The following is a 57,049-nucleotide window of genomic DNA, read 5'->3' on the forward strand; positions in this document are numbered from 1 at the left end:
AACTGACAACGCAGCTTTCGCTGCATCAGACGGAATCTGGCTTAGATTCCAAATTGAAATTGAACAGAGAATGTGTCATTCTCTTTCCTTCACTTTTGTCTTTTGTTTAGTTTTCAAAGGGCTTTTCGTTTCCGCCGCTCGTTTTGGCGACTTTTATAGAGTACCACAGCGCTATGTTGAAGTCAATAAGTTTTTTATTGAAATCACTGCGCTTTTGTTACCCGGCCGCTGTGTTGTCAGCGACAAGTAATAATATATCAGGATAATAAATAACATGCAATAACTTTTCGTGATTTTTTTAAAAAAGTTGCTGCTGCATAGCATCTATTTATCCAGGAACCTCATATTATCAGAATCGATTTCTTCAGGCAATGTGTAAATCAAAAAAATCTTTGTTTCACTTTCTGTTTGTGTTAACTTATTAGTTGTAAGGTTTACACATAAAGGAGGGAATGAATATGAACTCTATTCGAAAAACTATACTGGCTGCTCTTTTTATTGCCTTAATGGCGATCGGAGCAAATGCAGCGGCGGTGATTACGATCGGAACGGTTCCGCTGACGTTTCAAACAGTGGTAGCTGTTCTCGCCGGAATGCTGCTCGGCTGGAAAACAGGCGCTGCTTCAATGATCGGTTACATACTGCTCGGCTTCACCGGCGCCCCTGTGTTCTCACAGTTTCACAACGGCTTCAGCGCACTTGCTTCCCCCACGTTTGGTTTTATTTTATCTTTCGTAGGTATTGCGCTCGTCTCAGGCCTTCTCGTCGAGTACCTTCCACAAAAGAAAATACGCTTTTATCTTGCCGGGGCCGCAGGATTAATTGTTAACTACACAATAGGCATCGTCTATCTTTATTATTATAATGCTGCCGTGCTTTCATTTGACGTCGCTGTTTTCTACGGTATCGCCGCTTCGATGTCTGCTTTCTTTATCAAGGATGCTGTTCTCGTTTTTTTCGCAGCTTCTATGGCAGCGTATTTAATTCAATCAAAAGCAGTTACACCTGTTTATCAAAACAAGGCGGGTTAGTGTAACCACACTTACCTGAATAATGAAGAAGGGCCCGGAGCATTATGCCCCGGGCCCTTCTTATGCGGAAAAGAAAAATTACTCTGCGTCTTCCTCATTACCTGCATCTTCTTCCATATTCTCTTCGCCGCCGTTTTCTTCTGCATCGCCTTCCGGCTCTGTAGACTCTCCGGACATATCTTCAATGTCCTGTTCCAGCTGATCCAGAATCTCACCGGCCATGTCTCCACCATTTTCACGGTAGAAGTCACGGACTGGCATTGCGAGCTCACGGAACGCATCCCGCTCTTCTTCCGTCAGTTCATAAATTTCCGTTGGATTCTCTGAGTCATCCTCAATGTCGGACAGGAAGTCATTGTTCTGCTCTTCCTGAATGTCAAAGCCGCGGTCACGCATTTCTTCCACTGCTTCATCAATGATGGAGCGTTCCGCATCTCCAAGTCCCTCATAGAACTCTGGATTGACGGTAGTCATCGTCACATACATGTTGTGGTTGGAAATTGTCATGTAGTCCTGTACTTCGTTAAAGTTCGCATCGGCGATAAAGAAAATCGGATTCTCCTGGCCATCTACCTGACCCTGCTGAAGACCTGTATACAGCTCGCCCCAGCTCATAGCTGTAGGATTGGCGCCATATGCCTCATACGATTCAAGAATCAGCGGAGATTCCTGTGTACGCATCTGGAAGCCTTCAAAATCTTCCGGTGACGTCAGCTGTACATCATTGCTCGTCCACTGCATCGCACCCTCTGTCCAGAAAGAGAGCGGCATAATACCCTGCTCTTCGTAACGGGACGCAAGCATGTCATTGATCGCTTCAGATTCATTTAGAATATCCTGGTTTGTGCGCTGGTCATCCCCGAACAGGAACTGCAGTGCAAAAATATTACCTTCCGGAACGAGTGTACCCGTAAACCCTGGAGAGATGATCGCGAACTCAACCGTTCCGTCTGTCAGCTGCTCTACCTGGTCCACTTCACTTCCGAGTGCACCGAATTCGTACACATCAATTGTCAGCGCACCATCCGATTTTTCACTGACAAGATCAGCAAACTCCTGTGCGTAGACGTACTGCACCTGACCCTGTGTTTCTTCAACAACAAATCGCCATTCCTGAGGATCTACGTCAGCTGCTTCACCATCGCCGCCTTCGTTTCCTCCATTATTCTCTACAGCATCGTTGCCGCCGGCATTCCCGCCGTCTGTATTTTCATTTCCGCCTTCTTCATTTCCGCCGCCGCATGCAGCAAGGACAAAACTGAGTGAAATAGCACCTGTAAGTAGTCCAGTCTTTTTAAACATTCGATTACATACCCCCAAATAAAATTAAATTAAAATATATTTTAAAGACACCATCTCTCTCCCATTTTAGAGCAGGAAGAGAGAGATCTCCTCAAAAACAACAACTAAAACAGCTACGATAACCAGCATAATAATATACGGCGGCGTACCGCGTATAACATCCAGATACGATTTATTAAATACCGCACTGGCGGTGAATATATCCACCCCGAACGGCGGTGTTGCCGAACCGAGAGCTGCCTGGAAAACAATTACGACACCAAGATGTACTGGATCGATACCAGCAGCATCGGCAATTGGAGCAAAAATCGGCGTCAATATTAAAATGACGACAATTGGATCGACGAACATACATCCGACAAAAAAGAAAATCGATACAATGATAAGTATATACAGGGCCGTCGGCTCTGCTGGTATGACTGCATCCGTCAGCTGCCGCGGGATCCTCGCGAAAGAGATAACCCAGGAAAACGCCTGTCCGGATGCCACGAGGATAAACACTGCGGAAGTTACGATCCCTGAAGACAGTGCAATATTCGGAATTTCTTTCCACTTAATCGTCCGGAAAATAAGTACTTCAAGAATAAGTGCATAAAACACGGACATACCGGCCGCTTCTGTCGGTGTGAACTGTCCGGTATAAATACCTCCGATAATAATGACCGGAAAGCCTAAAGGCAGCAGCGCACGGTACGTTGCTTTCCCGCGCTCCCCCCAGTTCATTTTCGGAGCCATCGGAATGTCATAGATCTTTGCATGGATGAACGCGTATAGGGCGAAAAAGGCAAAAATCAGAACACCCGGCCCAATCCCGGCGATAAACAGATCCCCGACAGAGGCGCTCGGGTTGGCGAGGGAATAAATGATCATCCCGATACTCGGCGGAATCAACAGTGCAATGTCACTGGAGTTAATGATCAAAGCGATCGCACTGGAATCTTTATAGCCGACTTTCAGAAGACGTTCGCGCATCGGCGTACCGATAGCAACCACTGTTGCCTGCGTGGAGCCGGAAATCGAACCGAACATCGTACAGGCGGCCGCTGTCGTTATGGCATAGCCGCCACGAAGGTGTCCGACAAACGCACCGATGAAATCAAGCAGTTTTTTAGACGTGTGTCCGGATGTCATAATGTCCGCTGCAAAAATAAATAATGGTACAGCGATCAGCACATAGGAGGAGATCCCCTCCACCATCTGCTGAATCATAATGTTTACGTCAGGTCCTATGTCAAAAAACAAGAGTAGAATCAGCGGTCCTGCCATCAGCGGAATCATCATCGGAAACCCGAGCAGAAGCAGGAAGACCATAACCCCCATTAAAGTCCAAAGCATAATGTCGTCCTCTCTATTCGTATGGATTTGTTATTGCTCATCATAGTCTTTCTTTTCCTGAGCGAGATAAACTTCCCGGTTCGTAATATTCGTGTACATATTCCGGAGAAACTGAAGTCCGCCGAGAAAGAGTCCCACCGGTAGAGCAAGCACCATAAGCCAGAACGGAAATTGAATCGCGGCGGTTGTCCGTCCGCTCGCATAAATACCCGCTGTATACTGAATAGCATAATATCCAAGGACGAATAAAATGATGGCTGTCACAAGCGGAATAATGGTGGCAAGAACATTTTTCACCGGCTTGGGTGAAAGGTCAAATAGAGCACTCATGCTGATGTGTCTGCCTTTTCTCGCAGCATAGCTGATTCCCATAAACGTGGCCACGATAATACACAGGCGGCTGATTTCAGCTGCAAAAAACCAGCTGGAACCGAATATCATCCGGTTTAACACATTTCCGATCGTCATAAAAGCGATGATGATAACGGCCCATTTCAGGATAATTTTTTCGACCGTATGAAGCGCCGAATCGAGGATAGTAAGTATCTTTAAAAAGCCGCTTCCGATCGATTTCAGTGCATTCACTTCGCACTCAACCCCCTCTGGATTAATAAAATATGAAATTGTCGCAGGCGGCGGGAGAAATCCACCCGGCGGCCGGGCCGGCGTATAATATATGTAGAAAGCCGGCAGACTGCTATATTACAGCATAAAAGAATTACAGTAAATACTCAAAACCGCTCTGAGCAGATATTCCGTCATCATCCTGTAATATCTTCATTCTGCTTGCTGGAACAGCTTCCATCTCCCAATTTTCCAATCTTTATGCCCATGAAAGCCGTTGAAGATAATTTCCCTCTTCTTCATAGTTTTAAACATTCTGCGATTATTTTTCAATTTCATTTCTTTCTTCGAAACATTTCGGGCTTCAATTCATTCTATGATATACTTGGTGCACTTAACGGAACGATCAGAAAGGACGAATGCTGTGCATGGAACTATTTACGAATTTCCCTCTTCTCATCGCACTTTTCACCATTGCGTTCGCGCAGTTTATTAAAGTACCGCTCCAGTTTATCGCTACAAGGCGCATCGACTGGTCGCTTTTAACGAGCACCGGTGGTATGCCGAGCTCCCATTCCGGTGCTGTTACCGCTCTGGCAACGGCACTTGCCATCGAGCACGGACTGGATTCTCCGCTTTTTGCCGCTGCCGCTATTTTCGGTATTATTGTTATGTTTGATGCGACCGGCGTCAGGCGTCATGCCGGCGAGCAGGCAACCGTAGTCAACCAGCTGGTTACCGACTTCAACAAAGTCGTCAGTGAAATGAAGCACTGGCCGGAAAAGCAGGCAGAAGAGAAGCGGAACGAATTGAAAGAACTTCTTGGTCATCAGCCGATTGAAGTGTTTTTCGGCGGTCTTCTCGGCATCCTGCTCGCCATTGCAGGACATTTTATTCTATCCTGATGACTGTTTTAATAAAGAAAGAGGCTGGCCCAGAGCGGGTCCAGCCTCTTTCTTTATTAAAACATCTGATAGCCGCGGACGCGGAGCATCCGGATGGCGATACCTGACAATACAGCGCCTACCATACCGGCAAATAAAATGACTATATCCGCTGCGGCAAGGTTCACCAGGCTTTCCCACAAAGAACCAAAGGAAGCAGCCGGTGAGGAGATATAGCTGAAGAAACCGTTCGTACTTACCATAAACATAATGACAATTGGATAAAGAACCGCCATCGTCCACGTTGAGCGGAGAAGCATATTTAAAATAAATCCTATCCCGAAAAACAAGACGAAATAAAGCAGAATCGCAATGATGATCTGCGGAAGTGTCAGAGTTGTCAATCCGTCCGTCCCCTTTCATTCAGTCAGGAACAGTTTACTGAAATAAAAAGGACGCGTCAATCCCTCTGCACTTACTGCTCTCTGCCGCTTCCGCTGCAGGCAGGGCATGTTTCTGAGCCACCGAGCAGAAGCTGATGATACCCCTTTCCGCCGCAGTAGGAACAAGGTTTAGTCTGTGGTGAAGCTTTCATTTCGAGCTCTCCTTTTTAATCTGATTTTTCTGATAATAATACATAGTCAGGTTTTCTGCAACTGTTCCGCCCTGCCTGAATCGATTATGTAAGCGCAATCATCGTTTCTTTCATCGCTTTCCCTTCTTCTTTCTCCTCCGGACAGCCTTTTTTATTTATGCAGCAGAATGAACGCCCTGAAATTTTTTTCAAAATAAACCAGGCAACAACCGCCTGGTCTTAAAAGAAAGAGAGATAGATGAAATGGGTATCTGTTTCCTGCCTGGACCTTTGGCCGTACGCGTTCCGGAGGCAATTCGAAAAGCGGAAGCGCCCTGCTCACGAGCGACCAGTCCTGGAAGCCCTGCCGACGAAAGCCGCTCTTCGCTTTCTTCGGTAGGGGGGGGAGGAACCTCGAGCGAGTGGGCGCTGCAGCTGGACATACTTCATTTATAAGAAGCACGGCTCCGCACGGCCTCGCCTGAGGACAGAAGGTCCCTGCCCTCAGGCTCAAACCAAAGGCCGGCTCCGTCCGCGCTTTCAGCCGCTTGACGCGGCATGGATTTTCGCCTCGTTCGGATCCTCCCGGAGTCAACGGCCTCCGGTTTCGGCAGGTAGAAAAGAAACGTTTGATGAAAGCAGCCCCTTCTGCACAGGGCATACGGCCATCCAATCAGGCTCTAAGAGATTATTATTGCCCCATAGGCATCGGTCATGCTCCGGATTCTCTGTTTTTCATCCCTATTTACCTGCGCTTCGAAGCGTTCGGCAGGGACGCCGGTGGGGTCAAGCGCAGTCTGAAGATCCTTTCTCAGGGCGCAGGCCATGAGAAATAGCTGAAGACAAGCCCCACGGCAAGCTTCTGCCGAGAAGCGTAGAAGCTCCATCAACAGAAACAAACGGTTTATGTAACAGCGGTTTGAACTGGCGTATCTCTTGGCACACCTGCTTGGAAGAGGCTTCGAATTTTATGCTTTCCTATACTGTAAAAATACCTCCCGGTGATAATGATCCCGGGAGGTATTACAGAGCGCTTATTAAAACATTTTCAGCTTACCCTTCTTCAGTACGAGCGGCATGCCGCCGAGAAGGAAGAGATAGCGGTTGTCGATCATTTTCTTCACAGCAGAAGCAGAATTACCGTACAGCTTCCGGGATCCCACGACACCGATCGCTTCTTTGCCGCCCAGGGAAGCAACGGTCCCTTTAATGTCCGGCTTGAACTGCTCCAGCTCAGACTTTCCTTCCACCAGTGCCTTCAGATTGTTGGCACATGTATACGACTGCTGAATCGCAATCTGCGCTGTCGGCGGGTACGGACGGTCTGTTTCTTCGTTAATGATAAGTGCACAGTCACCAATAACAAAAATATCTTCGTGACCTGGCGCGCGGAGGTCTTTGTCTACTTTAATACGGCCGCGCATTGCATCGAATCCGGACTCTTCCACGACTGGATTTCCGCGCACTCCGGTCGTCCATACAATCGTGTTGGACTTAATGAAGGAATCATCATTAAGCAGCACGCCGTCTTCCCGCACTTCTTTAATCGGCGTATTGATCTTAAATTCAACGCCGCGGCTCTCCAGAATGTTCATCGCATATTCCACGAGCTCTTCATCAAAGCCGGGGAGTGCAGTCGGCGCAGCTTCCACCGAAAGCAGACGGACTTTGTCACGCGGAATGTCATACTCTTCACATAGTTCCGGTACACGCTCTGTCAGTTCTCCGACGAATTCGATGCCGGTAAAACCAGCGCCCGCAACAACAATATTGAGCATGCCTTCCGGTTTTTCCTCCTGCTTATTGTAGCTTGCAAACTGATATTCCATGTGTTCTTTGATCAGGCGGACAGAGTTTACACTGCGGATCGCAAACGCGTGCTCCTGCACACCCGGAATACCGAACGTTTCCGGAATGGAACCGAGGCCGAGGACGAGGTAATCATAGTCCAGAACCGCATTTTCCAGCTCTACTTTTTTCTGATCGCGGTCAATTTTTACGACCGTGTCTTTGATAAAGTTCACCTTTTTCGTATCGATGACGCTGTCGATTTTCATGCGTGTTTTGTCGTGATGCATCGTTCCTGCAGCCGGCTCGTGAAGCCAGGTCGTCTGGTAGTGATAGTTGTGCTTGTTGACGAGCGTCACTTCCGCATCTTTTACGACTGTGGATTTCTGCAGCCGGGAAGCAACCATCATACCGCCGTAACCGGCGCCGAGAATGACAATTTTCGGTTTATTCATTCCATTCACTCCAATTCATTTGTTATGAGTCTGCAAAGACCGGATCTTTGTGATTTATTTCACGTACACAAACAAAAAAACAGAAAATAAGGCCTGGATCTGTGTCGTTGCGCTCATTGTCACATCATCTACAATCATAGGAGAAAAAACCTTCTATTTCAAGGCGTTCTTGAACATTTCCTGAACTTTTTCTCTCCAATTATATATGGTTTATTATACTACCCTCTTTCACGCAGTACAAACCATATCCTTTCTTTCCCGGCGGAAAACGTCTATAATATGTGAATGGAACCAATTTTGATGGAGGTGCATCATCTGTGAGCCACGATCAGGAAGTGTATGATATTACGATTATCGGCGGCGGCCCGATCGGCCTGTTCACCGCCTTTTATGCAGGTCTTCGTCAGATGAAGACAAAAATTATCGAAGCGATGCCGCAGCTCGGCGGCCAGCTTTCCGCTTTATACCCGGAAAAATATATTTATGACGTAGCAGGCTACCCTAAAGTGCGCGCCCAGGAACTGGTGGACAATCTCACCGCCCAGGCGGAGCAGTTTAATCCGTCCGTAGTGCTCGATCAGTCCGTTCAGGATATTGAGAAAGACGCGGATGGTATTTTCACACTCCGCACGGACAAAGGGGAACACCGTACAAAAACGGTCGTTATCGCTGCCGGTGTCGGTGCATTTCAGCCGCGCCGTCTGCAGATTGAAGGAGCGGAGCAGTTCGAAGATACCAACCTTCATTACTTTGTGAACGACTTGAATCAGTTTGCCGGCGACCGTGTCGTCCTCGCAGGAGGCGGCGACTCCGCTGTGGACTGGACGCTTATGCTGGAGGATATTGCGGAGGAGGTCACCATCGTACACCGCCGCGATAAATTCCGTGCCCACGAACACAGCGTCAACCAGATGCACGAATCAGAAAAAATCAACATTATGACTCCTTATAACGTCGAGGAAATTCATTATGAAGATGACCGGATTACAGCAGTGACGCTTAAGCACAAGGATGGCGAGGAAACCGAGCGTGTGGATATTGATTCGCTCGTCGTCAACTACGGCTTTGTCTCCAACCTCGGACCGATCAAAACATGGGGTCTCGACATTCAAAAGAACTCGATCATCGTCAATTCGAATACAGAAACGAACATCGAAGGCATCTTTGCTGTCGGGGATATCGTCACGTATGAAGGAAAAGCGAAGCTGATCGCCACCGGTTTCGGCGAAGCGCCGACAGCGGTGAACAAAGCGAAAGTCATCGTGGACCCGAAAGCAAAAGCAACTGCCGGACACAGTACGAGTCTTTTTTAGGAACGACTCAAAAGCAAGCGGCGCCCCCACTCCGGGAGCGCCGCTTGTTTATTTATTATGAAGCATCTGCGGGTCTGTCACTCTTCCCGTATCTCTAATGCGACCGGACGGATAGCGCCCCACGGTGCCACATCGACCGTCACCTGCAGATCCTCTGCTGCTTCGAGTTCCGGACCGGTTCCCTGCTCTACATAAAACTGCTCCAGCTGAGGTGCAGTGACCCTCTGGTCAAACGTGTATCCTTCAATGGCGCCGAAGAACGGCTGGTCGTCCACGCTGTCGATGACTGCATACCCGTCCTCCGCCTCTTTCAGCGTAAAGTAGACGGTCGTGTTTTCCATGCCGGAAGGTGCCTCTAAATCCGGATACGAAAGCATGACATATTCACCTAAAAACGGATCGAACGGATCATACGGCTCAGCTCGCAGTGTCAGGGATTCTCCAAACCAGCTGACAGCAAAAAAGCCTGTAATGACCAGTGCTGTGAACAGTGTCTGGAGCGCAGGCATGACCCAGTTTTTCATGATTGTGCCGCCTCCTTCCGCTGATTAAACCACCAGGCAGATCCTGCCATGGCAAAGAGCAGAAAGGCACCGATGAGGAAGAACAACGCCATATCGAGCCTGCCCCAGGCAAAAACGACGTAAATGACGGCTTGAACAAGAATGAAATAAATGAACCCGGGGGCTGCTGGCAGCTCATGCTTTTGTGCATAAAACATATACCCGAGCGCGGCTGCCTCCGCTGTCACTGCAAGCAGCACCGCTGACTGGTCAAACATCATCAGTCCCGTGAGTCCGAGAACAGCTGTCCATACAGCCGGACGGAACTTCCACCAGCCCGCTGTCAGCACCGCAGTCCCGGCAGCGGCAAGCAGTCCTGCCTCAAGCCAGCCGAGCCCTTCAAGCACTCCCTCCGTTTCGCCGCGCACTGCCAGATAAACGAGCAGAGATACAGCGGAGACCGCCGGATACAGCGGAAGCAGCATGCGGCGCTGTTCCTTTGTCAGTACGAACAGCAGGAAAACGAGAAAGAAGAGTGTCCATACCGGCCAGAAAAGGCTTTCCACCGCAGGCGTGCTCCAAAGCTTCAATCCAGAGCCAAAGACGAGCAGCCAGCTGAAAACGAGGGACAGCCGCTTTCGGCTGAAGACAAGCCATGTAAGCGCAGCTGCTGTAAACACACCCCATTCCAGCCAGGAAACCGCAGGCACGGACGCAAGCAGTGTGACGACACCCATGATAAACGCTGCACCGGCATAGGCGGCATGGCGCCACAGGGCGTAATGCAGCAGAGCAGCGGTAAAAACGGCCCACGGGAGAATAGATCCGGACGAAGATAAATGAAACGCCTGTGCCGTGACGATCAGCGAAGCGCCGAACATAGCCAGACCAATCATTCGATAGAGGACAGGCCAGCCGGAAGACCGCTTTTCTGAAATCATACCCAGTCCATAAAACAGCCACATCAGGGATAATACGATACCGCTTTTTAAGAGCGGAGGCATCACCTGCCAGTTGGCAGCGATGAAACTAAACACAGCAAGTGTAAAAAAGACGAGACCAACCATCATTAAGAGCGGCATCCTGTCTTTTTTTCCATCAGGATGCTTTTGTTTCTCGTACTCCATGATCAAGGCAGCCGTTTCCTGACTGAGCAGCTCTTCCTGCTCCCATTCGCGCAGCTTGCGTCCCACGTCCACTGCTGGTCACCTCCCTGTCTGATACTTCCATTATAATCCTGAATCAGGCAATTAACCACTGTTTCCGCTGCGTCCTTCCATCATTTTTTCACCGCAGGAAGAAGCTTGAAAATCTGCCGCACCGCCGGAAAATAGAAAAAGCGGCCTTCCTATTTCGGAAGAGCCGCTTTCTCAGCATTTATCATTAACAATTCTCAGGTGCACCGGCGTTCGTTGCTGTACGGAATGAAGCGCCGCAGCCGCAGTTCGCGATCGCATTCGGATTATCGAGCGTGAACCCGCCGCCCATCATGTTCTGCTTAAAATCGATCGTTACACCGTCAAGCATCGGTTTGCTCTCGTTATCCACTACGAGATCGATGCCATTGACCGTTAAATGCGTGTCGTCCTCATGAACCGCTGAATCAAACCCCATACCATAGGAGAGACCGGTGCAGCCGCCGCCCTGCACGCCGACGCGCATGTAAACCGCCTCTTCATCTTCTTTCATCATCTGCTTTATCTGCTCTGCTGCTGTTTCGGTGATCGTAATCATGAAAACAGCCTCCTTTTTGTTCTATATAGTAAATTAAGTATAACAACCATCCCACCGCTCTTCAAATTTCCGGACCGTGAATATTTGGCAGCGGTACGACTTAGGTGGTAAGATAGGAATAGTTTCGTGCTGCGAAAAAGTAGAAAATAGCATAAAGGCAGGGATCATATACATGAGTACTATACAGGTGGACAGCCGACTGCAGGAAATTCAGGAAAAAGTACAGCGCGGGGAACGTCTGACGATCGAAGACGGACTTGCATTGTATGAAACGCCCGATCTTCTAACTGTCGCACAGATGGCCAACCAAGTAAATGAACAGAAAAATGGCTCCAACGTGTACTTTATTGAGAACTTATACATTAATCCGACAAACGTCTGCGAAGCGAGCTGTGCTTTCTGCGGATTTAAACGGAAGCCCGGCGAAGAGGGCGCGTACACAATGCATGAAGAAGAGCTGCTTGAGTATGTAGAAAAACGCTGGAATGACGGCATCCGCGAATTCCATATCGTCGGCGGCCACAACACCGATGTGCCGTTTGAATACTATTTGAATACAGTGCGCACGCTGAAAAAGCATTACCCGAATGTTACCATCAAGGCGTATACCGGTGCAGAAATTGAATTTTTCGCCCGCCACTCCAACCAGACGATGCGCGAAGTTTTAGAGCAGCTTAAAGAAGCCGGGCTCGACACACTGCCGGGCGGCGGAGCTGAGATTCTGACAGAAAACTACCGTGCGAAAATGAGTCCGGATAAGGCATCCACCGACCAGTGGCTTGAAGCACATGAAATCGCCCATGACCTCGGCATGAAAACGCACGCTACGATGCTCTACGGCTCCATCGAATCCAAAGAAGAGCGGCTGATCCACATGGACCGCCTCCGCCAGCTTCAGGATAAGACGAATGGATTCATGGTGTTTATCCCTCTAGCCATGCAGCCGCGGAAAGCAAGCGCAGGACTGAAGCGCCGTACTTCTGCATTTGATGATCTCCGTACGGTCGCCATCAGCCGGCTCATGCTCGATAATTTTGATCATATCAAAGCGTACTGGATCAATATCGGCGTCCAGCTGACGCAGATGTCTTTGACATATGGCAGCTCCGACATCCACGGAACATTGATTGAAGAGCGTATCTCCCACTCTGTCGGTGCCCTGACTTCCCAGAGCCTGACACGAAGTGAGCTCGTCCACATGATTAAAGGCGCCGGCAAAACACCGGTCGAACGGGATACGTTCTATAACGTCATTAAAACGTATTAACTTTCGGAGTTCGGAAGGCACCTTGCCTTCCCGAACCATTAAAAAGAGCACCTTTCCGGTACCAGACCGGAAAGGTGCTCTTTTTCGGTATTCACCGCAGTGGTTCATCCGCCCAGAAATAATCATCATCCGCATGAAGAACGACCATCACTTCATGACAGCAGGCGAAATGAATACGGGATTTGATTCCCTCTTTTGCTCGATCCAGTGTCGACTGCTTCATGTGGGTCAGCACACTGGTTTCTCCACAGTAGGGGCAGCTGTCGACATAAATTTCCCCCATCTGCTTCTCATATGGCCATGTATGCGTAAACGGGAGCGGCTTCACGGCGTTTCCTCCTTAAAACATGGGATTTTCTTCGAGGTGCTGGTACACATTGGCGACGAGTTCTTCATTTGTATCACCGGTCACCATATCGCCGTTCACCAGCGCATACCGGTTTCTCGCACACATCCCGCAGTAGCTTAGGCATCCGTACTCTATAACATCCAGATCTGGATCTTTTTCCAGTTCCTCCATTGCTTCCTGTGTCCCGCTTGCCAGGTTGCTGACACAGAATTCAATAATTGGTTTCATTCCTCTCACCTCAATCATCTATGCTAAGGCGCACCCCTCTTCTTTGTCAACAAGTTCACCTTCTTACATATTGCTATAGTGCAATATTTTAACCGCTTACAATTTTCATTGTAGTGATGGGCAAAAACTGGTATATTTAAACTGGTATTGGAGAAAAGCGTACGAGGAAAGGGGTTTTCCCATGCATCACGTAGTCATTCTCGGAGGCGGTTACGGCGGTCTCCGCGTGATCCAGCGGCTTCTCGCTGATAAAGATATTCGTTCTGATTTTAAAATAACATTGGTGGAACGCGAGGCCTACCATAGTTTAAAAACGGAGTTTTATGCTCTCGCAGCCGGCACCGTGGCAGACAGGCATCTGCGGATTTCCTTTCCAGAAGATGAAAAGCTTCAGCTTGTCTGTGATACGGTGACAGACATTGACCTGAATGAGAAGACGATCTCCCTTCAGGCTGGAAACAGCTTATCCTACGACCAGCTGGTCATAGGCCTCGGCTGTGAAGATAAGCACCACGGTGTGCCGGGCGCCCAGGAAAAAACACTGAGCATTCAATCCATGCGCCGGGCAAGAAAGACAAACCAGGTCATTCAGTCTATCGGAACCGGTGGCCGTGTCGCCATCGTCGGCGGCGGCCTGAGCGGTGTCGAGACGGCAAGCGAACTCCGCGAAAGCCGCCCGGATATGGACATCCGCCTCTATGACCGCGGGGAAACCATTCTTTCCATGTTCCCGGAAAAACTTCATAAATACGTGACCGAATGGTTTTTAGAAAACAACGTAACGATTATCAACCGCGCAAACATAACCGAGGTGGACTGGCATACGCTGTATAACCACGGGGAGCCGATTGAGCTGGATGCCATCATCTGGACGGCTGGTGTACAGCCAAATAAGCTCGTCCGGAAATTAACCGAAACGCATGGTTTCGAAACGGACCGGATGGGGCGCGTTGTAGTAAACCACTATCACCAGATCCCCGGCTTTGACGACGTGTTTATGGTCGGAGACTGCGCCGCTTCCGATCACGCACCGAGCGCACAGCTGGCCGAAGCGCAGGGAGATCAGATTGCTGTACTCCTCCGCCACCTATGGCACGAAGAACCATTCCCGGAAAAAATGCCGCGGATGAAACTGAAAGGGGTGCTCGGCTCCCTCGGTAAAAAACACGGCTTCGGCCTGATGGGCGAACGAAAGCTGACCGGCCGCGTGCCGCGTGTGTTAAAATCCGGCGTCCTCTGGATGTATAAGCATCACTCCGGATCCTGATCCTTCAGCTTTTGTAGTGGGATTCCAGCACAGAGCCGACCGCTTTTAAGCGGGGCTCTCCCTCGGCAATAACTTCCCCTCCAGCAACAAGAAGCGGATACATGTATTCATCTTCCAGAATTTTTTCCGAAAACATTTTTTCTTCTTCGGTTACGGGATGTTCAATGTCACAGTAGACGATATCCACCGGATAGTCCGGATACCGTCTGGAGAGCGCTGCTTCCAGCCATTCTTTCGTCTCCAGCGCGCTCGGCAGGTGAATACAGCTGGCGCATTTTTTCTCCGCGCCGTAAATCGTCATTTTCATAAGAGCGTCCCTCCTTCTGCTTCTATATTAGCATATTTGAATTCTTAAGCCTCAAGCATGGATTTTTTCTCCTTCATTCACTATAATGGGGGATAAGAACGAAAGGAGAGTGTGTCCAATGACAACAGAAACAATGGAATCACAAGTTCAGGAAGTTTTGGATAAACTGCGTCCGTTTCTGCTGCGTGACGGCGGCGACGTAGAGCTCGTGGATATTGAAGAGGGCGTTGTAAAAGTACGTCTGATGGGAGCATGCGGCTCCTGCCCAAGTTCCACAATCACACTGAAAGCAGGCATCGAGCGTGCGCTGCTGGAAGAAGTACCAGGCTTTACAGAACTCGAACAGGTATTTTAATAAATACGATAAAAAAGATGTCCTCTCCCATACTTGGGAAAGGACATCTTTTTTTGTATTAGATCTCCCATTCATCCAGCGAATCACATGTATGTGCCGGCTGCTTTTCTTTGTGCGGAAGCTCTCCGCTCGATGTTACGCCGCTGAACACGAGCAGGGTATCGATGTCTGCCCGTATCCCTGCCTGGATATCTGTGTCGTAATTGTCCCCCACCATCAGCACTTCCTTTTTCTGAAGCTGCAGCATGGCAAGCGCCTCCTCCATAATGACGGATTCCGGCTTCCCAATATACGTCGGTGTTTTCCCCGAAGCTGTTTCCACGACGGATACGAGTGCCCCATTTCCAGGCACCATTCCTTCTTCCACCGGGATTGCTTTGTCGGCATTGGTTGCCAGAAACGGGACCCCTCTTCTTACGTGCAGCGAAGCCTGTGCCAGTTTTTCATAGGAAATAGAGCGGTCGATTCCCATAAGAACGACATCTGAATGGCCGCGCGTTGTCGTATGCCCTTCTTCTTTTAAAGCTGAGTGAAGGCCGTGCTCGCCGATGGTATAAACTCGGCTTTCGCCAAAATGACGGGTGATATAGCGGGCCGCGGCCAGACTGGACGTCATTACCTGCTCTTTTCGGGCGGGTATATCCAACAGCCGGAGCTTCTCCGCTGCTTCCTCAGGAGTTTTGGAAGAATTGTTTGTAACAAAAACATGAGGAATGCCTGCTTCATTCAAACGGTGGACCAGTCTACGCCCTGCTTCAATGACTTCATTTCCCCGGTACATCGTGCCGTCCAGGTCCAGCAGGTATCCTTTGTATGTTCTCATTCGTCATCCTCCGGCAGAAATGCGGAAACCGGCCCCAGTTCATTCTGCAGGTACCGCCTTATTTCACGTGGAAATTCGTGCAGTGTATGAATTTCTTTGTCGTATGCAGAAAGCATCTCTTTATGGATGATATCAGTATATTCCTGAAGCAGTTTTTTTCTCCACGGGAGAAGCCGCTCGAGTGAATTTCCCTGCGAAGCGGAGAGCACTTTTTCATCTACAAGGATCGCGCATATGTCTTCAAAGCTGCCGGGGTCTCTCATGATGAAGCCGTCAATCATCTGATTGCCGACATCCATGCAAGCTTCCACGACCATATGGCAGGCGCGCTCTACTGCAAGAGGCTCCCCCGGCTCTTCCCGGCCGATTTCTGCAGCCAGTTCTTCGATGTACACAAGTCGTTTTTCAATCAGCTGCCTATCTACAAAATACATCTGCTCACCTCATTCATTTAGTGTGTCACATTGGAAGCGTATACGCGAAATAATCAAACATAAATTGTCGAATTTCGTTCCAATTGTGTGTATAGTTTGGTACGATAAGAAAGGATTTTTTACATACACCCTTATTATACATGGGTCGACAGCGAATTTGGAGGGAATCGAATGGATCGGGAATTAGCGATGGAAGTAGTACGCGTGACAGAAGCAGCGGCACTTGCCTCCGCACAATGGATGGGCCGCGGATTGAAAAATGAAGCAGATGATGCAGCTACCACTGCTATGCGGACGATGTTCGACTCCGTCAGTATGGACGGGACCGTGGTTATCGGTGAAGGGGAACTCGATGAAGCTCCGATGCTTTACATAGGAGAAAAATTAGGAGCAGGCGGCCCGGAAGTCGACATCGCCGTCGATCCGCTGGAAGGCACTAATATTGTGGCAAAAGGGCACCCGAATGCCATGACCGTGCTTGCCATCGCCGAACGCGGCGCGCTGCTTCACGCACCGGATATGTACATGCAGAAACTGGTAGTCGGACCCGAATCAGCGGGGCTTGTCCGGCTGGATGACCCGATTGAAAAAACGATCGATATTATTGCAAAGATGAAAGATAAGCGCGTACGGGATGTAACGGTCATCATGCAGGAACGGGACAGACATAAAGACCTTATCCGCCGCGTCCAGGAAAAAGGAGCCCGTGTGAAATTGTTCGGAGACGGAGACGTCGGGGCATCGATTGCTACAGCCATGCCGAAAACAGGGATGGATCTGTTTGTCGGCACCGGCGGCGCACCGGAGGGCGTTATCTCTGCTGCAGCGATTAAAGCGCTCGGTGGAGACATGCAGGCCCGCCTGCTCCCTGCCGATGAAGCGGAAGCCGAACGGTGCCGCAGTATGGGACTGGAAAATCCGGAGATGCTGCTGCAGTTATCCGATCTCGTTAAAAGCGATGATGCTATTTTTGCTGCGACCGGCGTGTCCTCCGGAGAGCTCCTGGAGGGCGTCCGCTTTCTCGGGAGCGGTCTCGTCGAAACCGATACGATCGTGATGCGTGCGAGCACCGGTACAGTGCGGTTCGTCAAAGCCCATCATCAGCTGAGCCGGAAGCCGCACCTCATGGCAGCTGAATAATTTTCCGCTCATAGAAAAGGCGGCCGGAGAGCATCCGGCCGCTTCTTTTTGATTCATCTATCAGGAGCCTGCAGGCGTTTCCTGTTTTTCTTCTGCCTCTTCGGGAGGTTTTTCTACCGGCTGCTTTACTTTACGGACAACAAAATACGCACAGCCGAAGTTGCAGTATTCGTACAAATACTCCGGAAGAAAGCTGATTCTTGAATCAAGCGCTGCTTTTTTGTGATCATCTTCAAACAGCCCTTTTAACCGGAGTTGTTCATAGCCCCAGTCTCCTACAATATAATCGTACCGGTTCAGCACTTCGCTGAATCGTTCTTTAAACGCCTCTTCCGACCATCCGCCGCGGACGTCTTCGACGACTTCATACGTATTCCCCTGTACACGGATCATCCGCTCACGACCTTTCTTTCCGCTTTGATTCACACTTGTGCATCAGACAGCGGCTCTTCCCTGATTATAACAGAAAGGGCGCTTTCCCGGAAAGAAGTATATCCAGATGTATTCCGCTCTAAAGATAGAGAAAGACGGCAGCTTTGAGAGGCTGCCGTCTTTTTATTATGCTTTGGATGCTGCGTTTACCTGTTCGTCTGCATGGTAGGAGGAACGTACGAGCGGACCTGCCTCACAGTGTTTAAATCCTTTGGAAAGTGCGATCTCTTTCAGTTCCTGGAATTCTTCCGGTGTCCAGTATTTTTTAATCTTCAGATGCTTTTTCGTCGGCTGCAGGTACTGACCAATTGTCATGATGTCGACATCTACAGAGCGGAGGTCGTCCATCACCTGAAGAATTTCTTCTTTCGTTTCTCCAAGACCGATCATCAGGCTGGATTTCGTTGGAATCGTCGGATCGATTTCCTTCGACTTCGCCAGTACGCCGAGTGTACGGTCATATGTAGCTCTGGCCCGTACTCTTGGCGTCAGGCTCCGCACGGTTTCAATGTTGTGATTGAAAATATCTGGTCTTGCATCAAGCAGTGTCTGCACATTTTCTTCTTTTCCGCCCATATCCGATGGGAGCACTTCAATGCTCGTGCCCGGATTAAACTCACGTACTTTACGGACCGTCTCCGCGAAAACGTTGGCTCCGCCGTCCCGGAGGTCATCCCGTGCGACTGCTGTAATAACAACATGCTTCAGTCCCATAACCTGTACAGATTCCGCTACGCGTTCCGGCTCCTGCCAGTCCAGCTCATTCGGCAGTCCCGTTTTAACCGCACAGAAGCGGCACGCGCGGGTACAGACGTCACCTAAAATCATAAATGTGGCTGTCTTGCGCTCCGCCCAGCACTCATGAATATTCGGACAGCGGGCTTCTTCACATACTGTGTGAAGCCTTTTCTCCCGCATCAGTTTCTTCAACCCTTTATACGAATCATTCGTGTTCAGCTTAATCTTCAGCCATTCCGGCTTCCGGAGATATTCCTCCTGCTTCGCCACGAAAGACCACACCCTTTCGTTATATATCTATGCAACTCCTACTTTACCACAGGACGCGGAAAGCCTCAAAGAACGCGGACTAAACTAAGTTTTCTGAATACATGCTTTTATGGTTCTCCCGGACATGCAAAAGACAGCCGGAACGAATCCGGCTGCCATTACAGGAAATGGCTGCTTAGGTGAAAAACAGCCCTATGATGTTTTGAATAAGAATCCAGAGAATACCTATCGGGGCCACAATCCGCAGCATCCAGATCCACAGTGTACCTACAACAGAATCGGTAAGACCAGTTTCCCGGAGTGCGTCAATTTTGTTCCAGCCCCAGCCGACAAAGAGCGCAATGATAAATCCGCCGAGAGGCAGTGTAATCCGGTCTGTGATGACGTCCATGAAATCAAGGAAGCTGAACCCGCCGATCGTGAAGGTAAACGGTCCTCCCTGACTGAGCGCGGACGGAATACCGAGAAGTGTCACGGCAATACCTGCTGCGAGCGTCGCTTTATGACGTGTCCAGTTCATCTGGCGCATCACGTAGGAAACGCTGACCTCGAGAAGCGATACGGCAGAAGACAGTGCTGCTACAGCAACCAGGAAAAAGAAGAAAATCGCAAACAGTGTGCCGGCGCCGCCCATCTGGTTAAACACTTCCGGAAGCACGATGAAAATAAGTGCCGGTCCGGCATCCGGTTCAATGCTGCTGAAAGTGAAGACCGCCGGGAAAATGACGATACCGGCAATAATCGCAAAGAGCGTATCCATGGTCACAACGCTTCCCGCGGCACTCGGAAGACGCGCTTCTTTCGATAGATAGCTGGCATACGTAATCATGGCACCCATACCGAGTGACAGGGTGAAAAAGGCCTGACCGACGGCAGAGGCATAAACCTCCGGATTCGTGAAGGCATTCCAGTCAGGAGAAAAAAGGAATGCGAGGCCTTCGCCCGCTCCGTCGAGTGTCAGACTGAAACCTGCCAGCATAATCAGAATGACTGCCAGAAGCGGCATGAAAATCTTGTTCGAAAACTCGATGCCTTTCTTCACACCGAAGAACACAATTAAAATGACGATCGCCATAAACAGAACCTGCCAGAAGACCGGTCCTATGGATCCGCCGATAAAACCCGTGAAGAAATCAGCAAATCCACCTTCTTCGACTCCAGAGGCCTGTCCAGTGAGGAAGGCGGTCATGAAGTACATCACCCAGCCGGCGATGACACCATAGAAGGAAAGAATGATGAAGGATGTCAGGACACCGAGCACACCGGCGATCACCCATGGTGTGCCGGGAGCCGTTTTGTTAAATGCCCCGACCACGTCCGACTGCCCGCGCCGGCCGATCGAGAATTCTGCCAGGAGTACCGGCAGACCAATGAGAAAAATACATAAGATATAGATCAGTAAAAAGGCTGCGCCGCCGCTTTCTCCGGCCACGTAGGAAAAACGCCAGATGTTTCCCAGACCGACAGCGGAACCGACCGCAGCTAAAATGAACCCGAGCTTTGAACCGAATTGTTCCCGAGCTAGTGCCATAGTTATGTAACCCCCTTTAATAGTATCGTACAGAGTAAAATTGCTTCTTCCATAAGTAGGATGGCGGGCTGCGACGTCTCTCCTTCATTCTTCCCTAATTCTGGCTGAAATCAGACGTTGCTATTTTATTATAATGATTAAAAAAACGAATGTCAAAGACTTTTCTGAATATTATTTTTACACTGAATATTAAATCGCTTCGTCGGATAATTACTTGATAGTGCACGCGTGTATGGAAGCTGAAAAACTCTTTTGAACGGAGCCGCGGCCGGCTCGATTGAAAAAAGGCGAAAGCACGTAGTTGTGCTTCCGCCTCCAAATTATTCGTTTAAGAAGAAACCGTTTCTTTCTGAATCGGTGGTGCTGCAAGACGAATCCCGAAGAGAAGCAGTGCCAGAACGATAAATCCTGCTGCGAGTCCGAGAAGCGTGCTTCCGGAAGCGCCGAGGACCAGAAAGGCTGCGGAGGACGATACCGCTACAACGATGGCATACGGAAGCTGCGTGACCACGTGATCGATATGGTGGCTCCCTGCCCCGGTGGACGAGAGAATCGTCGTATCCGAGATCGGTGAGCAGTGATCGCCAAAAATCGATCCTGCAAGGACAGCGGCCATCATCGGAAGCATCATCGTAATGTCCACGACCGCGGCAATATCACCGGCGATTGGGAGCATAATGGCGAACGTGCCCCAGGATGTGCCGGTACTGAAGGCCATAAATCCAGCCAGCAGAAAGACGAGAACCGGCAGCATCATCAGCGGAATGGATCCGTCCACCAGCTGCGCAAGATATTCCCCTGTGCCAAGCTGATCAATGACACTCACAATCGTCCAGGCGAAAATGAGAATATAAATGGCCGGCAGCATGGATTTGATCCCGCTCCAGAGCGCCGCTCCGATCAGCGGCACGCGTACTTTACGAACAGCCGCGAGAATGACAGCCGAAGCGAAACTGATCAGTCCCCCATAGAGGAGTGAGGAAGCGACATCTGTATTCTCAAACGTGGATAAGACAGTCGCGCCTCCCTCGGACGCCTGAATGCCGGTAATGATCATAAACAGAACTGTCGCACCGATCAATACAGCGATCGGAATGAGAAGATCTGCCACACGGCCGGTATGTTCCGGCTCCTCGGTTTCATGTTCGCCGGGCACAGGACCGCGGGAACGGTTTACAAGTTCTCCAGTATTCAGCGCGTTCATTTCATGACGGCGCATCGGCCCGAAATCGAGACGCCACCACGCAGCGGCAAAGACTGCAGTAATCGCGAGAACCGCATAAAAGTTCATCGGTGCAATGAGCAGAAACGCCTGCAGCGCCTCACCTTCCATATAGCTGTGCGTGGCGAGGATCCCGCCGATAATCGTAATGATATAAGCACCCCAGCTTGAAATCGGCGAAATGACACACATCGGTGCTGCTGTAGAATCGACGATGTACGCAAGTTTTGCACGGGAAATGCGGTGCCGGTCTGTCAGCGGACGGCTGACGTTACCGACCGTCAGACTGTTAAAGTAGTCATCGATAAAGATAATGATACCGAGGACCGCAGAGGTAAACTGGGCCCCTGTGCGGGTCTTCACTTTCGTCACCGCCCATTCTCCGAATGCGCGGGCTCCGCCGGTGACGGTAATCAGTGCAGCGATCATGCCGAGAAGAAATAAGAAAAGGATAATATAAAATTCCCACGTATTGACGCCGTCTCCCGGCACATAAAAAATGCCGGTAACCGTGCTTAGAATGTCTCCGGCAGCTGCGTTAATGAACTGCTCTTCCCCTTGATGCACCATCAGTGCCCCGACGAGAATACCTACTCCGAGAGACAGCAGGACCCGCCTCGTGATAAGGACAAGGATCAGTGCCAGCACGGGAGGCAGCAGTGAAAAAATACCATGTTCCATTGTGTTGCTCCTTTCCGCTCAGAGACACAAACGTTCAACCGCCGCGGCTCTGAAAAAGTTTACTTATTTTTCTTTTACACACAAAAAAAGACAGGGAGGACCCCTGTCTCGTTATGACAGATCCCCGCCGGACCGGCAGTACTCCACGGAATAACCGTGACAGTCCACTGCCTGTTCGACAGTGACCCAGCTCTATCTTCTGCAGAAAATAGAGCTTCGGCAGCATTGCCTTTCCCGTGCGGTCTCTGCGCTGCCGCGCTCCTGCACGATACTCATCGCTGCTGCTCCTCTGCCCCGTCCCTGCGGGGCTGCCTTCATGTAAAATTATCAGCCTGGTGAATATATCACATTTTGTCGAACGGTGCAACCTTCCGTGACCACCACTGAAACGTATGCGGCCACGCGTTTTTTTCATCGACGGTGCCGGTTTCCTCCCGTGTCAGTTCCCACTCCTGAAGTGAAAATTCCGGGAACCATGTATCTCCTTCAAACTGCGCATGAATACGCGTCAAATATATCGTATCCGCTTCAGGCAGTGCTGCTTCATACAGAGAAGCTCCCCCCATAATAATGAGCTCCTCCTCCGGTGCTGCTTCATGAAGTGCCCGGATCTCTTCCATCGAATGGACAAGCTCAATATCTGCTTCTGTGTCCAGATGGCTTTTTCCGGTCAGTACGATATTCCGCCTTTTCGGCAGCGCCCGCCCGATCGACTCGAACGTCGCTCTTCCCATGACGACTGTTTTCCCCTCCGTCTGCTGCTTGAAAAAACGGAGATCGCCGGGAAGATGCCACGGCATACCGCCATCCTTTCCAATAACGCGGTTTTCATCCATCGCTGCAATGATCGAAATCATACGGAGACCTTTCCTTTAATCGCCGGATGCGGATCGTACCCCGTCAGTTCAAAATCCTCAAATGTGAAATCTTCAATGCGGGTGACATCGGGGTTGAGGCGCATCTGTGGAAGCGGGCGCGGTTCCCGCTGCAGCTGCTGACGGATCTGCTCCACATGGTTTTGATAAATGTGGACATCGCCGAATGTATGAATAAACTCACCCGGCTCCAGACCGCACTCCTGCGCCACCATCAGCGTCAGAAGCGCATAGGAGCCGATGTTAAACGGCACACCTAAAAAGACGTCAGCTGACCGCTGATACAGCTGACAGGACAATTTCCCATCCGCCACGTAGAACTGAAACAGACAGTGGCACGGTGCCAGCGCCATCTGATCCAGTTCACCGACATTCCAGGCATTGACTACGAGTCTTCTGGAATCGGGATTGTTCTTTATTTCTTCAATGACATGACGCAGCTGGTCAATCGTTGTGCCGTCCGGGGCCGGCCAGCTCCGCCACTGCCTTCCATAGACAGGACCGAGGTCCCCGTCTTCATCCGCCCATTCGTTCCAGATGCGAACGCCGTTTTCCTGCAGGTATTGAACGTTTGTATCACCCTTAATAAACCAGAGCAGTTCATGAATCATCGCCTTGACGGCCATCTTTTTTGTCGTCACAAGCGGAAATCCTTCCTGAAGATCCATCCGCATCTGGTAGCCGAACGTACTGATCGTTCCCGTTCCGGTTCGGTCTTCTTTCGCTGTGCCATTCTCCAGGACGTGTCTGCAGAGATTCAAATAGCTTTCCATTGCATTCGCCTCCTTACATTGTACGCTGTGCCATGACCGTGTCACAGCTTTCAATCATGCTCGACAGTTCCTCGGCCAAATCTACTTCATAGGGGGAGACAGATTCTCCATGTTCCTGAAACACACGGACCACCGGCCGTGCTGGCAGACTTCGATTGAGAGCACTGACAATGCCGGTGCGGCCGCCGTTCAGCCTTACTTCCAGTCCTACAGGATAGATGGCAATGGTGCGCGCGAACGCATCCACCATTTCCTGATCAAACAGTGTACCGGCACCGCTGTAAAGAAGTTCAAGCCCTTCATGGGGAAGCATCGCCGGGCGGTAAACACGGTGGGAAGTAACAGCATCAAACACATCGGCAATGGCAATAATGCGCGCAAACAGGTGAATGTCCTCTTTCCCGATGCCTCTTGGATAGCCCGATCCGTCCAGACGTTCATGGTGCTGGTATGCGCAGTGGGCGGTAAGCAGCGACAGTGTATGGCTTTTGCGGAGCATTTCAAAACCAATGGTCGTGTGGTCTTGAATGAGGGCAAACTCCTCATCCGTTAATCTTCCGGGCTTGTGAAGAACCTCCTCAGGCACCGACATTTTCCCTATATCGTGAAGGACTGCACCGAGACCGAGCTTATGCATCTCTTCTTCATTCAGTCCGAGCGTCTTTCCGAGGGAGAGCGCATAGATCGTCACGTTCAGAGAGTGGTGGAAAATGTACGAATCATAGGCAACGACATCCGTAAGAAGAGAGACGGCTTCTTTCTGCTTCATCACTTCTTCCAGAACCGACGTAACGATCGCGGAAAAGGACGAGGACATGGCATCCATATCCACGGTTTTCTGCAGTGCCATCTGCTCCGCAGCCTTCTTAAACTGTGATTCAATTACCTGCATCGATGCAGCACGTACTTTAGGATCCAGCGTCCCCTCATCATCGAGATCCTCTGTTCCTTCCTGCTGGACATACACGTAGGTAATGCCTTTTTCCCGGAGACGCTCCACAATACGTCCCGTAAGCCGGGCGCCGATCTGCAGCAGAATACGTCCGTCTCCGGCATAGATCGGTTTCGCCAGTCTGCTCTCCGGCGTTATATGATCAATGGCTGTAATTCTCATAAGTGGGACTCCTCTCGTTCAGCAAGCTTCCAGGCAAGGATATCCCGGAAAAATTCTGGCATATAGTAATGGACCGGCCGCTTCTCTGTCAGCAGCGGATATAGATGGCTGAACGTAAAAAGGTCCGGCACAGCCAGCCGGTAAACAGCCGACTCTTCTACCTTATTTTTATCGACCGCTCCATCCTCTCCCTGAAACAATGTCCAGCCGAGAACTTTCCCACGGAAACCAAAGCCTTTCAGACGGTAATGAACCATGGCGTCCGATTCCGCCTCCCGCATAATATGGAGAAGCTCTGAACCAGTGACTGTCAGCGCCGCCGGGTTAATCGGGTGCGGACAGATTTCGTGAAGGTGTTTTCTCGTCACATTCCCGGAAGGAAGCCCCTGCAGCAGCAGACCGGCATTGACCATGGCGACATCCGATTCCGTCCAGCCGCGCAGACCATCTGCCGTAATGCGGAGAAGGCGGGACGTTTCGTACCATGAAACATCCATCGGCTCTTCCAGCACGGCCACTCTCTCTTCTAATGCCGCTTCCGATGCTGCCTCCAGCTGCATCAGTTTCTGTTCCGTGCCGGCATCCCGGTGATGCGGGTCAATTTCGTGGGTATAAATGTGGTCGATCTTCCAGTCGTTGTTCCGCCTGGTAAGGCAGACCTCGCCGATGTGGCTTCCGGACCTGCCACACTGGTGGATCCACGTCTGGTTCACCTGCTTTCCCCCGTGAATGACATGATGCGTATGAGCGCCGAGGCAGAGATGAATCTGAGGAAAACGCTCCGCAAGCTCCTCATCGAGACGGAGGCCGAGGTGGGACAGGCAGATAATCATGTCTGCATCGATATCTTTTATCACTTCTTCCGCCGTTTCCATCGGATCGATAATATTCCAGCCGAGCTCTTGATAAAATGTGTAGAAAGGAAACGTCAGCCCGAACACGCCGAGTCTCGTTCCATCTTCAAGTGTGTATATACGGTACCTCTCCGCCCAGGACGGAAACGTGCCGTCTGCTGCACGGAGGTTTGCGAGAAGAACTGGAAATGCTGCTTCATCATATAAGTGGTCCAGATCCTCTTTGGCAAACGTTATTCCTTCATTGTTACCGATCGTCACGCCATCCACCTGAAGGTCGTTTAACAGCTCCACATTGCCGCGCCCCATCAGCCCTTCCGTAATCGGATGAACCCGGTCACTGTGATCTCCAAGGTCAAACAAAAGGACCTCTCCCGGTGCACGGTCACGCCGTTCTTTTACCCGTTTCACAACGGCCGGCCATTGATCCAGTTCACTGTGCAGGTCGTTCGTATGTAATATCGTCAACTGTCTCATGCCCGGACCCCTTTCATCCACCTGTCATTCCTTGATATATGAGCCGCAGCCCGATCACAATTAATACGAGCCGCAGTGCAAGTACGATCGTGTCATTTTTCATCTGCCGGTTTATCCAGGCACCAATTTGTCCGCCGAACCAGGCGCCGGGGATCAATCCAGCTGCATAAAGCCACTCCACGTTACCGAGAAGTACGTGGGACGCCGAACTTACCAGCGCGGAGAGAAACACGAGAAACATCGATGTTGCTACAGCAAGACGCGGAGGAAACGCAAATAATATAATCATTGCCGGCACCATCAGCGATCCTCCGCCGATACCGAACAATCCGGAAAACATCCCGACAAAAAACGCAATAAAAATGCCGGCAGCCGGCCGGTATCCATATTCTCTTTCCGATCCATCCGGCTCCAGACTCGTCCGGCGGATGCCTCCTGGACGAAGCGGAATCGGGCGGATGCGGTGACGAACCATCAAAATGAATGACACGATAATAATAAATACACCGAAAGCGGATAGAAACGCTCCTGTCTGCATGCCATTATTCAGCCAGACGCCAAAAAGCGCACCCGGTCCACTGCCGATAAAAAAGATCATTCCGCTCTGCAGATCCACCACCTTCTGCTTCGTGTAGGCAAGGGTGGAGGACAGCCCGGTAAAGATCATCACGAGAAGGGACGTCCCGACCGCCGTCTGCGGGGTGATTCCCTGAAATAATTCTGTATAACTTCCTAACACCATCAGCGCCGGTACGATAATAATACCGCCGCCGAGTCCCATAATACTGCCGACAATGGCAGCAGTCAGCCCGAGAAGGGCAAGCAGCAGCCATTCCATTCCCACAAAAACTCCTTTTCCCCCTGTATCCGGTTAGTCATCCTGGAATAAATTCATCTGCTTCGGCGACAGTCCTTCATAGGAAAGTCCCATCATGGAAATCAGCCGGAGCGCGTTGTCCGCAGCGTGACCGCCGCTGTTGTTATTAAACATAACGTACACCTGTTCCGATGATTCTGCAAGCTTTTCTGCCGCCCGGGCTGTCTCTTTCAGCTCGTCTTCGGAGTAGTCGTATAAGTAGCGTATTTTCCGCCATGATTCGCCGCGGGCCGGTGTCTGCCACGCCTGCTCATTCCGGCCGTGAAGCCGTATCAGCGTCTGCTTTTCGTTCGTCGCTTCCGCAACGAACGGCACAGAGCGCTCTCCGATCTGCGGTTCGTCACAGACCGTGTGTATCCAGTTATCTTCTTTCATATACTGCAGTGTTTTGGCTTTGAATTCCGGTGCATACCAGGACTGATGCCGGAATTCCAGCGCGCAGTCAAACATCCGCAGCTCTTCTCTGAGCCATTTTAAGTAATCTACATTTTTCCGCTGGCAGTCAAACCACGGCGGAAACTGGCAGAGAACGTGCGCCACCTTCCCTGCTTCTTTCATCGGTGTGAAGGCCTGCCGGAACGCATCCAGCATCTCCCCGTGGGAGGAAAACGGACTTTCTCCGCGCTGGTGGCCGGTCATTCCCTGATAGGCTTTCACGACAAACTGAAAAGACTCCGGCGTTTCCGAAATCCATTTTTGAATATTTTTCGCCGGCGGCACCGCATAGAATGAGGAATCCAGCTCCACGACGGGAAAGTGGGCGCTGTAGGCGGCAAGTCTGGAATCCGATGACGCTAAATCTTCATACAGCGTGACATGATCACGCCACCCTGTCAATCCGACAATAATGCGGCTGTCTCCCATACAATCCCTCCTGAACGGAAATCCTTTTATTATTCTACTCTTTTCCCTCAAATTCGGATATGTAATCGAAAACAGGGATGTCAGCCGGCCGCTTTCCACGGTCCGGTGACATCCCGGTTACGAACAGCGAAAAGACGCTGCAGTTGTCATACTGTTTTCTTAGCCGATCGAACCTTCCATTTCGAACTTGATGAGGCGGTTCATTTCCACCGCATACTCCATCGGAAGTTCTTTCGTGAATGGCTCGATGAAGCCCATAACGATCATCTCTGTTGCTTCCTGTTCGGAGACACCGCGGCTCATCAGATAGAAGAGCTGCTCTTCCGACACTTTGGAAACTGTTGCTTCGTGCTCCAGAGAAATGTTGTTGTTTAGAATCTCGTTGTACGGAATTGTATCCGACGTTGACTCGTTGTCCATGATGAGCGTATCACACTCAATGTTGGACTTGGAGCGCTCGGCTTTCCGGCCGAAGTGGACAATACCACGGTACGTTACTTTACCACCGTGCTTGGAAATCGACTTCGATACGATCGAGGAAGAGCAGTCCGGCGCCAGGTGATGCATTTTTGCACCGGCATCCTGATGCTGGCCTTTTCCTGCAATCGCAATGGAAAGAACGTTTCCGCGGGCGCCGCGGCCCTTCATTACAACTGCTGGATATTTCATCGTCACTTTGGAACCGATGTTACCGTCCACCCATTCCATCGTTGCGTTTTCTTCTGCAACGGCACGCTTTGTAACGAGGTTAAACACGTTCGGCGCCCAGTTCTGGATCGTTGTATAACGGCAGTACGCGTCTTTCTTGACGATGATTTCAACAACCGCACTGTGAAGGGAGTTCGTCGTATACACTGGTGCAGTACAACCCTCTACATAGTGTACGGAGCTGTCTTCATCCGCAATGATGAGCGTACGCTCAAACTGACCCATGTTTTCCGAGTTGATCCGGAAGTAAGCCTGCAGCGGTGTATCGGTCTTTACACCTTTCGGCACGTAGATGAAGGAACCGCCGGACCATACAGCAGAGTTCAGTGCCGCAAATTTGTTGTCGGATGGAGGAATAACTTTACCGAAATGCTCGCGGAAAATTTCCTCATCTTCCTTCATGGCTGTATCTGTATCTTTGAAAATGATTCCCTGTTCTTCCAGATCTTCCTGCATGTTGTGGTAAACAACCTCGGATTCGTACTGTGCGGAAACACCGGCAAGGTATTTCTGCTCCGCTTCTGGAATACCGAGTTTATCAAACGTGTTTTTAATCTCTTCAGGAACTTCATCCCACGAGCGCTCCGATTTTTCGGAAGGCTTAACGTAGTACGTAATCTCATCGAAGTCCAGCTCTGAGAGGTCGCCGCCCCACTGTGGCATCGGCATTTTGTAAAACTGCTCCAGTGATTTCAGGCGGAAGTCGAGCATCCATTCAGGCTCGTCTTTGATTCGGGAAATTTCACGGACAATGTCCTCTGTGAGTCCCTTTTTCGACCGAAAAATAGAAACGTCTTTATCATGAAAGCCGTACTGGTATTCTTCGATCTCCGGCATTTTCTTTGCCATGTGAAACCCTCCTTCAGGTTATCTATCTTACAGACCGCGTCGGTTCCGTCAATTGGCAGTGTACCTACATTTTACATCATCACAGCCCGAATGACAAAATCAGGCGTTTTCTTCTTCGTTCAGCCCCTGTTCCATCGCCTTCCAGGCGAGTGTGGCACATTTGATGCGGGCCGGAAATTTTGTCACGCCCTGGAGCGCTTCAATATCTCCGAGATCCAGACCGGACGTGTCGATATCTTTTCCGAGCATCATGTCGGAAAACAGATCGGACATACGGAGTGCCTCTTCCACAGGAAGACCTTTGACGGCCTGCGTCATCATGGAAGCAGAAGAGAGGCTGATGGAGCAGCCTTCGCCGTTAAATTTGGCGTCGGCAATTTTTCCATCCTCCACTTTCATCTGCAGCTGAATCCGGTCGCCGCACGTCGGGTTGTTCATATCGATTTTAAGCTTATCGCCTTCGACCTCCCCGCGGTTTCGTGGATTTTTGTAATGATCCATGATCACCTGACGGTAGAGTGTGTCTAAATGATTAGCTGAAGACATCACCGAAATACTCCTTTGCTGTGTGGAGCGACGACACGAATGCATCGACGTCTGCCTCCGTATTGTAAAGATAAAAGGAAGCTCTCGCTGTCGCAGTCACATCCAGCCACTTCATCAATGGCTGGGCACAGTGATGTCCTGCACGGACAGCCACACCTTCCGAATCGAGAACGGTGGCCAGGTCATGTGGATGAACATCATCGGCATTGAATGTGACGATGCCGGCGCGGTGCTCTGGTCCATAGACCGTCACGCCGTCAATTTTGGAAAGCTGCTCCATTGCATAATCAGCCAGTTTTTTCTCATGCTGCTCAATCTCATCGAGACCGACCTCCTCAAGGAAGTCAATCGCCGCTCCGAGACCGACAGCGCCGGCAATCAGCGGTGTGCCGCCTTCAAATTTCCACGGAAGTTCTTTCCATGTCGCATCATACAGATCAACGAAATCGATCATTTCCCCGCCGAACTCCACCGGTTCCATACCGTTTAACAGAGCTTTCCGGCCGTAGAGAACGCCGATCCCGGTCGGACCGCACATTTTGTGTCCGGAGAAGGCGAAAAAGTCAGCGCCGAGCTCTTTGACATCCACTTTCATGTGGGGAACAGACTGGGCACCGTCAACGACCATCACTGCCCCGTGCTTATGGGCACAGTCGGCAATTTCACGGATCGGGTTGATCGTGCCGAGTACATTGGAGACGTGCATGACGGAAACGATTTTTGTCCGGTCTGTAATCGTCTTCTCCACATCCTCCATCGAAAGCGTTCCGTCCGGCTGGAGCGGAATGTACTTCAGTTCCGCGCCGGTTGCTTTGGCCAGCTGCTGCCACGGGATGATATTGCTGTGGTGCTCCATCGGAGTGATGACGATCTCGTCGCCTTCGCCCACATTGCTGCGGCCGTAGCTCTGTGCTACAAGGTTGATCGCCGTGGTCGTTCCACGCAGAAAGACGATCTCCTCTACACTGTCCGCTCCAATGAAGCGGCGTGCTTTTTCCCGGGCGCCTTCGTAGGCATCCGTTGCGAGCGAGCCGAGTGTGTGCACACCACGGTGTACATTGGAGTTGTAACGCCGGTAATAGTCATCCAGCGCATCAATGACGCTCTGCGGTTTCTGTGACGTGGCTGCACTGTCCAGATATACGAGCGGATGGCCGTTCACTTCCTGATCCAGAATCGGAAACCGGCGCCGCACCTCCTGTACATTCATTTAATACACTTTCCTTTCGATCAGCTCGTGAAGCTGTTCTTTGACGGATTCAATAACAAGCTCACTGACAACCGGCTCAAGGAACCCGTGGATAATGAGGCGTTCCGCTTCGATCCGGTCCAGTCCGCGGCTCATCAGGTAGTACATCTGAAGCGGGTCTACTTTACCGACCGATGCCGCGTGTCCTGCTGTGACATCATCTTCATCGATCAGAAGGATCGGGTTGGCGTCGCCGCGTGCTTTTTCACTGAGCATGAGGACACGTTCGGTCTGCTCTCCGTTCGCTTTCGTTGCTCCGTGCTCGATCTTTGAAATTCCGTTGAAAATCGACGTTGCCTGATCGCGCATAACGCCGTGCTTCAGAATCTGTCCATCGGTATCTTTACCGAAATGAACAACATTTGTTGTAAAGTTCTGGATCTGCTTTCCACGGCCGATGGATACGCTTTTCGTATCGGCGTGGGAACCGCGTCCATGAAGGTACGTTGTGTTTTCAGAAACCGTGTTGCCATCGTTCATCAGCCCGAGGGACCAGTAAAGCTCTGCGTCCACACCGTCCACCTGACCGCGGCGGTTTACATACGTTGTCACGGAATCAGCGAGGTTGTCCACCGCGCCGTAGTTCACTTTTGCTCCGTCTGCGGCATACACTTCCGCCACAATATTGGCGACAGCTTCCGAGCCGGATCCTTCGCTGATATAGTTTTCAATATACGTCAGCGAGCTGTTTTCTTCCGCAATGATCAGAACATGGTTGAACAGACCGAAGTTTCCTTCGTGCGCAAAAACGGCCTGAAGCGGCTGTTTTACTTCCACATTTTTCGGTACGTAGACAAAGGCACCACCGTTCATGAGAGCAGCGTGTGCTGCTGTCAGGCTGTGCTCATCTGCGGACACCGCATCCTGCATGAAATACTTCTGTACAAGATCGCCGTGTTCTTTCAGAGCCGTGCCGATATCCGTGAAGATAACGCCCTGATCCGACAGCTCCTGCTGTACTTGGGAAAACGACGTCACGCCGTTTTTCTGTGTGATCAGGTTGTCGACATCCGCTTCTGTACCGACGAGCGTACGTACAGCATCCGACAGCTCCGCATAACCGGAAGTAGCTTCTGTCTGCGGATCAAAAGAATAAGAAGAAAAATTCCACTTCGTAATTTTTGTTTTATCCGGCTTTGGCAGCTCCAGCTTACCGGCTTTATCAAGCGCCGAAAGACGCTGTTCTGTAAACCATGCAGGTTCGCCGCGGTCTGCGGAGAAGCTTTTCAGCTGCTCGCTGTCCACCGGGAGTTTCAGTTCCGTTGTCATCATCTCATCCTCCTCTGCTGCTTATTGCTGACCGACAGTCTCGTCGTCGATTCCCAGCTCTTCTTTAATCCAGTCATATCCGTTCTCTTCCAGCTTCTGAGCAAGCTCAGGTCCGCCGGATTTCACGATACGTCCCTGCATCATTACGTGGACATAGTCCGGCTGGATGTAGTTCAGCAGGCGCTGGTAGTGTGTGATAATCATGCAGCCGAAATCGTCGCTGCGGAGCTGGTTAATGCCCTTAGCTACTACTTTGAGTGCGTCGATATCGAGTCCGGAGTCAATCTCATCAAGAATCGCGATGCGCGGCTCGAGCATGAGCAGCTGCAGAATTTCGTTACGCTTCTTCTCACCGCCGGAGAAACCTTCGTTCAGGTAGCGGTGCTGGAACGACTGATCGATTTCAAGCGTGCCCATCTTTTCGTCCATTTTGCGGATGAACTGCATCAGGGAAACCTGCTCCTCTTCAGACTTCTCTGCATTCATGGCAGAACGGATGAAATCAGCATTTGTTACGCCGGACACTTCACTCGGGTACTGCATCGCCAGGAAAAGACCGGCACGTGCGCGCTCGTCTACTTCCATCTCAAACAGGTCTTCTCCGTTCAGAGCAGCCTCCCCGCTTGTTACTTCATAGTTTGGATGACCCATCAGCGCGGATGCGAGCGTGGACTTACCTGTTCCGTTCGGTCCCATGATCGCATGGATTTCGCCGCCCTTTACGTCAATTCCGAACCCTTTCAGAATTTCTGTATTATCAATTGATACGTGCAGATCTTTCACACTTAGACTTGGCTTCGTCATGATTCATACCTCCATTAATTTTGAAAGTTAACTTATCTTCATGTTATGATAGAAGGCGTGTGAACACTCTATCCACAACAAGCAGAACCTTTAGAGAGATTCTCAAATTATTCTCATTCTAATCTTAGCTTATCTTTTAAGTGAGTTCAAGGATTATACATAATTCTTTTGCTATACGGCGCGGTTGTTCCTCTAAGACGGGCCCTTCTTTCCAAATTGCCCATCCTCTTCCTTCATTCTCAATAGAATGAAGGTTTTTCTATGTAATTGAGAACGATTTTCTTTCTCCGGCAGTGAAGGACGGAACTTCCGTACGTTTCCCTCTCAAACGAAAAAAACCTTTTTCCACGGGGGAAAAAGGCTTTTCTCGTATTAATTATCCATGCTGCAGCTGTGCTACCAGTTTCTGACTCTGCTCATAGTCCTTTTCGCGTGCTGCTTCGACTTGCATACGATTTTCCAATGTACGGTTATACTCTGCGTAACACATGTTATGCGAAGTATGCATCGCTTTTTCCATGTCCGTGGTGTGGTTCGTATCAATCTGCTGGATAATGAATCAAATCCTTCCAAAATTTTTATGGCTCTGTGCCAACGGTTATAATCGTACCACGCACATCTATGTGAACCAATGCGCAAACGCCGGTATATTTTCTGACAATTCCGTAAATGTATCTGTCAGCTTTCCTCACATAGTATTTCTCCATTATTTGCGCCTTTTTCTCCCGAATGCTCTATTTCTTATAAATGGAAACCCTTACATTTGTACACCTTTTTTTACATGGTCATCTGTATTCTTTCAATCGATAGAAATGGCCGCCTTCAGACTGGCAGGTACAGCTGGAATTCCAGAAGCCTCTGCCTTTCTGCGGAGAAGGACCTTAAACAGAAACTTCAACCTTTATCCTTTCTTCCTCCATAAAAAAAACGGACGCTCCATTATGGAACGTCCGCTCACGGAAACCGGTATTCACCGGCTGCGCTGCATTTTACTCTTCAGATGGAATAACTGCTCCATCATATTCGTCTTCGATGAATCCACGCACATCTTCGGACTGAAGCACGTCTACGAGAATGTCGATACGCTCGTCATCTTCGTTTTCGCTTGTTGTCACGATCAGGTTGACGTACGGGTTGTCTTCTGCCGATTCAATGGCAATGGCATCTTCCTGCGGGTTCAGGTCTGCGTCCAGCGCGTAGTTGGAGTTAATAAGCACAGCGTCGCCTTCGTTGTTCTGATACGCCGTCGGCAGCAGCGCTGCTTCTACGTTGGCCGTGAACTCGAGGTTGTTCGGATTTTCAGCGATATCGTCCGTCGTCGCTTCAATGCCAGCATCATCTTCAAGCGTAATGAGGTCCTCATCCTGAAGCATCATAAGAATACGACCGTGGTCGGCAACCGAATCACTCATGATGATTTCTGCTCCTTCCGGCAGATCTTCAAGGGAGTCGTAATCCTGGGAATAGATGCCGATCGGCTCAATGTGAACGCCGCCTTTATTGACAAAGTCGTAATCGTTCTCTTCGATCTGGGATTCCAGGTATGGCTCGTGCTGGAAGTAGTTTGCATCGAGCTCTCCGGAATCAAGCGCCTGGTTTGGAAGAATGTAATCGTTGAATGTTTCTACTTCCAGTTCCAGTCCTTCTTCTTCAAGAAGCGGTGCAGCAAATTCGAGAATTTCTGCGTGCGGGATGTTGGACGCACCGACAACAAGTGGTTCAAAGTCTTCAGAAGCTTCTTCATTTCCTTCCGTGTCTTCTGCGTTTTCTTCGTCCGCGGCATTTTCCTCTTCTGCGTTCTCATCCGCTGCTTCGTTTTCTGCAGGCTCTTCGTTTACTTCATTCGTGTTTTCCGAAGCCCCTGTATTTTCTGTGTTCCCTTCGTTGTCTCCTCCGCCGCAGGCTGCGAGAAATGCAGCAGATAATAGAGATACACCAGTAAGTTGAATTGTCTTTTTCATGATTAACCCCTCCAAAATAAAATTAACGTTTATCTAAACGGCTGGTAAGCTGATCGCCGATAAACTGTAGTATAAAGACGATAATTAAAATGACGACTGTTGCTGTAAGTGTAATATCCGGGTTATTCCGCTGAAAACCGTCGCGGAAAGCGAGATCCCCGAGTCCACCGGCTCCGATAACACCTGCCATCGCCGTATAGCTGACGAGCGCGATAGCGGTAACTGTAATACCGGATACGAGCGCCGGCATCGACTCCGGAAGCAGCACCTTCCAGATAATCTGGCCGTTCGATGCTCCCATTGCTTTCGATGCTTCGATGACACCCCGGTCGATTTCCCGGAGTGCAATCTCCACCATGCGGGCATAAAACGGCGCTGCTCCGATGACAAGCGCAGGCACAGCAGCACCTGGCCCCAGGAATGTACCGAGCAGAGCCAGTGTAAATGGAATCAGCAGCACAATTAGAATAATAAACGGAATGGACCGGAAAATATTCACGTACGCCCCGATAATAAAGTGAGCGGTTTTGTTCTCCCAGAGCTGTCCTCTTGCTGTCAGAAACAGAAGCAGTCCGAGAATAATGCCGAACAGAAACGTCAACACGAGGGAAAACACCGTCATATAGATGGTTTCCAGCGTAGCATCCCACATGTTTTCCCAGTTCACTTCCGAGAAGAAAACGGAAGCTGTCATGAGTTTATCCACCGTGGATCACCTCCACTTCCACCTGCTGCTCCCGCATAAAGGCGATTGCCTCTTCCGCCTGGGGGCCGGTGACACTGATAAACAGCGAACCGTAGGAACCGTGCTGCGTCTGAGAAATTTTACCCTGCAGAATGCTGACATCGACCTCGAATTTCCGGACGATATTTGTAATCAGCGGCCGCTGGGCATCGCCTCCGACAAATGTCAGCTGAAGCACCGATCCGGTCCGCTCATCGTCAAATAAGTGACGGAGTGCTTCTTCCGTCTCTTCCGGCTCCGTTACCTGCTTGACGAACTCTTTCGTCATCGCCTGCTGCGGACGGCGGAAGATATCCAGGACATCCCCCTGTTCGACGACACGTCCTCCTTCCATCACAGCGACACGGTGGCAGATTTTCCGGATTACGTGCATTTCATGTGTGATGAGAACAATCGTCAGACCGAGTTTCTGGTTGATGTCCACCAGAAGATCCAGAATGGAGTCTGTCGTCTTCGGATCGAGCGCTGATGTCGCTTCATCGCAGAGAAGCACCTTTGGATTGTTGGCAAGCGCCCGGGCGATGCCGACACGCTGCTTCTGTCCGCCGCTCAGCTGCGAAGGATAGGAGCCGCCGCGTCCGGAGAGTCCGACAAGTTCAATCAGCTCATCCACGCGCTCTTTCTGCTCTGCTTTGGATACTCCTTTAATTTCAAGCGGAAATGCGATGTTTTCAGCCACGGTCCGGGACCATAAGAGGTTAAAATGCTGAAAAATCATGCCGATTTCCTGACGTGCTTCGCGGAGTTTTCTGCCGGACAGTGAGTTCATGTTCCTGCCGGCAACTTCCACGGCGCCTGACGTAGGCGCTTCGAGCATGTTCAGCATGCGGATTAATGTACTTTTTCCGGCTCCGCTGTAACCGATAACGCCAAATATCTCTCCCTGATCGATGGTAAGATCGATATGATCGACCGCCGTGACATCTCCATCTTTCGTGGGGAAAATTTTAGCGAGCTGAGATAAGGAAATCACCACAGCTCCCCCTTTCCTATTATTTATCTAATTAAACCAACCAATTTAGTCAGTTTAAACCAGACACATATTCTGCCCTCCCTCTGTTCAGGCAGGAAGTTTTCCGAAGATGTGAAAAAACCTCCCTGCGCAGAAAAGGCAGAAAGGCTTAAGTAACGTTCCTTTCTCCTCATCTGCCGAAGCCATGCTCCGCAGGAATTGGCACCTTCCAGGAATATCCTGATGGTTGCCGGGTTTCATCGGGCCAGTCCCTCCACCTCTCTTGATAAGAAGATACAGCAATATGTAAGTCTGTTATGGATATTATCACCCGCCGAATCGGTTGTCAACAAAAAGCGACATACACACTTTTTGTAACCGCATACAATAAGAAAACCTGGAACAACGGCTTCCGTTCGGCAAAACAAAAACGCTCCGGCTGCTGTATCCGGAACGTTCTTTGACTCGTCCTATTCCTGGTCCGTCATCTGCTTGTAGGCATCTGCGTCCATGAGGCTGTCCATATCGCTTTTGTCTTTCGGCTCTACAATGATCATCCATGCTTTTTCAAACGGAGATTCATTCACAAGCTCAGGCGCATCCTCCAGCTCTTCGTTAATTTCCACGACTTTTCCGCTGAGTGGTGCATACAGCTCGGATACCGTTTTTACCGATTCCACACTTCCGAATGGTTCATCCGCAGTGATTTCATCTCCGACTTCCGGCAGTTCCACAAAAACGATATCTCCGAGTTCCGACTGGGCAAACTCTGTAATACCGATGCGTACGTTACCGCCTTCATCTTTGACCCATTCGTGCTCTTTGGAATACTTGTAATCTGCTGGCAGGCTCATCGCATGGACCCCTCCAATTCAAGAATGTAGGACTGCCGTTATGTAGCATTGGCAGCGACTTTCGTCTCTTCCACTATAATACAACACGCCGTACCCCCGCAAGCTGTGGCGGCACAGAAACCGTACTATTTACTCTCGTTTTTCCAGACGGATTCGTATTCTGCTTCTCTGAAACCAGCTGTGACGTCCTTTTCACCTACGGCAAGCGGCCGTTTCATAAGCATTCCATTGGTTGAGAGAAGCTCGTATGCCTCTTCCGGATCCATCGTGTCTACTTTATCTTTCAGGCCCTGCTCCCGGTATGCTTTCCCGCTAGTGTTAAACAGCTTTTTCAGCGGCAGTCCGCTTTTTTCATGGATGCGCCGAATTTCAGCTGCATCGGGTGTCTCTTCTACGATATGGCGCTTTTCATAGGAAACGTCGTTTTCGTCGAGCCATTGGAGCGCTTTACGGCAAGTGCTGCATTTCGGGTATTCGTATACAATCATGATTTATTCACCTCCTCCTTAATTATACAGGATTTTCTGCCAGATGGAATTGACAGAAGAAGTAGATTGCCTTAGGATTAATCGTAATTATTACGATTTAAAAAGGATGAGTGACATGACCCACTGCATTATTATCGGCGGCGGCATTCAAGGAATGACAGCGGCGGTACATTTACGGGAGGCCGGGCTGCCTGCGGAAGATCTGACGATTATCGATCCGCATGAGGCGCCGCTTGCTGTCTGGAAAAACCGTACGGAAAAAATCGGCATGCCGTACCTGCGCTCCGCTTTTGTACACCATTTATCCTCGGATCCATTTTCGCTGGAGCGTGAAGGGTGTGATTTTTACGGCAGGTACAAGCGGCCTTCAACGATGTCTTTCCGGGAGCACGCAGAAAAACTCGTCGAGCGCTGGCAGCTTGATGAGTGCTGGTATCAGGATGCCGTGACCGGAATCCATCGTGCAGCAGACGGCTGGCAGGTGTGTGTGAAAAATGGATCTCCGCTTGCAGCGCCGCACGTTATTCTTGCTGTCGGCGGACAGCATACGCCCTTCGTGCCGGAGAAATGGGAGGATGCGGTTCATATTTATGATTCGTCTCTTTCACTCACTGCGGAGGAATCCCCTTACATCGTCATCGGCGGTGGCATTTCTGCAGCACATACGGCTGTTTTTCTTTCGACGCGCCATCCGGGCGGCGTAACACTGATCAAACGTCATGCCTTCCGCGTCCACGATTTCGACAGCAGTCCCGGCTGGCTCGGTCCGAAAAACATGCGCTCGTTTTCACGGATCGATCCCGAAGAGGACCGCCGTAAGAAAATCCGGGAAGCCCGGATGCCCGGTTCGATTCCACGGGAACTGTTTTTCCGCCTCCGCAGGCTGGAGCAGCAGGGGGCCCTCCGGATCGTCACGGGAAACATTGATGCACAGGAAAACAGCGCTGTTCATCTGGAGGATGGCAGCACGTACTCTAGAAAATCGATCATTGCCTGCACCGGATTCACTTCTGCACTTCCGGAAAAAGAGTGGCTGGAACCGCTGATTTCGTCCCAGTCTCTTCCCTGTGCCTCCTGCGGCTATCCGGTTTTATCCGGTAATTTAACATGGAAGGAAGGCCTCTACTGCACGGGGGCACTCGCGGAGCTGGAGATCGGTCCGGTGGCAAGAAACATTGCCGGAGCTCAGCGTGCAGCGCGGAAGATTGCGGCATCTGTCCTGGCATAATCAACGAAACCGCCCCGGCTTTGCGTGGGGAGACGCAGAGCCGGGGCGGTTCGAAGAGAGAGTGACTTGTTTCTGCTGCCAGAAAGAAGTCTATATTATTTTTTAGAGCAGCTGCTCTAAAGTGGATAACAATTACACAACGTAGCGTTCTTCCTTGATAATTCCTGCTGCAAGCTCGCGCTTTTTCGCAACGAGGTTGATCGGCGTATGGCGCGTCAGCTTTTTCAGAATGGACAGCATCGTACGGAGGCTGTCGCCTTCTTCCATCGCCACAAGCGATTCTCTTGCGAGCGAATCGATCCGCTGGAAGGCCTCCTGCGTATAAATCTCGGTCATCAGCACTTTCCAGGCTGCTTTTTCGGCACCGTCTTTCGCCATCGCTTTTTCGGTACGGAGAATCATGGATTCGATGTTGAAAATTTCGTTGACCAGATCCGCTGTGTTTGCAAGAAGCTCCTGCTCCTGCTGCAGTTTTTCACCGTATTTCTGGGCGGCGCTTCCTGCAGACATGAGGAAGATTTTCTTGGCATTTGCGAGAAGGTACTTCTCCTGATCCAGCGGCTCATCGCCCGGCTCCTCCGGCATCATCATCATCAACTCTTCCTGCAGCCCCTGGGCCTGCTCCAGAAGCGGCAGTTCACCTTTCATTGCCTTACGGAGAAGCGTGCCCGGAACGAGCATCCGGTTGATTTCGTTTGTGCCTTCAAAAATCCGGTTGATTCTGGAGTTACGGTACATCGTTTCTACTTCGTACTCTGCCATAAAGCCGTATCCGCCGTGGATCTGCACCGCTTCATCGACGACGAAATCGAGCACTTCCGAGCCGAAAAATTTATTCAGCGAGCATTCGATCGCATATTCTGCAATCGCTCTGCCGACAGCTGCGCCGTCCTTCTGCTCTTCCTCCGACAAGTTCTGGAAAGCATCATCAATCAGTCCGCCGGTGCGGTAGATCGAGCTTTCCATCGCGTACGTTTTCGCGGCCATTTCCGCCAGCTTCTTTTGAATCAGCGGGAACGAGGAGATCGGTGTCTTAAACTGCTTCCGCTCATTCGCGTATTTGGCCGACAGTTCAATCGCACGCTTGGCACCGCCGATACAGCCCACGCCGAGCTTATAGCGGCCGACGTTTAAAATGTTAAACGCGATTACATGGCCTTTGCCGGCTTCACCGAGCAGGTTCTCTTTCGGCACCTTCGCTTCATCGAGGATGAGCGTCCGTGTCGATGATCCTTTAATTCCCATTTTCTTTTCTTCTGGTCCGACGGAGACGCCGTCGTACTCCCGCTCGACGATAAATGCGGAGAACTGCTCGCCGTCAATCTTCGCGTAAACCACAAACACATCGGCGAAACCCGCGTTCGTGATCCACTGCTTTTCTCCCGTCAGAAGATAGTGGGATCCGTCTTCACTCAGCTTTGCTGTCGTTTTGGCACCGAGCGCGTCGGAACCTGATGTCGGTTCTGTCAGCGCATAGGCAGCAATTTTTTCGCCGGTCGCAAGCGCCGGAAGGTATTTTTCCTTCTGCTCATGCGTTCCGAAAAAGACGATCGGCAGCGAGCCGATCCCGACATGCGCGCCCTGCGTCAGAGAAAACGAGCCGGCGAGTGCAAACTTTTCTGTAATCAGCGAAGAGCTGATTTTATCCAGGCCGATCCCGCCGTACTCTTCCGGTACATCTGCACCGAGAAGGCCGAGTTCGCCTGCTTCTTTCATGAGCCGCACAGAGCGGTCGAATTCATGATTTTCAATATAATCGATTTCCGGAACAACTTTGTTTTTCACAAAATCTTCTGTCGTTTTCGCGATCATTTTATGCTCTTCAGTCAGATCCTCCGGTGTGAAAATATCCTCCGGACGCTGGGATCCGAGCAGAAATCCGCCGCCTTTTACTTTATCCTCTGTCATTGCCATGATAAGTCCCCCTCTGGACGTAATTAATGACTTGTTTCGTTCTACAGCAGTTCAAATACGCCTGCGGCACCCATACCGCCGCCGATACACATCGTCACTACGCCGAACTGTTCGCCGCGGCGCTTCATTTCATGAATCAGGCTGAGCGTCAGTTTCGTCCCCGTACAGCCGAGTGGATGACCGAGTGCGATCGCGCCGCCGTTGACGTTTACTTTATCGTGGTCCAGGTTCAGCTGACGGATCACCTGAATTGCCTGGGAGGCAAACGCTTCGTTTAATTCAAACAGTCCGATATCCTCCATCTGCAGACCTGCCTGGGCGACCGCTTTCGGGATCGCTTCCACGGGACCCACACCCATAATTTCCGGAGCTACTCCTGCGACGGCAAACGAACGGAAAGCGGCGAGCGGTTCGAGACCGTCCCGGAGCGCTGCTTCTTTTTCCATTACAAGAACAGAGGCAGCTCCGTCACTCATCTGGGAGGCGTTTCCGGCTGTGACCGTTCCGCCGAACTGATTGAAGGCCGGACGGAGCTTAGCGAGAGTCTCCATCGACGTTCCTGCGCGGATCCCCTCATCTCGTGCTACCATTACTTCTTTTTCCTCCAGCTGATTGGAGGCATTGACACTCCGGAGCGTCACCGGCACCGGGACAATTTCGTCGTCAAAGCGGCCTTCTTCCACAGCACGTGCTGCCCGCTTATGGCTTTCCACGGCAAACGCGTCCTGATCCTCACGGGTGATGCCGAACCTTGAAGCTACTTCTTCAGCAGTATAACCCATGCCCATGTAGTATTCCGGTGCGTGTTCGACGAGATACGGATTCGGGGCGATGACGTGTCCGCCCATTGGAATCAGACTCATCGATTCCGCTCCGCCGGCAATGACTGCTTCCGCCCGGCCGAGCATGATCCGCTCGGCGCCGTAGGCGATGCTCTGCAGGCCGGAAGAACAGTACCGGTTAATCGTGATTGCCGGTACCTGGTCCGGCAGTCCGGCAAGCGCTGAAATGTTTCTTGCCATGTTCATGCCCTGCTCCGCTTCCGGCATCGCACAGCCGATAATGACATCTTCAATGCGCGCTGGGTCAAAGCCGCCTGCCCGCTGCAGCGTTTCTTTAATCGTGATGGCTGCCATATCATCCGGACGGACGTTGGCCATCGTGCCTTTCTTTGCTTTTCCGACAGGTGTTCTCGCACCTGCTGCGATAACTGCTTCTTTCAACACAATCCCTCCTTGTCCGATTAGTTACGAAGCGGCTTTCCTTTTGAAAGCATATGCTGCATCCGCTGCTGTGTTTTTGGTTCGCCGATCAGGCTGAGAAATGCTTCCCGCTCCAGGTCGAGAAGGTACTGTTCGTCGACTTCCGTCTTGTACGGGACGCGTCCTCCTGCCAGAACAAATGCCAGCTTTTCCGCAATTTTTAAATCGTGGTCACTGACCATTCCTCCGAATTTCATCGTTTTTGCTCCGAGAAGCATCGCGGCATAGCCGCGCTCACCGACGACCGGAATACGGGACCGTTTCGGTGCCCGGTAGCCCTGGGCATCCAGGTGAAGCACCTGCTGCTTGGCATCATGAAGCAGGTGGTCGTCGTTGATGCTGATGTGATCCTGTGGACGGATAAATCCGAGTTTCTGTGCCTCGTGTGCACTCGTGCTCACCTGTGCCATCGCAATCGTTTCAAACGTCAGGTTGGCTGCTTTCATCAGGTCGACGTCCATTCCTTCCGGGATCCGCTCCACGTGGCGGAGGTACAGCTCTTTGTTTCCGCCGCCTCCGGGAATCAGTCCGACACCTGTCTCCACGAGGCCCATGTACGTTTCCATGGAAGCCTGAAGCCCCGCGGAAGGAAGAGATACTTCCGTCCCGCCTCCGAGCGTCATCTGGAACGGTGCCGTGACGACTGGTTTCTCTGAATAGCGGATCGCTGCCATCGACTGCTGGAACTGGCGGACGACAAGGTCAATTTCCGGGAAGTTCATATCCTGTGCTTCCATAAGGAGCATCATCAGATTGGCTCCGACACAGAAATTTTTCCCCTGGTTGTTGATCACGAGTCCGCGGTAGTTCGTTTCTACCTCCGTAATGGACTTGTTGATCATCTGCATGACGTCCAGACCGATCGAGTTGTTCGGAGAGGTAAACTCCAGAACAGCCACATCATCGCCGATATCGATCAGCGAGGCACCGGCATTTTTCATAATGACGCCTTCCGACTTTTTCACACTTTTCAAGTTGATGACTTTCTCATTAACCGGCGCTTTAACGTAGGCGCCGTCATGATAGTATTCGCCGAAGCCCTGATAGAAGTGGGTGAAGCCTTTTTCAAGCATCGTTTCCACCCAGTCCGGAAGGATGTCTCCTTCTTTCTTCATGCGTGCTGCTGCTTTTTCCACGCCGAGGGCATCCCACGTTTCAAACGGGCCCATTTCCCAGCCGAATCCCCATTTCATGGCCAGGTCGACATCCCGGATGGACTCTGCTGTTTCGTACGTTTTTTCTGCGCTGTAGAGAAGTGTCTTTTTCAATACATTCCAGACGAGCGTGCCGGCCCGGTCGTCGGCATACGCCAGAATCTGCAGCGCTTCTTTCTTGCTTTTTGCCTGTTTGCTCTGCTGCACCGATGCCGCTTTGAGCTTTGTCTTCGGTTCATATTCAAACGTTTCGTAATTCAGCTGGTAGATCTCGCTTCCTTTTTCGCCTCTGCGCTTTTCGTAGAATCCGCGGCCGCTTTTGCTGCCGAGCCGGTTTTCCTCCACCATTTTTTTCATGAAAGACGGCGGATCAAATACCTGCTGTTCGGCGCCGTCCACCTGATCGTAGACGTTTTTGGCCACATGCATGAACGTATCCAGCCCGACGACATCGAGCGTGCGGAATGTAGCGCTTTTCGGACGCCCCAGTGCAGGGCCGGTGACCGAATCCACTTCACCGACGCTGTAGCCGCCTTTGAGCATCTCCTGAACGGTGACGAGAAGGCCGAATGTGCCGATACGGTTGGCAATGAAGTTTGGTGTATCCTTCGCGAGAACGACGCCTTTACCGAGAACATCCTCCCCGAACCGCTTCATAAACTGGACCACGTCCGCATCGGTATGTTTCGTTGGAATCACTTCAAGCAGCTTCAAATAGCGCGGCGGATTGAAGAAGTGCGTGCCGAGAAAATGACGCTGGAAATCTTCGCTCCGTCCTTCTGCCATTGCTTCGATGGAGATGCCGGACGTATTGGACGTGACGAGCGAGCCGGGCTTCCGGTACTCCTCCACCTGGGCAAATACTTTCTTTTTCACTTCCAGGTTTTCCACAACGACTTCGATAATCCAGTCTGCCTCTTCCAGGCGGTGCAGGTCATCTTCCAGGTTGCCGGGCTCGATGAGATCCGCGTTCTCTTTTCTCGCAAGCGGCGCCGGCTTCTGTTTATGAAGCTGCTTTACGGCGCCTTCTGCGAGCGCATTGCGTGCCTTTTTCCGCTCCAGTACTGCGGTGGTGCCGGAAACTGCTTCATCCTGTGCGTCTTTCGGGACGATGTCGAGCAGAAGTACCGGAATGCCGATGTTTGCCAGGTGTGCGGCGATACCGGATCCCATAATACCGGAACCGATAACTGCTGCTTTTTTTATGTGTCGTGCCATGAGTTACCTCCTTCAGATCCTATCCGCTTTTTTGAATGAATACTCATTCATTTTTAAGCGAAAAAAATAGTTGGTATGTATATCTTAACCAACTCGGTATCATTCTGCAAGCTTTTTTTGAAATCGCTTTCTTCTTTTGTCTGCCTTTACCGCTCTGCCTGCGCGCGGTAAAGTGAATGAAGCAGGAAATTGACGCAGAGAAGGAGATGACAACATGTTTCTTATTATCGATGCCGGCACGACCGCCGTGAAAGGGGTACTGCTGTCCACGGACGGAAAACGTACAGCCTCTGCATCCGCATCCGTATCCACGTTCATGGAAGAGGGATTCGTGGAACAGAGGCCTGAGGACTGGGAGACAGCCTGCGAGGCCGTTCTTGCGGAGCTCCACCAACAGAAGCCCGGACATCTCGCTTCGATCCATGCAGTGACGTTTACCGGCCAGATGGAAGACGTCATTTTCCCGGCGGAAGGCCGTCCGGCTGTGTTGTATTCCGACCAGCGGGCAGAAAACGAAGCTGCCTTTCTTCGGGAGAAAGTTCCGGAAATCGAGCGGCAGGCAGGCAATCCTTTTTCGCCTTCAACGCCGGCGGCCAAACTGCTCTGGCTTCAGCTGAACGAGCCGGATCTTTCCGGAACCGTCGTCTTCAGTTCCAAAGATCACCTTCTGTACCGCTGGACCGGACGCTTCGTGACGGATACGGTTACTGCCGCAACAACCGGGATGATGAACCTGGACAAACGGGAATGGACCGCCGATGTTCTCGCGTCTATAGGGGTATCCCATTTTCACCTGCCGGAACTGCTGGAGCCGGATGAGAGGTGCGGGTACACGCAGCAAATTCCGTGGCTTCCAGACGGTGTGCCCGTCTACTGCGGCACAGGTGACGGAGGTAGTACAGCAGCAGGGGCCGGCGTCGTCTTTCCGGGGGATGCCTATATGTACATCGGTACGACCGGCTGGACAGCGGCAGTCGTAGATAAAAGCGGGGCCAGCCAGGATCACTTTCTGCTGCCGTCTCCACTTCACCGCGGCCAGCTCCTGGCGGTAGTCCCCCTGTTTAACGGCGGTGCCGTATTCGACTGGCTTACGGAAACCTTCGCCCGCGGGGAGCGGGATAGAGCCGAAGCGTGGCTGGAACAGCTGCCGGCAGAGGAAGATGCGCTTTTTCACCCGGCGCTGTTTGGCGAACGCTATCCCGAACCGCTGCCCAGAGGATCGGGACGCTTTCATGGAATCGGTCCGGAAAGCACCCCGGAAACGCTGTTCCGATCCGGCGTGGAGGGCCTCTGCTTTTCATTGTGCACGATCCTTGAAGAAGCAGCCCTCCCTGAAGGACGGCCGCTTACGGTGATCGGTGGAGCTGGAAGCAGTTCCGGGTGGATGCAGTTTTTATCCACACTTTCCCGAAGAGAACTGTATATTCCGGAAGACAGCAGCTTTCTTCCCGCCCTTGGAGCAGCAGCCGCATCCGGACTCATTCCACCGCAGACTGCCGGCTCCTGCACGGTTTACACACCGGATCACGCTCACCTTTCCACACGGTACGAAGGATGGAAACGGGCGTTTCTGCCTTAAGCGTCGGGCAGATCCGCCTGCTTGAGCGCTTCCCGGCGCTCTTTTTTAATTTCCTGCTGCAGTGCTTTGCGTTCTTTTTTCGACAGCGGTGATTTTTTCCCCCTGCTCTTTAAAAACTGGTGAAGTTCATTCAAATCATTGATGACGCCGATTGAGCGCTGCCAGCGCTTATACTGTTTCCCCTGCTCTTTCCAGCTGCCACCGTAGACGTTCCCCATGAACTGATACATGTAGCGGAGTTTTTTGGACTGCTTCCGGACATCATGAAGGGCGTCCCAGTCACCATCTTTATCAAACTGCCGGACGTACTGATCCAGGACCGCTTCCTCCTCTTCCAGTTTTTCCTGCTCATCCACGCGGTGCCTTGCTTCCGGGAGTTCTTCCTCGATCCAGCGGGACAGCGCCTGATGGAACGTTTCATTGACCAGCTGAGATAACTCTTCCTGCATGCCCGGGATCCGGCTGTACAGCTGTTCGCGGGAAAACACGGCGGCTTTTTCCCACGCCTCTCCTTCCCGTTCCTCCAGAAGTGCCGTCCGCACATCCGCTTCTCTTACACGGCCGAGTTCAGTGTGGGCTTCCTTTAATGTTTTCAGAAGCGGGTGACTATTCTTCATGCCGAGAAATTTGAGCACTGCCCGGATCCGCCTTCCGGTCGTTCTTGCCTGATGTACTTCCTCCAGATCCTCTGCCTGAAGCGCTTTGTCCACGTGCCCTGCATACGCATCATACAGCCGGTGCAGCTCGTCTTTCCATGCTTCAGTCACCGACTGGTGCGCTCTCTTCTGACACGTCAGACAGAGCCACGTCTGCTCTACCGGAAACAAGCCATCCTTCCGGCCGCAGATAATACAGCTCTCATGGGCTTCCACAATGTAGAGCCGGTGCTCTCCCGGCACGATCATGAGCGGCGTTTCCCCAGTCCAGGACATCGCCTCCCGAACCGCCTTCGGAACGAGCATTCTGCCCTGTTCATCCAGAGAGAAGGCATTTTCCTCCTCTGTGGTCGTGATCACAATACTTCTCCGGAACGGGTCTTCCTCCATTTTCAGCCTTGCCGATAAAAACGGTACCTCCTCCCGGATCTCTTTCGGTATCAGCAGTCGTCCATTTTGATCAAGCGTTTTTTCCCCCACAGCAGTCCCTCCTTTTACTTTCCGTACTTCCCCCGGACTGCGAAAAGAAAACACTGGGGGGGCTGAGCTGGGTTCGAAGCGGATGGCTGTCGTTTCTGTGATCAGACCGTCTGCAGTACGTGCACCCTGCTGCCGGAGCGGGAGGATGATCTGAAGGAACTATTCGCATCCTGCGGCTATTTCAGCTACTGCAGAAAAAAGCCCTTTTCCCACCGGTACGTGCCGGTCTGGAAAAGGGCCTTATGAAAAAGGTAATTCTATTAATTAAGAGGAGCGCCGCATAAATCCGGAATAGCGGCGGTCAATCAGCTGACTTTCGATCCGCTTCATCGTATCCAGTGCGACACCGACGACGATGAGAAGACCCGTACCGCCGATCTGTACGCTCGGCGGAAGCCCCGCGAGTGTACCGAAGATGAGCGGCAGTATCGCTACAGTAGCGAGGAAAATCGAGCCGACGAACGTCAGACGGTATAAGAGGCGCGTCAGGTAATCCTGCGTCGCTTTCCCCGGACGTACGCCCGGTACGAATCCGTTCTGACGCTGCAGGTTCTGTGCCATCTGCTCCGGGTTCATCTGCACGAATGTGTAGAAGTAGGCAAAGGCAATGATCAGCCCTGCATACACGACCATACCGAGCGGGTTCGTGTAATCAAACGTCTGCACAACCCAGTTGGCAGCCGGACTGCCCTGACCGACGAAATTTGCCACCGTCGGCGGGAAAATAAAGAGCGACATGGCAAAGATAACCGGGATAACCCCTGCTGCGTTGACTTTGATCGGCAGGTGGGAAGACTGTCCGCCCGTGGCGCGTCCGCCTGCAGCAATCTGCTTCGCATACTGAACAGGAACTTTCCGCTCCGCCTGCTGCACGAAGATAACACCGACGACAACAGCCAGGATAGCAAGCAGAATCAACGCGACGATAACCAGGTTAATGAACAGCTGCTCTCCTGCATCTGCAATGTAAATCGAGTACAGCTGGACGACACCGTTTGGAATACCGGCGGCAATACCAGCAAAGATTAAGAGGGAAATACCATTTCCGACACCCTTGGCCGTAATCTGCTCACCGAGCCAGAGCAGAAATGCTGTACCGGCTGTCAGTGTGATGGCGATGATCAAATACGTACCGACAGATGGGTTTGGCACGAGCCCCGGCATCAGATTGTTAAATCCGATGGACATACCGAGCGCCTGGACAAATGCAATACCAACCGTTCCGTAACGCGTTACGTTCGCCAGTTTTTTCCGGCCGGCATCGCCTTCACGCGCCCACTCCGCAAACTTCGGCACAACGTCCATGCGAAGGAGCTGGACGATAATGGATGCGGTAATGTACGGCATAATGCCCGTCGCGAAGATGGAGAAGTTCTCCAGCGCCCCGCCTCCAAACGTATTCAAAAATCCAAGAGCGGCAAAATTGTCAAAATTGATGGCGTCTGCTTCGACACCCGGTGCGGGCAGGTGTGCCCCGATCCGGAAAACGAACAGTACCGCCAGCGTAAAAAATATCTTGTTCCGCAGATCCCCGGCACGGAACATACCACGCAGTGCATTAAACATACTACTCTCCACCTCTGTTCATCTAAAAAAATCACTTTATCTACTATATCAGCAGATACATCCCCTATCAAATGCTGAACGATTCTGAAATTACTGCCCTATTAGTCTATCATATCCGGGATTGCAGGGGATAGGTTTATTTCCTGATTCAGATGATTTCTTTTTTAATGCTTCCGGAAAGACGCCGGAACCGTTTATCGGCAGCTTCATTTTTTCTTCATCTGACCGGCTGCCGTTGCTTAAAAAGAGGCTGGCTCCCCCTGACAAAAAAAGCCCCCTGTAAAAGGGAGCTTTGTCAATCACAGCCTTCGTTTCAGGCACCTTCTTCATCGAGCGCTTCGGCGTAGGCTTCTTCGGGCTGCAGACCGGTCATCCGCTTCTCACCGATAATAAACGTCGGCACCGCCTGAATGCCTTCCTGATGCGCCCGCCGGATGGACGCCTGCCGGGCCTGGGAATACGTACGCTCGGCCAGTGCCTTGGAGAAGTCCTCACCGTCAAAGCCGGCTGCCTCGGCATGCTTCCTTAGCACTTCGGAATCGCCGATATCTTCGCCGCCTTCGTAAAACGCACGGAAAACACGGTCTGCGTAATCATTTGCTTTGCCATTGTCCCGTTCTTTTGCAAATAAAAGCCCTTCGTGTGCGAGATGGGTGTGCGGCTGTGGATCTGTCATGTTCAGCTTCATCGTCACATTCAGCCTTTCAGCAAGCGGCAGCACGTTGTTGTGCCACGCCTTTTGAATGTAATCACTGTGCGGACTGAGTGTTTCATGCGGATACGGCCGCAGCTCAAATGGCAGCCATTCCAGTTCAACATCGCGTCCTTCCATTGCCCTAAACAGCGGAGCCTCCGCCAGATAGCAGAATGGTCAGACAAAATCACTGTAGATCTGCACGTGTACAGCCATGTTCATCTCTCCTTTTTAAGCAGGGTTTGTTCTACCACCGAGTATATCAGACATGGGAAGAACGGCATACTCATCTGCTTTCCCCAGGAAAACGGCAGCCGCTTTATCCCGGAGCGTGAAATAAAAGCGCTTCCTGCCTGCTGCTGCAGCTGTATGCGTTCCGGCGCAGACCGAAGCGAGGAAGCCGAAGCTGCGGTGGAGTCTTACTTCTGAGCAGGTTTGTCTCATAACTGACGCTGCCGCTCTCACAACTGCCCCTTCCAGTCTAACAACGAGACGGCCAATTCTCACTTCCCTGCCATAGTCTAACTTCTCCCGGTCCTATTCCAACTTCTCCGCCTAAAAATCCCGCAGCGGACCGGCAGAATTCAACTTCTCCATGCCGCGGCAGGCGGCTGAAAGCACGAGCGGAGCCGGCCTTAGGTTTACAGCAGTCTTCTGTCATGCGGCGCGGCTGCGCGAATCTGTGCTTTTTTTCGTAAAGGGGGGAACAGCTATAGCAGACCGGCTTTTCTTCGGAAAGGGTACGGCTCCAGGTGCAGCCACCCCCGCTGTCTTCTGCTTATGCATCAATGGTTCCAGCACCCTGCTTACAGTCAGCTGTCAGCCTTTACAGCCTTAGAAGGTAATGGTGGAGACGGCAGGAATTGAACCCAAAAAAGACCCGTTCCCTCCCGCTGGTGACAGAGGTGGAAACGGGCCTGCTTTCAATGCTTCTTAAAACCGGTCCAGACCGGAGTCTGTCACAGCGCCCTTCGCCGAAGAGGCAACCAGGTGGGAATACTTCGCGAGCACGCCTGTTTTATAGCGTGGCTCGATCGGCTTCCACGCTGCACGGCGTGCTTCCAGATCCGCATCGCTTACATGCATCGTGATTTCCTGCGTTTCACTGTCGATCGTTACTTTGTCACCGGTCTTCAGCAGGCCGATCGGTCCGCCGGCTGCTGCCTCCGGTGCGATGTGTCCGATCACAAATCCGTGGGATCCTCCAGAGAAGCGGCCGTCTGTCATCAGCGCCACTTTTCCGTTCAGTCCGCGCCCGACGATCATGGCCGTAATGGAAAGCATCTCCGGCATACCTGGTCCGCCTTTCGGTCCGACGTTTCGGATGACGAGAACGTCGCCTTCGACAATTTCTCCAGCTTCAATCGCCGAGGTGGCTGTCGCCTCGCTGTCGTAAACTTTGGCTGTTCCTTCAAAGCGGCTGATTTTCTGGCCGGACATTTTCGCGACTCCGCCCTCCGGCGCCAGGTTTCCTTTCATCACAACAAGCGGTCCTGTTTCTTTCAGCGGCTGGTCGATCGGTACGATAACTTTCTGACCTTCTTTTAACGGCGCTGCTTCTTCCAGGTTTTCCGCTAATGTTTTTCCGGTTACAGTCAGGCAGTCTCCGTGGAGCAGCCCGGCTTTCAGCAGTTCCTTCATCACGGCAGGGACACCGCCGACTTCATAGAGATCCTGCATGACATATTTACCGCTCGGTTTCAGGTCGGCAATATGAGGCACGCGCTTACGGATCCGTTCGAAATCATCATAATCCAGCTCGACGCCTGCAGAGTGGGCCATTGCTGTTAAATGAAGGAACGCATTCGTCGATCCGCCGAGTGCCATGACCACTGTGATCGCATTTTCAAATGCTTCTTTTGTCATGATGTCGCGTGGATAGATATCTTGACGGAGAAGATCCACGATCAGCTCTCCGGCCTGACGGCACTCTTCTTCTTTATAGTCATTGACGGCCGGCGTGGAGGAGGATCCCGGAATACTCATGCCAAGTGCTTCAACAGCCGACGCCATCGTGTTGGCAGTGTACATACCGCCGCATGCGCCGGCTCCCGGGCAGGCGCTGCACTCCACGCGGTGAAGCTGACGGTCGTCAATCATGCCTTCCTGGTACTGTCCGACAGCTTCAAAGGAAGACACGATATCGATATCCTGTCCGTCCAGCTTTCCGGGTGCGATCGTACCACCATAAACGTAAACGGCAGGCAGGTTCATCCGCCCCATCGCCATCAGACAGGCAGGTGTCGTTTTGTCACAGCCGCCGATCGCTACATAGCCGTCCAGACGCTCAGCGCCGACGACCGTTTCAATCGAATCCGCGATTACTTCCCGGCTCGGCAGGGAAAAATTCATCCCTTCATGCCCCATTGCGATACCGTCAGCAACCGTAATCGTATTGAAGATCATCGGCTTGCCGCCGCCTGTATCCGCACCGGCTTTTGCCTGACGCGCCAGCTTATCGATATGTACGTTACACGGCGTCACTTCACTCCAGGTGCTAGCGATCCCGATCATCGGCTTTTTAAAATCTTCATCTTCAAAACCGACAGCGCGGAGCATCGAACGGTTCGGTACACGGTTGGCTCCTTCACTGATCACTTTACTGCGGATCCGCAGATCTTTTTCTTCACTCATGCATGTCATCCCTTTCCTGTCATCGTCCATTTTTTCGTTTCACGTACTATCTTACCGGCTTTTCAGAGGCGGCGCAATGAGTTTTCAGAATTGACAGCGTTTTCTGATGCACCTTCTAAAAAAACTTCCGTTTCTTGCCGATTTCCGGCCTGCGCGGTACACTGGTAGTATTATTTAGATAACCGAAGGAGTGATTGTTGTGGCAGATTCCGTCCAGCAGTATTTAAAGGAAAACGAATCCCGACTGCTCGAACAGCTGGATGCGTTCCTTGCAATCGAAAGCATCAGCACCGACTCATCGAAAAAAGAGGAAATGGAAAAAGCGGTGACATTTTTAACAGATTACTTAAACGACATCGGCTTCGACCGTGTGGAACGGCATGAAACCGGCGGCCATCCGCTCGTCTATGCAGAGTACATGCAGGCGGAAGGAGCACCGACCGCGCTTTTCTACGGACATTATGACGTGCAGCCTGCAGACCCATATGAACTCTGGGAGAGCGCGCCGTTTTCCCCGGAAGTCCGCAATGGCCGGATCTACGCCCGCGGTGCAAGTGATGACAAGGGGCAGGTGTTCATGCATCTGGCAGTATTTGAAGCGATGATGAAAACGAACGGCCGTCTGCCCGTGAATGTCAAAATTATTATCGAAGGCGAAGAAGAGATCGGCAGCGAACACTTAAACGGTTATCTCGAGCAGAACAAAGACATGCTGCAGGCCGATTTCTCGGTCATTTCCGACTCCGGCATGGTAGAATCCGGCACGCCGACGATTTTATACGGATTAAAAGGGTTCACCGGCCTCGAAGTAACTGTCCACGGTCCATCCCGCGACCTGCATTCCGGACTCTACGGCGGGGCGGTTAAAAATCCGGCCATGGCTCTCGCGCAGCTTCTCGCGACGATGAAAAACGAAGAGGAAGAAATTACGATCGATGGATTTCATGACAATATCGAAACATTGACTGAAGCAGAGCGGAAGCTGATGAATGAGGCACCGGGAGAAAATTATCCAGTATCCACCGGCGTACCGGAGACAGCACCGGAAAAAGGCTACACAGCAAAAGAGCATACAATGGCCCGCCCGACACTTGAAGTAAACGGCCTGTTCGGCGGCTACCAGGGAGACGGTACGAAAACCATCATCCCCTCCAAAGCGACAGCAAAACTGACGAGCCGTCTTGTACCGGGGCAGGACCCCGTCCACGTGCAGAACGCGCTCGTTCATCATATCGAAACCCACGCGCCTGCCGGGGTCACGGTCGATATCAAGCGCGAGCCGCTCTCCGCCCGGGCGTATAAAGTCGATCCGGACCACCCACTGCTTCAAAAAGCAGCAGCGAGCTATGCGGAAGCCTTTGGCAGAGAAGCCGTATTCGTCCGTATGGGAGGATCCATCCCTGTTGTGGAAACGATCGATCAGCTTTTCCAGGTACCGGTCGTCCTGCTCGGTTTCGGCACACCGGAAGACAACCTGCATTCGCCGAATGAGAGTTTTCCTGTAGAGCACTTCCGCCTCGGCATGGATGTTCTTGCTCATTTTTATACAGAAGCCGGAGAAAAATAACTTCCGGCAGAACGTCTCGAACCGTCTCTTCAAGAAGGCCGGCCCGCATGTCCGGGGCCGGCCTGTTTTTTTATGTTGTCGTGCCTTCTTCAGGAAGCAGAACGACTTTTCCCATTTTGCCCGACTGCTGAAAATAAGTCTGGGCTTCTCCAGCCTGATCCAGCGGGAACGTACGATCAATAACCGGCTTTACTTTTCCTTCGGAAACAGCCTTCAGGAGCTGTCCGAATTCTTCTCTCGTCCCGAGCACGGATCCGTAGAGGGTTATATGTTTTAAATACACCTGCCGGAAATCCAGTTCCGTCTTCTGCCCTCCGGAAGAGCCGGAAATGCAGTATTTCCCGCCTTTTTTCAGCGCTTGCAGGGAGATGGAAAACAGAGCATCGCCGACGACGTCCAGGACAGTATCCACCGGGCCTCCGGCGGCTGCGAGGATATCCTCGGCCAGATTTGGCGATTTGTAGGAGACCACTGCATCTGCCCCTAATTCTTTTATCCTGTCCTCCAGACCCATATCTCCGACGACAGCAATGACGTCCGCACCGAAGACACGGGAAGCGATCTGTACATTTAATGAGCCGACGCCGCCGTTCGCTCCCGTGACAAGCACTTTCTCCCCCGGACGGACAGCAGTCTGCGCTGCCATATGCCAGGCGGTTAAGCCACTGACGGTAAAGACGGCGCTCTCGATATAACTGTCGAGCGGCATATCGTAACAGAGATCAGCCGGCCAGACGACGTACTCTGCGTAACCGCCGTCATATTCAGAGCCGATAAACGCCATATCTTCTGCGATATGTTCCGTTCCGTCTTCTCCACTCGACGTAAACGGAAACAGAACCACGTTCTTTCCCACCAGGCTTTTGTCTGCACCGCTTCCGACGGCAGTGACTTCACCGGTAATATCAGAACCCGGAATGCGCGGAAACTGAACTCCTTCCGGGCGCCATCCGGACTCGGAGCCGGTCCCGTAGGCACCTTCTCTCATCCAGATTTCTGTGTTGTTGATGGCACATGCTTTTACACGAACCAGCACGTCTTTTTCTCCGGGTTCCGGCGCTGGCTTTGAGACAACATCGAGCTTGTCGATTCCACCGTATCCTGTTACCTGTACTGCTTTCATAAGCCTTCTCCTCCCTCTTTATGCTATTAAAAAAACCGCCTCCAATGGAGACGGTAACGGGGTGCCGATAAATTAAATACCAGCTTTTTATGCCACCAATGTGGAGCCGCTCTTGGCGGATATCCTTAAGTATGGTGGAGACGGCGGGAATTGAACCCGCGTCCAGGGATAACGAAACTTACGCGTCTACGCGTGTAGTCCGTTTATTTAAATTTCGCCGATACTTCAGCCAGCGGACAGGCTTCCATATGGCTAACCTGATTAATCTCTTTCAGGCTTCTCCAGGTGGAAAAAGCCTGACGTATCCCACTTCATTTGAGTCCCTGATCCTCCACATGGGCGATGGAGGGAGGAACCGCAAGCAGGGTTGTTACGCCGCTGCTAGTGCGAAGTCTTCTTCTTGTTTGCCAACTATAGGCAGGTGAGCGTTTTTACGAGGACACTCAGCTCGACGCGCAACGTAAGTCCGACCTATCCCTGTCGAATCCAGAACGTCCCCATGGGAAACGTAAAGGAGAAATAATCCTTTTCCGTACTCTATATCATATCAACTTTCGTATGATATGTCAATAACTGCTACCGTCCGAGCTCTGCATCTTTGACGGCCCGCTGAATTTCCCGCTTCGCATCTTTGCGCTTAAGGTCTTCGCGTTTATCGTACTTCTTCTTACCTTTTCCTAGACCGATGAGCACTTTCGCGACACCATTTTTGATGTACAGCTTGATCGGTACAATAGTGTACCCCTTCTGCTGCGTGCGGCCGATCAGCATATCGATCTGCTTCTTATGAAGAAGCAGTTTCCGTGTCCGTATCGGATCATGGTTGTAGCGGTTTCCCTGTTCATATGTGCTGATATGCATGTTGTGGATCCAGACTTCCCCGTTGGACACCCGGGCGAATGAGTCTTTCAGGTTGACCCGGCGGGCCCGGATCGATTTAATCTCCGTTCCCGTGAGCACGAGTCCGGCTTCAAAGGTCTCTTCTATGAGGTAATCGAAATTTGCTTTTTTGTTCTGCGCAATCAGTTTTCCTTCAGTCGCCATCCCACTGCATCCTTTCAGGCCAGACCCGGACGGGGGAGCTTATCTCTCCCGTCCCGGCCGTTTCTGTTACTTTTTATTCTTTTTCTTCTTGTTTTTCTTCGCTACTTTATCGTAGAACGGCTTTTTGCCCGTTCCCTTTTTCTG

58 protein-coding genes, 1 other RNA gene and 2 riboswitches (1 of these 61 cut by a window edge) are annotated in these 57,049 nt (G+C 51.4%); of the genes, 11 read left to right on the top strand and 48 right to left on the bottom strand.

Annotation, left to right across the window (positions count from 1 at the left end; all coding sequences use genetic code 11):
* Together C6I21_RS16645 and C6I21_RS08240 are read left to right on the top strand one after the other, a co-directional pair.
* Positions 1-250: hypothetical protein (locus C6I21_RS16645; RefSeq protein ID WP_210200638.1), on the top strand; the 250-nt coding region annotated here is incomplete at its 5' end.
* 208 nt (positions 251-458) lie between these two features.
* Positions 459-1,031: a biotin transporter BioY gene (locus C6I21_RS08240; RefSeq protein ID WP_181186183.1), complete on the top strand. Its 573-nt coding sequence runs from the start codon at positions 459-461 to the stop codon at positions 1,029-1,031.
* A gap of 78 nt (positions 1,032-1,109) precedes the next feature.
* Here the strand turns inward: C6I21_RS08240 and C6I21_RS08245 are convergent, their stop codons facing one another.
* The 3 genes from C6I21_RS08245 to C6I21_RS08255 form a co-directional block, all read right to left on the bottom strand.
* The gene (locus C6I21_RS08245) at positions 1,110-2,333 is read right to left on the bottom strand and encodes a DctP family TRAP transporter solute-binding subunit (RefSeq protein ID WP_105958987.1); all 1,224 of its coding nucleotides are present in this window, start codon (positions 2,331-2,333) and stop codon (positions 1,110-1,112) included.
* A 66-nt stretch (positions 2,334-2,399) separates the two neighbouring features.
* On the bottom strand, positions 2,400-3,668 hold the full coding sequence (locus C6I21_RS08250) for a TRAP transporter large permease (RefSeq protein WP_105958988.1): 1,269 nt from the start codon (positions 3,666-3,668) through the stop codon (positions 2,400-2,402).
* A 30-nt stretch (positions 3,669-3,698) separates the two neighbouring features.
* A complete protein-coding gene (locus C6I21_RS08255; protein ID WP_342587719.1) occupies positions 3,699-4,253 on the bottom strand; it encodes a TRAP transporter small permease in 555 nt (184 codons plus the stop codon).
* A gap of 407 nt (positions 4,254-4,660) precedes the next feature.
* Between C6I21_RS08255 and C6I21_RS08260 the strand changes: the two genes are divergently transcribed.
* Positions 4,661-5,137: a divergent PAP2 family protein gene (locus C6I21_RS08260; RefSeq protein WP_105958989.1), complete on the top strand. Its 477-nt coding sequence runs from the start codon at positions 4,661-4,663 to the stop codon at positions 5,135-5,137.
* Positions 5,138-5,193: 56 nt separating this feature from the next.
* On the opposite strand, the gene C6I21_RS08265 is transcribed toward C6I21_RS08260, so the two are convergent.
* The 3 genes from C6I21_RS08265 to C6I21_RS08270 all read right to left on the bottom strand — a co-directional run bounded on the left by C6I21_RS08265 (position 5,194) and on the right by C6I21_RS08270 (position 7,933).
* Positions 5,194-5,520, bottom strand: coding sequence for a YuiB family protein (locus tag C6I21_RS08265; protein ID WP_245411577.1), 327 nt, complete (start codon positions 5,518-5,520; stop codon positions 5,194-5,196).
* A gap of 71 nt (positions 5,521-5,591) precedes the next feature.
* Positions 5,592-5,711: a YuiA family protein gene (locus tag C6I21_RS16505; protein WP_181186184.1), complete on the bottom strand. Its 120-nt coding sequence runs from the start codon at positions 5,709-5,711 to the stop codon at positions 5,592-5,594.
* A 1,016-nt stretch (positions 5,712-6,727) separates the two neighbouring features.
* Positions 6,728-7,933, bottom strand: a complete 1,206-nt coding sequence (locus C6I21_RS08270; protein ID WP_105958990.1) for an NAD(P)/FAD-dependent oxidoreductase — start codon at positions 7,931-7,933, stop codon at positions 6,728-6,730.
* A 317-nt stretch (positions 7,934-8,250) separates the two neighbouring features.
* Here C6I21_RS08270 and C6I21_RS08275 point away from each other — a divergent pair, with 317 nt between their 5' ends.
* A complete protein-coding gene (locus C6I21_RS08275; protein WP_105958991.1) occupies positions 8,251-9,246 on the top strand; it encodes an NAD(P)/FAD-dependent oxidoreductase in 996 nt (331 codons plus the stop codon).
* 77 nt (positions 9,247-9,323) lie between these two features.
* On the opposite strand, the gene C6I21_RS08280 is transcribed toward C6I21_RS08275, so the two are convergent.
* The 3 genes from C6I21_RS08280 to C6I21_RS08290 form a co-directional block, all read right to left on the bottom strand.
* Complete coding sequence (locus C6I21_RS08280) at positions 9,324-9,770, bottom strand: GDYXXLXY domain-containing protein (RefSeq protein WP_105958992.1); 447 nt, start codon at positions 9,768-9,770, stop codon at positions 9,324-9,326.
* Complete coding sequence (locus C6I21_RS08285) at positions 9,767-10,948, bottom strand: DUF2157 domain-containing protein (RefSeq protein WP_105958993.1); 1,182 nt, start codon at positions 10,946-10,948, stop codon at positions 9,767-9,769. The genes C6I21_RS08280 and C6I21_RS08285 overlap by 4 nt, the downstream gene beginning before the upstream one ends.
* Positions 10,949-11,132: 184 nt before the next feature.
* The gene (locus C6I21_RS08290; protein ID WP_105958994.1) at positions 11,133-11,483 is read right to left on the bottom strand and encodes a HesB/IscA family protein; all 351 of its coding nucleotides are present in this window, start codon (positions 11,481-11,483) and stop codon (positions 11,133-11,135) included.
* A 172-nt stretch (positions 11,484-11,655) separates the two neighbouring features.
* On the opposite strand from C6I21_RS08290, the gene mqnE reads away from it, so the two are divergent.
* Positions 11,656-12,750: an aminofutalosine synthase MqnE gene (mqnE, locus tag C6I21_RS08295; protein ID WP_105958995.1), complete on the top strand. Its 1,095-nt coding sequence runs from the start codon at positions 11,656-11,658 to the stop codon at positions 12,748-12,750.
* Positions 12,751-12,841: 91 nt separating this feature from the next.
* Here the strand turns inward: mqnE and C6I21_RS08300 are convergent, their stop codons facing one another.
* Together C6I21_RS08300 and C6I21_RS08305 are read right to left on the bottom strand one after the other, a co-directional pair.
* Complete coding sequence (locus C6I21_RS08300; protein WP_105958996.1) at positions 12,842-13,078, bottom strand: hypothetical protein; 237 nt, start codon at positions 13,076-13,078, stop codon at positions 12,842-12,844.
* 12 nt (positions 13,079-13,090) lie between these two features.
* Positions 13,091-13,327, bottom strand: a complete 237-nt coding sequence (locus C6I21_RS08305) for a YuzB family protein (RefSeq protein ID WP_105959161.1) — start codon at positions 13,325-13,327, stop codon at positions 13,091-13,093.
* A 181-nt stretch (positions 13,328-13,508) separates the two neighbouring features.
* On the opposite strand from C6I21_RS08305, the gene C6I21_RS08310 reads away from it, so the two are divergent.
* Positions 13,509-14,594, top strand: coding sequence for an NAD(P)/FAD-dependent oxidoreductase (locus tag C6I21_RS08310; protein WP_105958997.1), 1,086 nt, complete (start codon positions 13,509-13,511; stop codon positions 14,592-14,594).
* Between the two features lie 4 nt (positions 14,595-14,598).
* On the opposite strand, the gene C6I21_RS08315 is transcribed toward C6I21_RS08310, so the two are convergent.
* Entirely contained in the window at positions 14,599-14,901 is a 303-nt protein-coding gene (locus C6I21_RS08315; RefSeq protein ID WP_105958998.1) for a DUF1462 family protein, read from the bottom strand.
* A gap of 118 nt (positions 14,902-15,019) precedes the next feature.
* Between C6I21_RS08315 and C6I21_RS08320 the strand changes: the two genes are divergently transcribed.
* Positions 15,020-15,256, top strand: a complete 237-nt coding sequence (locus C6I21_RS08320) for a NifU family protein (protein WP_026697596.1) — start codon at positions 15,020-15,022, stop codon at positions 15,254-15,256.
* A gap of 58 nt (positions 15,257-15,314) precedes the next feature.
* Here the strand turns inward: C6I21_RS08320 and C6I21_RS08325 are convergent, their stop codons facing one another.
* Together C6I21_RS08325 and C6I21_RS08330 are read right to left on the bottom strand one after the other, a co-directional pair.
* Positions 15,315-16,079 (bottom strand): TIGR01457 family HAD-type hydrolase, encoded by a 765-nt coding sequence (locus C6I21_RS08325; protein WP_105958999.1) that lies wholly within the window; start codon positions 16,077-16,079, stop codon positions 15,315-15,317.
* Positions 16,076-16,513 carry a DUF86 domain-containing protein gene (locus C6I21_RS08330; protein WP_105959000.1) on the bottom strand — a complete coding sequence of 146 codons (438 nt, stop codon included), beginning with the start codon at positions 16,511-16,513 and terminating at the stop codon, positions 16,076-16,078. The genes C6I21_RS08325 and C6I21_RS08330 overlap by 4 nt, the downstream gene beginning before the upstream one ends.
* A 171-nt stretch (positions 16,514-16,684) precedes the next feature.
* Between C6I21_RS08330 and glpX the strand changes: the two genes are divergently transcribed.
* Positions 16,685-17,653 (top strand): class II fructose-bisphosphatase, encoded by a 969-nt coding sequence (gene glpX / locus C6I21_RS08335; RefSeq protein ID WP_105959001.1) that lies wholly within the window; start codon positions 16,685-16,687, stop codon positions 17,651-17,653.
* A 60-nt stretch (positions 17,654-17,713) separates the two neighbouring features.
* Here glpX and C6I21_RS08340 read toward each other — a convergent pair whose 3' ends face one another.
* The 21 genes from C6I21_RS08340 to C6I21_RS08435 all read right to left on the bottom strand — a co-directional run bounded on the left by C6I21_RS08340 (position 17,714) and on the right by C6I21_RS08435 (position 38,786).
* Complete coding sequence (locus tag C6I21_RS08340) at positions 17,714-18,079, bottom strand: YutD family protein (protein ID WP_342587720.1); 366 nt, start codon at positions 18,077-18,079, stop codon at positions 17,714-17,716.
* 132 nt (positions 18,080-18,211) lie between these two features.
* On the bottom strand, positions 18,212-19,093 hold the full coding sequence (lipA, locus tag C6I21_RS08345) for a lipoyl synthase (RefSeq protein ID WP_105959003.1): 882 nt from the start codon (positions 19,091-19,093) through the stop codon (positions 18,212-18,214).
* Positions 19,094-19,268: 175 nt separating this feature from the next.
* Positions 19,269-20,624 carry a sodium-dependent transporter gene (locus C6I21_RS08350; RefSeq protein ID WP_105959004.1) on the bottom strand — a complete coding sequence of 452 codons (1,356 nt, stop codon included), beginning with the start codon at positions 20,622-20,624 and terminating at the stop codon, positions 19,269-19,271.
* A gap of 328 nt (positions 20,625-20,952) precedes the next feature.
* A complete protein-coding gene (locus C6I21_RS08355; RefSeq protein WP_105959005.1) occupies positions 20,953-22,527 on the bottom strand; it encodes a Na+/H+ antiporter NhaC family protein in 1,575 nt (524 codons plus the stop codon).
* 128 nt (positions 22,528-22,655) lie between these two features.
* Positions 22,656-22,827: riboswitch (Lysine riboswitch) on the bottom strand.
* Positions 22,828-22,871: 44 nt separating this feature from the next.
* Positions 22,872-23,384 (bottom strand): dihydrofolate reductase, encoded by a 513-nt coding sequence (locus C6I21_RS08360; protein ID WP_105959006.1) that lies wholly within the window; start codon positions 23,382-23,384, stop codon positions 22,872-22,874.
* Positions 23,381-24,175, bottom strand: coding sequence for a thymidylate synthase (locus tag C6I21_RS08365; RefSeq protein ID WP_105959007.1), 795 nt, complete (start codon positions 24,173-24,175; stop codon positions 23,381-23,383). Before C6I21_RS08365 ends, C6I21_RS08360 begins: the two co-directional genes overlap by 4 nt.
* Positions 24,176-24,188: 13 nt before the next feature.
* On the bottom strand, positions 24,189-25,289 hold the full coding sequence (locus C6I21_RS08370) for an HD-GYP domain-containing protein (protein ID WP_105959008.1): 1,101 nt from the start codon (positions 25,287-25,289) through the stop codon (positions 24,189-24,191).
* On the bottom strand, positions 25,286-26,620 hold the full coding sequence (locus C6I21_RS08375) for a bifunctional metallophosphatase/5'-nucleotidase (RefSeq protein WP_105959009.1): 1,335 nt from the start codon (positions 26,618-26,620) through the stop codon (positions 25,286-25,288). The genes C6I21_RS08370 and C6I21_RS08375 overlap by 4 nt, the downstream gene beginning before the upstream one ends.
* 13 nt (positions 26,621-26,633) lie before the next feature.
* Positions 26,634-27,458 carry a sulfite exporter TauE/SafE family protein gene (locus C6I21_RS08380; RefSeq protein WP_105959010.1) on the bottom strand — a complete coding sequence of 275 codons (825 nt, stop codon included), beginning with the start codon at positions 27,456-27,458 and terminating at the stop codon, positions 26,634-26,636.
* A 33-nt stretch (positions 27,459-27,491) separates the two neighbouring features.
* Positions 27,492-28,361, bottom strand: coding sequence for a DUF72 domain-containing protein (locus C6I21_RS08385; protein WP_105959011.1), 870 nt, complete (start codon positions 28,359-28,361; stop codon positions 27,492-27,494).
* Positions 28,362-28,520: 159 nt separating this feature from the next.
* Positions 28,521-29,918: a Fe-S cluster assembly protein SufB gene (sufB, locus tag C6I21_RS08390; protein ID WP_105959012.1), complete on the bottom strand. Its 1,398-nt coding sequence runs from the start codon at positions 29,916-29,918 to the stop codon at positions 28,521-28,523.
* A 99-nt stretch (positions 29,919-30,017) separates the two neighbouring features.
* Entirely contained in the window at positions 30,018-30,464 is a 447-nt protein-coding gene (sufU, locus tag C6I21_RS08395) for a Fe-S cluster assembly sulfur transfer protein SufU (protein ID WP_105959013.1), read from the bottom strand.
* Positions 30,451-31,674 (bottom strand): cysteine desulfurase, encoded by a 1,224-nt coding sequence (locus C6I21_RS08400; protein WP_105959014.1) that lies wholly within the window; start codon positions 31,672-31,674, stop codon positions 30,451-30,453. The genes sufU and C6I21_RS08400 overlap by 14 nt, the downstream gene beginning before the upstream one ends.
* A complete protein-coding gene (gene sufD / locus C6I21_RS08405) occupies positions 31,675-32,982 on the bottom strand; it encodes a Fe-S cluster assembly protein SufD (RefSeq protein WP_105959015.1) in 1,308 nt (435 codons plus the stop codon).
* Positions 32,983-33,003: 21 nt separating this feature from the next.
* On the bottom strand, positions 33,004-33,786 hold the full coding sequence (gene sufC / locus C6I21_RS08410; RefSeq protein WP_105959016.1) for a Fe-S cluster assembly ATPase SufC: 783 nt from the start codon (positions 33,784-33,786) through the stop codon (positions 33,004-33,006).
* Between the two features lie 376 nt (positions 33,787-34,162).
* Positions 34,163-34,306, bottom strand: a complete 144-nt coding sequence (locus C6I21_RS16915; protein ID WP_483416156.1) for a YuzK family famiily protein — start codon at positions 34,304-34,306, stop codon at positions 34,163-34,165.
* A gap of 469 nt (positions 34,307-34,775) precedes the next feature.
* Positions 34,776-35,747, bottom strand: coding sequence for a MetQ/NlpA family ABC transporter substrate-binding protein (locus C6I21_RS08415; protein WP_105959017.1), 972 nt, complete (start codon positions 35,745-35,747; stop codon positions 34,776-34,778).
* A 22-nt stretch (positions 35,748-35,769) separates the two neighbouring features.
* A complete protein-coding gene (locus C6I21_RS08420) occupies positions 35,770-36,441 on the bottom strand; it encodes a methionine ABC transporter permease (RefSeq protein ID WP_105959162.1) in 672 nt (223 codons plus the stop codon).
* 4 nt (positions 36,442-36,445) lie between these two features.
* Positions 36,446-37,465: a methionine ABC transporter ATP-binding protein gene (locus tag C6I21_RS08425; RefSeq protein ID WP_105959018.1), complete on the bottom strand. Its 1,020-nt coding sequence runs from the start codon at positions 37,463-37,465 to the stop codon at positions 36,446-36,448.
* Positions 37,466-37,631: 166 nt separating this feature from the next.
* Positions 37,632-37,737, bottom strand: a riboswitch (SAM riboswitch).
* A 177-nt stretch (positions 37,738-37,914) separates the two neighbouring features.
* Positions 37,915-38,298 carry a glycine cleavage system protein GcvH gene (gcvH, locus tag C6I21_RS08430; RefSeq protein ID WP_105959019.1) on the bottom strand — a complete coding sequence of 128 codons (384 nt, stop codon included), beginning with the start codon at positions 38,296-38,298 and terminating at the stop codon, positions 37,915-37,917.
* Positions 38,299-38,423: 125 nt separating this feature from the next.
* A complete protein-coding gene (locus C6I21_RS08435; RefSeq protein WP_105959020.1) occupies positions 38,424-38,786 on the bottom strand; it encodes an arsenate reductase family protein in 363 nt (120 codons plus the stop codon).
* Between the two features lie 115 nt (positions 38,787-38,901).
* Here C6I21_RS08435 and C6I21_RS08440 point away from each other — a divergent pair, with 115 nt between their 5' ends.
* Positions 38,902-40,014, top strand: a complete 1,113-nt coding sequence (locus C6I21_RS08440) for an NAD(P)-binding domain-containing protein (protein WP_181186185.1) — start codon at positions 38,902-38,904, stop codon at positions 40,012-40,014.
* A gap of 132 nt (positions 40,015-40,146) precedes the next feature.
* Here the strand turns inward: C6I21_RS08440 and C6I21_RS08445 are convergent, their stop codons facing one another.
* Genes C6I21_RS08445 through C6I21_RS08455 form a run of 3 tightly spaced genes read right to left on the bottom strand, consistent with a single transcriptional unit; the run spans position 40,147 to position 45,562 of the window.
* The gene (locus C6I21_RS08445) at positions 40,147-41,928 is read right to left on the bottom strand and encodes an acyl-CoA dehydrogenase family protein (protein WP_105959022.1); all 1,782 of its coding nucleotides are present in this window, start codon (positions 41,926-41,928) and stop codon (positions 40,147-40,149) included.
* Between the two features lie 41 nt (positions 41,929-41,969).
* Positions 41,970-43,151 carry an acetyl-CoA C-acetyltransferase gene (locus C6I21_RS08450; protein WP_105959023.1) on the bottom strand — a complete coding sequence of 394 codons (1,182 nt, stop codon included), beginning with the start codon at positions 43,149-43,151 and terminating at the stop codon, positions 41,970-41,972.
* 20 nt (positions 43,152-43,171) lie between these two features.
* Positions 43,172-45,562, bottom strand: a complete 2,391-nt coding sequence (locus C6I21_RS08455; RefSeq protein ID WP_105959024.1) for a 3-hydroxyacyl-CoA dehydrogenase/enoyl-CoA hydratase family protein — start codon at positions 45,560-45,562, stop codon at positions 43,172-43,174.
* Between the two features lie 214 nt (positions 45,563-45,776).
* On the opposite strand from C6I21_RS08455, the gene C6I21_RS08460 reads away from it, so the two are divergent.
* Entirely contained in the window at positions 45,777-47,141 is a 1,365-nt protein-coding gene (locus C6I21_RS08460) for a xylulokinase (protein WP_105959025.1), read from the top strand.
* Here the strand turns inward: C6I21_RS08460 and C6I21_RS08465 are convergent.
* The 6 genes from C6I21_RS08465 to ilvD form a co-directional block, all read right to left on the bottom strand.
* Positions 47,138-48,277, bottom strand: coding sequence for a CHAD domain-containing protein (locus C6I21_RS08465; protein WP_105959026.1), 1,140 nt, complete (start codon positions 48,275-48,277; stop codon positions 47,138-47,140). The genes C6I21_RS08460 and C6I21_RS08465 overlap by 4 nt on opposite strands.
* A gap of 264 nt (positions 48,278-48,541) precedes the next feature.
* Positions 48,542-49,843 (bottom strand): preprotein translocase subunit SecY, encoded by a 1,302-nt coding sequence (secY, locus tag C6I21_RS08470; protein ID WP_105959027.1) that lies wholly within the window; start codon positions 49,841-49,843, stop codon positions 48,542-48,544.
* 90 nt (positions 49,844-49,933) lie between these two features.
* Positions 49,934-50,173, bottom strand: a complete 240-nt coding sequence (locus C6I21_RS16510; protein ID WP_181186186.1) for a hypothetical protein — start codon at positions 50,171-50,173, stop codon at positions 49,934-49,936.
* Positions 50,157-50,702, bottom strand: a complete 546-nt coding sequence (locus tag C6I21_RS08475) for a DsbA family oxidoreductase (RefSeq protein ID WP_280953446.1) — start codon at positions 50,700-50,702, stop codon at positions 50,157-50,159. The genes C6I21_RS16510 and C6I21_RS08475 overlap by 17 nt, the downstream gene beginning before the upstream one ends.
* 66 nt (positions 50,703-50,768) lie before the next feature.
* The gene (locus tag C6I21_RS08480) at positions 50,769-50,981 is read right to left on the bottom strand and encodes a hypothetical protein (protein ID WP_142393238.1); all 213 of its coding nucleotides are present in this window, start codon (positions 50,979-50,981) and stop codon (positions 50,769-50,771) included.
* Positions 50,982-51,470: 489 nt separating this feature from the next.
* Positions 51,471-53,171 (bottom strand): dihydroxy-acid dehydratase, encoded by a 1,701-nt coding sequence (gene ilvD / locus C6I21_RS08485; RefSeq protein ID WP_105959030.1) that lies wholly within the window; start codon positions 53,169-53,171, stop codon positions 51,471-51,473.
* Between the two features lie 199 nt (positions 53,172-53,370).
* On the opposite strand from ilvD, the gene C6I21_RS08490 reads away from it, so the two are divergent.
* On the top strand, positions 53,371-54,738 hold the full coding sequence (locus C6I21_RS08490; protein WP_105959031.1) for a dipeptidase: 1,368 nt from the start codon (positions 53,371-53,373) through the stop codon (positions 54,736-54,738).
* A gap of 70 nt (positions 54,739-54,808) precedes the next feature.
* Here C6I21_RS08490 and C6I21_RS08495 read toward each other — a convergent pair whose 3' ends face one another.
* The 4 genes from C6I21_RS08495 to rnr all read right to left on the bottom strand — a co-directional run.
* Positions 54,809-55,861, bottom strand: a complete 1,053-nt coding sequence (locus C6I21_RS08495; protein ID WP_105959032.1) for a zinc-binding dehydrogenase — start codon at positions 55,859-55,861, stop codon at positions 54,809-54,811.
* 132 nt (positions 55,862-55,993) lie between these two features.
* Positions 55,994-56,360: a transfer-messenger RNA gene (ssrA, locus tag C6I21_RS08500) on the bottom strand.
* Between the two features lie 77 nt (positions 56,361-56,437).
* On the bottom strand, positions 56,438-56,905 hold the full coding sequence (gene smpB / locus C6I21_RS08505; RefSeq protein ID WP_105959033.1) for an SsrA-binding protein SmpB: 468 nt from the start codon (positions 56,903-56,905) through the stop codon (positions 56,438-56,440).
* 66 nt (positions 56,906-56,971) lie between these two features.
* Positions 56,972-57,049, bottom strand: the 3' end of a protein-coding gene (gene rnr, locus C6I21_RS08510; protein ID WP_105959034.1) for a ribonuclease R. Its footprint extends 2,247 nt past the window's final position; the window shows 78 of its 2,325 coding nt (coding positions 2,248-2,325); its start codon lies off the right edge, out of view; the stop codon is at positions 56,972-56,974.

This window comes from Alkalicoccus urumqiensis (assembly GCF_002993335.1).
GTDB lineage: Bacteria > Bacillota > Bacilli > Bacillales > Salisediminibacteriaceae > Alkalicoccus > Alkalicoccus urumqiensis.

Coding starts and splice junctions, on each gene's coding strand:
- C6I21_RS08455 (WP_105959024.1), bottom strand. CDS start 45,562: ATGGCACGACACATAAAAAAAGCAGCAGTTATCGGTTCCGGTATTATG.
- C6I21_RS08385 (WP_105959011.1), bottom strand. CDS start 28,361: ATGGGAGACAGCCGCATTATTGTCGGATTGACAGGGTGGCGTGATCAT.
- C6I21_RS08400 (WP_105959014.1), bottom strand. CDS start 31,674: ATGAATGTACAGGAGGTGCGGCGCCGGTTTCCGATTCTGGATCAGGAA.
- C6I21_RS08315 (WP_105958998.1), bottom strand. CDS start 14,901: ATGAAAATGACGATTTACGGCGCGGAGAAAAAATGCGCCAGCTGTATT.
- ilvD (WP_105959030.1), bottom strand. CDS start 53,171: ATGAGTGAAGAAAAAGATCTGCGGATCCGCAGTAAAGTGATCAGTGAA.
- C6I21_RS08375 (WP_105959009.1), bottom strand. CDS start 26,620: ATGAGACAGTTGACGATATTACATACGAACGACCTGCACAGTGAACTG.
- C6I21_RS08355 (WP_105959005.1), bottom strand. CDS start 22,527: ATGGAACATGGTATTTTTTCACTGCTGCCTCCCGTGCTGGCACTGATC.
- C6I21_RS08415 (WP_105959017.1), bottom strand. CDS start 35,747: ATGAAAAAGACAATTCAACTTACTGGTGTATCTCTATTATCTGCTGCA.
- C6I21_RS08460 (WP_105959025.1), top strand. CDS start 45,777: ATGTTTCTTATTATCGATGCCGGCACGACCGCCGTGAAAGGGGTACTG.
- C6I21_RS08330 (WP_105959000.1), bottom strand. CDS start 16,513: ATGTATTTTGTAGATAGGCAGCTGATTGAAAAACGACTTGTGTACATC.
- C6I21_RS16510 (WP_181186186.1), bottom strand. CDS start 50,173: ATGAAGAAGGTGCCTGAAACGAAGGCTGTGATTGACAAAGCTCCCTTT.
- C6I21_RS08250 (WP_105958988.1), bottom strand. CDS start 3,668: ATGCTTTGGACTTTAATGGGGGTTATGGTCTTCCTGCTTCTGCTCGGG.
- C6I21_RS08320 (WP_026697596.1), top strand. CDS start 15,020: ATGACAACAGAAACAATGGAATCACAAGTTCAGGAAGTTTTGGATAAA.
- C6I21_RS08290 (WP_105958994.1), bottom strand. CDS start 11,483: ATGATTACGATCACCGAAACAGCAGCAGAGCAGATAAAGCAGATGATG.
- sufD (WP_105959015.1), bottom strand. CDS start 32,982: ATGACAACGGAACTGAAACTCCCGGTGGACAGCGAGCAGCTGAAAAGC.
- C6I21_RS08435 (WP_105959020.1), bottom strand. CDS start 38,786: ATGATTGTATACGAATACCCGAAATGCAGCACTTGCCGTAAAGCGCTC.
- sufU (WP_105959013.1), bottom strand. CDS start 30,464: ATGTCTTCAGCTAATCATTTAGACACACTCTACCGTCAGGTGATCATG.
- C6I21_RS08365 (WP_105959007.1), bottom strand. CDS start 24,175: ATGGAAAGCTATTTGAATCTCTGCAGACACGTCCTGGAGAATGGCACA.
- C6I21_RS08350 (WP_105959004.1), bottom strand. CDS start 20,624: ATGGCACTAGCTCGGGAACAATTCGGTTCAAAGCTCGGGTTCATTTTA.
- C6I21_RS08270 (WP_105958990.1), bottom strand. CDS start 7,933: ATGAATAAACCGAAAATTGTCATTCTCGGCGCCGGTTACGGCGGTATG.
- C6I21_RS08245 (WP_105958987.1), bottom strand. CDS start 2,333: ATGTTTAAAAAGACTGGACTACTTACAGGTGCTATTTCACTCAGTTTT.
- C6I21_RS08260 (WP_105958989.1), top strand. CDS start 4,661: ATGGAACTATTTACGAATTTCCCTCTTCTCATCGCACTTTTCACCATT.
- C6I21_RS08445 (WP_105959022.1), bottom strand. CDS start 41,928: ATGGCAATGACAGAGGATAAAGTAAAAGGCGGCGGATTTCTGCTCGGA.
- C6I21_RS08305 (WP_105959161.1), bottom strand. CDS start 13,327: ATGAAACCAATTATTGAATTCTGTGTCAGCAACCTGGCAAGCGGGACA.
- C6I21_RS08240 (WP_181186183.1), top strand. CDS start 459: ATGAACTCTATTCGAAAAACTATACTGGCTGCTCTTTTTATTGCCTTA.
- smpB (WP_105959033.1), bottom strand. CDS start 56,905: ATGGCGACTGAAGGAAAACTGATTGCGCAGAACAAAAAAGCAAATTTC.
- glpX (WP_105959001.1), top strand. CDS start 16,685: ATGGATCGGGAATTAGCGATGGAAGTAGTACGCGTGACAGAAGCAGCG.
- mqnE (WP_105958995.1), top strand. CDS start 11,656: ATGAGTACTATACAGGTGGACAGCCGACTGCAGGAAATTCAGGAAAAA.
- C6I21_RS08380 (WP_105959010.1), bottom strand. CDS start 27,458: ATGGAATGGCTGCTGCTTGCCCTTCTCGGGCTGACTGCTGCCATTGTC.
- C6I21_RS08495 (WP_105959032.1), bottom strand. CDS start 55,861: ATGAAAGCAGTACAGGTAACAGGATACGGTGGAATCGACAAGCTCGAT.
- gcvH (WP_105959019.1), bottom strand. CDS start 38,298: ATGAGCCTGCCAGCAGATTACAAGTATTCCAAAGAGCACGAATGGGTC.
- sufC (WP_105959016.1), bottom strand. CDS start 33,786: ATGACGAAGCCAAGTCTAAGTGTGAAAGATCTGCACGTATCAATTGAT.
- C6I21_RS16505 (WP_181186184.1), bottom strand. CDS start 5,711: ATGAAAGCTTCACCACAGACTAAACCTTGTTCCTACTGCGGCGGAAAG.
- C6I21_RS08325 (WP_105958999.1), bottom strand. CDS start 16,079: ATGAGAACATACAAAGGATACCTGCTGGACCTGGACGGCACGATGTAC.
- C6I21_RS08420 (WP_105959162.1), bottom strand. CDS start 36,441: ATGACAGCTTCCGTTTTCTTCTCGGAAGTGAACTGGGAAAACATGTGG.
- C6I21_RS08310 (WP_105958997.1), top strand. CDS start 13,509: ATGCATCACGTAGTCATTCTCGGAGGCGGTTACGGCGGTCTCCGCGTG.
- secY (WP_105959027.1), bottom strand. CDS start 49,843: ATGTTTAATGCACTGCGTGGTATGTTCCGTGCCGGGGATCTGCGGAAC.
- C6I21_RS08480 (WP_142393238.1), bottom strand. CDS start 50,981: ATGAGACAAACCTGCTCAGAAGTAAGACTCCACCGCAGCTTCGGCTTC.
- C6I21_RS08280 (WP_105958992.1), bottom strand. CDS start 9,770: ATGAAAAACTGGGTCATGCCTGCGCTCCAGACACTGTTCACAGCACTG.
- C6I21_RS08370 (WP_105959008.1), bottom strand. CDS start 25,289: ATGAGAATTACAGCCATTGATCATATAACGCCGGAGAGCAGACTGGCG.
- C6I21_RS16915 (WP_483416156.1), bottom strand. CDS start 34,306: ATGGAAAAAGCGATGCATACTTCGCATAACATGTGTTACGCAGAGTAT.
- sufB (WP_105959012.1), bottom strand. CDS start 29,918: ATGGCAAAGAAAATGCCGGAGATCGAAGAATACCAGTACGGCTTTCAT.
- C6I21_RS08360 (WP_105959006.1), bottom strand. CDS start 23,384: ATGATTTCGATCATTGCAGCGATGGATGAAAACCGCGTTATTGGAAAG.
- C6I21_RS08440 (WP_181186185.1), top strand. CDS start 38,902: ATGACCCACTGCATTATTATCGGCGGCGGCATTCAAGGAATGACAGCG.